Source organism: Microvirga sp. RSM25, from assembly GCF_044784385.1.
GTDB lineage: Bacteria > Pseudomonadota > Alphaproteobacteria > Rhizobiales > Beijerinckiaceae > Microvirga > Microvirga tunisiensis.
Window position 1 is genome coordinate 1311715 of sequence record NZ_CP173039.1, and the last position, 57671, is coordinate 1369385.

Genomic DNA, 57671 nt, shown 5'->3' on the forward strand with positions numbered 1-57671 from the left:
TGGAAACGCTGAAGACCAAGCCGGAAGGATCCCAGGCCGAGCACGAATTGGGCGATGAGACGTTCATGTCGGCAGCCGACCTTCGGAACTACATGACCGAGATGCAAATGGCGAAAGCCGTCAAATCCACTGATGGCATCACGGGCCGTGCCGAGAAAGCCCGCGAGGATCTGATCAAACGGCTCTCCGAGCCACTTGATCTTACCCCGGAGCGATTGAAGGAGATCCTTGAACCGCTGCGGTCCAAGCTGCGAGCGGCGGCGGCACGCGGTCAAACGGAGCTGATGGTCATGCGGTTTCCCAATGCCCTTTGCACCGACAAGGGCCGCGCGCTCAACAACGCGGATCCAACTTGGCCGGAAACGCTCACGGGTCGCCCACGTCAGGCCTACGAATTATGGCGTGATCAGTTGCGATCCGCCGGATTCAGATTGAATGCGATGATCATCGAATGGCCCGGCGGGTTGCCAGGCGACGTCGGCTTTTTCCTCAAATGGGGCGAGCAAAAGAAATGATCATTTCTGAAAAGCTATCTTGATTGGACAATAGCGATGCGACAGGCCGAAGCCAGAACTGAGCGAAGCCAGGATGGTGTACAAGCGAAACTGACACAGGTCACCCGTGCACAGGCGAAGTTCGCCGAAGTCTATCAGGAGCGGTGTTCAAACGTAGTTCAGCGCTACGTCGATGCGGTGAAAGCCGCGAGCGAGCCATTGCTGGAGAGCCGGGCCCACCCGGCGACGCCTCTCGACTTCTGGCGCGATGCCAGTGCCTATTGGCTCGACTTCACCCAGCGCTCGATCCTGTTCTGGGACACGTTGCGCCAGCGCGGCAACAACTGGATCGAGCACGAAAAAGCCGGCAAGCCGCCGCTGCTGGATTTCGAATGGGAAATGATTGCGGATGCCCGTCAATTCGAGCGGCCCGCGAACTATGCCCTCGTCCAGATCACCCCGCCCGCTGGCATCGAGACAGACCCCGAGCATCGCCCGTTCGTCGTCATTGATCCACGCGCCGGCCATGGACCCGGCATTGGTGGGTTCAAGCAGGACTCACAGGTCGGCGTCGCGCTCAAGGCAGGGCACCCGGTCTACTGCGTGATCTTCTTCCCAGAGCCGGAGCCCGGGCAGACGCTCGCTGATGTCTCGCGCGCCGAGGCCGAGTTCCTCCGCATCGTGGGCGAGCGTCATCCGAAGACCCGCAAGCCGGTCGTGATTGGAAACTGCCAGGGCGGCTGGGCCTCCATGCTCATCGGCGCGCTCGAACCTGACCTCGTCGGGCCCATCGTCATCAACGGGGCGCCGATGTCGTACTGGGCCGGCAACGATGGTGAGAACCCGATGCGCTATGCAGGCGGAATGCTCGGCGGCACCTGGCCCGCGCTTCTGGCCAGCGATCTTGGCGCAGGCACGTTCGACGGGGCCTACCTCGTCGACAACTTCGAGTCTCTCAATCCCGCTAACACGTACTTCGACAAGTACTACACCCTCTTCTCTAAGATCGACACCGAGCCGGAACGCTTCCTGGAATTCGAGCGCTGGTGGGGCGGCTTCTTCCTCATGGACCGCCAGGAAATCAAGTGGATCGTCGAGAACCTGTTCGTGGGCAACAACCTCGCGGACGGCGACGCAGAATGGTCGGAGGGTCGGGCCTTCGACCTGCGGGCGATCCGGTCGCCGATCATTCTGTTTGCGTCGCTCGGCGACAACATCACGCCGCCGCAACAGGCTTTCAACTGGGTGGTCGACCTTTATCCCACCACGGAGGCGCTCAAGGCGAACGGGCAGGTGATCGTCGGGCTGATGCACAAGAGCGTCGGCCATCTCGGTATCTTTGTCTCGGGCGCTGTCGCCAAACGCGAGCACACCCAGATCGTCGACCTGATCGAGTATATCGAGCATCTGCCTCCGGGCCTCTACGGCATGCAGGTCGAGGAGCAGAAAACGAACGGGAGCATACGCTACGACGTGTTACTGACCGAACGGCAGGTCGAGGACCTACAGGTCCTGCAGAAGTACGGCCGCAAGGACGAGGGGCCGTTCAAGGTGGTCGAGAAGACCTCCGAGGCACTCGCTTCCGCCTACGAGACCTTCGTGCATCCATTCGTGTCCCCGATGGTCACCCCGGGGGCCGCTAAGGCCGCCAGGGCGCTCAATCCACAGCGGGTGCAGCGCTGGGCGGTGTCGGATCTCAATCCTTTCCTGTGGCCGCTCAAGGGCATGGCCGACATGGTGCGCGCGAACCGGGCGCCGCGTGACAACGAAGGCCCGATGGCAGCGATGGAGCACTGGATGGCCGCTGTCAGCTCCGCCTCGTGGGACTTCTATCGCGACCTGCGCGACGCGTCGGTGGAGAACACCTTCTTCCGCATCTACGGTTCGGCCAGCATCGGCATGGCCGCGGAGGACAAGGAAGCCGATGCGGAAGAACCCATCGATGTGCGGAATGCACCTCTGGTCAAGGAGGCCCTGTCTCACATTGAGGACGGCGACCGGACGAAGGCCATGGTCCGCACGGCGCTGCTGCTGATGAAGGCGGGCACCGGGCGGCGGCGACTCTCGGCCATGAAGCGAGCCCGCAAGCTAGTCGGCAACGACATCGGCCTTCTCGACATGCCGGCGGAGGCCGCCCGCGCGATCATCCGCGAGCAATCCTACATTGTCGACTTCGAGCCGGTGAAGGCGCTCCTGGCGCTGCCGAATCTCCTGCGGACGTCTGACGACCGGCGCGGGCTGCTCGATCTGCTCGACCGCGTGGAGGGCCGGATTGAGGCCAACGCGAAGCAGACGGCCTTGCTGGGCGAGATCCGGCGCCTTCTCTCCGATAACGGCACCGGAGGCAAAGCAAAGGCTGAACTGATCTCGGTGATACCGGCGGAGGATCAGGCCCAATCCCACCCGGAAGTGGCGGCAAAGCCGGGCTCCCACCGTCGACCGCGTGACCATCGACGCACGAGGGCAAGCCCATGAACGATCAACCAGCCAACCTGACCAATGCCGCGATCCAGTCGAAGATCCTCCACGGCAAGCGTGCCCTTGTCATCGGAATCGCCAACGAGCATTCGATTGCCTATGGATGTGCCCGGATCTTTCGCCAGCTCGGGGCCGATCTCGCGATCACTTATCTGAACGAGAAGGCCCGATCTTACGTCGAGCCTCTCGCCAAAGAGCTCGAGGTATCGATCTTCGCACCCTGCGATGTCGGGCAGAATGGCGAGCTAGAAGCCGTCTTCGAGCAGATCCGCGAGAGCTGGGGCAGTCTCGATATCGCGCTCCACTCCATAGCGTTTGCACCGAAGCAGGATCTGCAGGGGCGGCTCCTCGACAGTTCCGACGAAGGGTTCAAGGTGGCGATGGACATTTCCTGCCACTCTTTCATCCGCATGGCGCGACTCGCCGAGCCTTTGATGACTGAGGGGGGACCCTCCTGGCAATGAGCTATCATGGGGCGAACAAGGTCGTCCCGAACTACAACCTCATGGGTCCGGTGAAAGCGGCACTGGAGAGCGCCGTCCGTTACCTTGCCTATGAATTGGGTGACAAACACATCAGGGTGCACGCCGTGTCGCCCGGCCCCTTGAAAACCCGGGCGGCCTCCGGCTTAAAGGACTTCGATGTTCTTCTCACTGAGGCGATCGAGCGCGCCCCCATCGGTGAACTCGTTGATATTGACGATGTAGGACTTACCGCGGCGTATCTGACGACACCTTTTGCGCGACGGTTAACTGGGACGACGACTTACGTCGATGGTGGCCTGAGCATCATGGCGTGATGGGTGCGCGCTAATGATAGAAGAACAGAAACCGGAGATGCCGATGACTTTCAGACTCCCGTCTATGAAGCAATCCGCAGGCATCGTCATGTTCGCCTTCAGAGCGGTGCCTAGGCGTTCTTGGGAGGGCTGCTATGACCGCGTCGCTTAATCCTGCCGCGCCCCATCATCTGCCGGCTTTTATCACCGCTCCTGGCGAGACGGACGTCCTCATGGGGGTCATGGCCGTGTTTCTGGTCATTGCCGTGTTGGCCGTAGGGTTGTTGTTCCTGCGCTTGCATACCTTGCCAGAGCGTATGGCGCACAGGTCTCACAAGCTTCAGTTCGAGATTGTCGCCGTGCTGGGCCTGCTGGCTCTCTTCACGCACATGCACATCTTCTGGGTCGCTGGCCTGCTGCTCGCCCTGATCGACATTCCTGACTTCGGAAATCCTCTCCGCAGGATTGCCGGATCGCTCGAGAAGATCGCTGGGCTGAAGCCAGGCGAGGGCGCAGCCGAATCGCCGGACGAGATCGGCGACCATTCGACGCTAGCCGAAACGGCAGACGAGGGCACAGTTGAGGTCCCGAAAACGATCCCATTACCTCGGATGCCGAAGGAGCGGACCCATGCTTGAGCTTCTTTTCTGCTCCCTGCTGACGATCTTTCCTGATTATCTCTACCGCCGCTTCGCCCAGGGCAAGCGCATCGGCCGTGAGATCACGCTCTTCTCGGTCTGGTTCGAGCTGCGGTGGGGCATCATCGCCTGCCTGATGCTCACGATCGGGCTGATCACGGTGATCTTCTACAATCATCCCTCAACCACCAATGCCACGGCGTTCTTCCGCACCGTTCCCATCCTGCCGGAGACGAACGGGCGCGTCGCGGAGGTCTATGTCGGCTTCACCGGCGAGGTCAAACAGGGCGCACCGATCTTCCGCCTCGACAGCTCGGCCCAGGAGGCGGCGGCGGAGGCCGCCCGGCGCAAGATCGCCGAGACCGACGCGGCCCTGGTGGTGGCGCGGACCGATGTCCTTGCGGCCGAGGGCAAGATCCAGGAAGCCCGCAGTGCCCATCAGCAGGCAATGGACGAACTGGCGACTAAGCAGGAGATCTACCGCCGCAACCCGGGCGCGGTGGCGGTCAGGGACATCGAAAAGCTCGAGGTCGCCGTGCAGGGGCGCCAGGGCACGATCGATGCCGCTACGGCCGCCAAGCAGACGGTCGAGGCACAGATCTCCACGCTTCTGCCAGCCCAGAAGGCGAGCGCCCAAGCCGCGTTGGCGCAGGCCGAGGTGGATCTTGCGAAAACTGTCGTCCGCGCCGGCGTGAGTGGGCGCGTGGAGCAGTTCACGCTCCGGGTGGGTGACATCGTCAACCCGTTCATGCGTCCGGCCGGGGTCCTGATTCCCGAGGGCGCCGGTCGTGGGCGCCTGCAGGCCGGGTTCGGGCAGATCGAGGCCCAGGTGATGAAGGTTGGCATGGTCGCTGAAGCCACCTGTGCCTCGAAGCCCTGGACGGTCATTCCGATGGTGGTAGTCGGCGTGCAGGACTTCATCGCCGCCGGCCAGATCCGCAGCGGGGAGCAACTGATCGACGCGCAGCAGGTGACGCGGCCGGGGACCATGCTCGTGTTTCTCGAGCCGCTCTACGATGATGGCTTCGATGGCGTGACGCCCGGCAGTTCCTGCATCGCCAATGCCTATACTAGCAATCACGACCTGATCGCGTCAGGCCAGGTCGGCGCCGCAAGAGGGCTGGTTCTTCATGCGGTGGACGCGGTCGGGCTCGTGCATGCCATGATCCTGAGGATCCAAGCGCTGGTGTTCCCGATCCAGACCCTCGTGCTGGGCGGACATTGATTGCAACACCAGGGAAACATCCTGACCGCGGCCTCGACGAGGAGATCTTCCGCTTGGAGCTTGTGAAGACAACCCATTCGCCCTCAGAAAGGAATTGTTCAAGGAGGACAGTTCATGGCCACTATGTCAAGTAAGTCGACCTTGTCAGACACCACGCGCAGTGCCAGTGAATTCGCGCTGTCTAGGGACAACAGTCAGGCTCTGGCGAAGGCTACAGAAACGTGGTTTGCCGCGACCGCCGAATGCCAGCGTGAGATGATGAGCTTCATGTCAATGCGCGTCGAGAAGGACGGTGAGACCGCTCGCGAAATACTGGGCTGCCGAAACCTTGCTGATGCGACAGCCATCCAATCTCGCTGGCTGGAAGAGACCGTCCGCGACTACAACTCCGAAATGACAAAGCTGATGGGTATCTACACCAAGTCTGTAAACGGTAGCGCTCGCGCCGGAGGATGATCGCCTTATGGCTGAGCCGAATGCATTCTCGAGTGCCGCCGGCTGAAGCAAGACGAAGCGATGTCTGTGGCTGTAGGCTGCTTGCGTCGCGCAGACTTGGGATCCTACCGACTTTGCCTGCTGGGGCAGCTTGGCCGGCAACGCTGGCGATCGTAATCGAAGTCTATGATATCCTTACGGTCCGCTTTAGCGACGTCGATCCACTTGTCCACATCCTGGTGAACATAACGGCTACTACCTCTGGCGGAGCAATGCTGTTCGAAGCGCGCCCCGTGACGCGAAATCGGACCAGAGAGCAGTATGAGTTCACACGAATCCCTTTCGTCACAAAGTGCCAAGCGGTTGTCTCAAACGATCAAGCCAGTTCTTTTGAAAGGTCCACGATGAGTTCAGCTCATGACAGTCTGTCCTGTGCTGTGTTGTGCGCCGGGCAGCGAGAGGGAGGATGGCGATGAACAAGTTTCTGGTGGTTCTCGGCGCTCTTGTGGCAGGCGCTCTGCTGATCCCCGATGTGGCCGAGGCCCAGCGCGGCGGCCGTGGTGGCGGTGGCGCCCGCATGGGTGGAGGCGGGTTCGGCGGCGGAGGCGCCTCCCGGGGGGGGGGAGCTTCCGGGGTGGCGGATTCGGTGGTGGCTCCAGGATGTACGTTCCGCGGGGCGGCGTAGGTGGTGGCCGTGTCGGAATGGGTAACCGAGGATACCGCGGTGGGGCAATTGCCGCGCGACCGGGCGTGCCAGGGCGCGTGGCCGGAACCGGGGGCTTCCGCCAGGCTGCGATCAACAATCCCGGTGGCCGGTTTGACAATCGCATCGGCAATGGCCGGTATGACGGGCGTTACTATGGTCGTTACGGACGCTATCCGAATTATGGCGGGTATTATGGAGGCTATCCGTACTACGGCGTGGGTGCCGGGCTGGTCACAGGCAGCATCGTCGGAGCGGCGGCCACATATCCCTATTACAACGATCCTTATCCCACCTACCAGACACCTGTCTCGTCAGCCGTTGGCGGATATTGCGCAACCTCCGTCCGGACCTGTGCCTTGGTCAGTCCTGCTACAGTGGGGACTGGATGCTCCTGCCGGACTTCAGGAGATAGAGCCCGCGGCACTGTGGTCGGACAATGATCTCCGCGCACCCATGGGACGTCCGGCGGGTCGAGTGAGCGGAGAACCTTCTGAGCGGGGACCTTCCAGATGTCAGGAATTGCAGGAGCCGACCTAGGTGCGAAAGGTCATTGCGCTCGCGTTTGTTCCGATGATCGTGGCTACGCAAGTCTTGCTGCGGCAAGGGTAACCACTGCAAAGCGTCAACTTCCGCTCGGGGCCTGGGACAAACTTCTGATCCAACCAGACGTCCCTAGCCAGCACGGATGTCGTGATCGGCGACTGTCGGAAGTCGGGCATCTGGTATGCCGTAATGGTGAAAGGCCAGAGTGACTTCATCAGCGGCTGCTATCTGCAGGAGATCAAGGATCCCGAGAGACGGCTGCGCGCATACGATACCGCAAAGGGGCACATGATCCTCTATCAGTCGCGGTTCTCCGAGTGGACCAACTTCAAAACGATCGAGGCTTTGGCCGCGACGAGCTAGCGGCGGCAGCTTTGGAAATCGTATAGGTGGTCGCCGATGGCGAGGCGGACGAGAGTGACATCAAACGTGTGACGGGTGCTGCCTGGAAGTCTCAAAGTATGGATCAGAAGCTCACGTCCAAAAAATGGATGCGGTTATCCGTTACGGACGATGCGCCAATGACGGATAGAGCATCGGATGAACCCCAAAAGTCGAGACACTCTTGGTCCAATGCTCTAGAAGATAGGAGATCTCCCCATGCACCGGCTTCTGGCCACCTTCATGCTTCCCGGCATCTTGGTCTTGAGTGGCAACACGGCCTTGGCGCAACAGCCATTTGATGGGCGCTGGAGTATCCAAGCCACCCCGGAGAAGGGAGCCTGCAAACGAGCCCACCGCTATGCCGTGATCGTTCAGAACGGCACCATTCGCAGCGCCGCTTCAAGGGGGACCCACATGAGCGGTGGCCTCGATCCAAGTGGACGCGTTCAAGGGAGCGTCGTACGCAACAAGACAAAGGTCGACATAACAGGCAGTTTGTCAGGGCGTTCGGGTTCCGGCAGTTGGGTTATCGCCGGGCGGGTCAACTGCTCAGGACAGTGGATTGCCGAGAAACAATGAGCAAGACTCGCCGCAAGGTTACGGTCCGTTGAAGAGAAAGACGCGACGCCTCAGAAGTCGCGCTGGACGCGCAGACGTCCTTCCCATGTATCCTCCGACCCAGTTGACCGGAAGGTACCGGTCGGATCACCGGCCGCCGTCGTGAGCGGAACTGCAACCCGCTGGCTTGGATCGACCCTGATGTAGAGCGCCTCGACGCCGATGAGGAATTCTTTAACTGGCGTCCAGATGACGTTGGCGCCGACGCGGTACTCGTCGAAGTCAACCAAGCCCGTGGTCGTCCCGGCCGATCCAGTGGCGAGCGTCGCTGCGGTCACCGGAACAGCGTACCGGGCAACTCCAGGAGCTTCAAAGCGCATCCAGGACCCGAACACGTTCGTCTGGATCGTGGGGGTCCAGTTGTGATTGAGACCGCCGGCGACAGCGTAAGCCCTGTTCTTCTTGAACTCGCCCGTGAAGGGATCGACGAAGGCGTCGGTGAAGGCCAGCGCAAGGGAACCGGCGGTGACGAAGCCGTTGCTGATCGGGCCCGCCTGGCCAGCATTGAGATAGCCGATTGCTCCGTCCGTATAGGTTGCCGAAATCCACACGGTGTCGCCGGCCCCGAGGGCCGGCACGTTCGCATAGCCGTGAGCGGCAAGGGCAAAACCGTAATCCGTGTCCGCAAAGGTCGGATTGGGCAGGCCGGTAATGGGGTTGAGCACTGGTACCGTCACGCCATCAACTGTCGTGAGGCCGGCCGCCACGTCGCGGATCTGATGCAAGGCCCCTGACAGCTGTGCGCCGCCCCAGGTGCCGGTGTAGCGGACGTTGGCCACGACATCCGGCATGCGCTCGCCACCATAGGTGGAGGCGATCGGCGCGAAGACCGGCGAGGTGCTGGCAATCCCAAACAGCGGGAAGTCGAGTTCGTTGTTGATCTGGCGTTCCGTGCCGTCCTCGAGCGACAGGGTGGCCGAGAACCCATTGCCGAACGAGAAGGTGTAGGCGAACAGGTTCACCTCGGCGTTCGAGGGATCGTCGAAGCGCAGGTCACCGAAGTTCGGAGCCGGCAAGTCCGGGTCGGTGAAGAACGAAACCGCTCGACCGGCAGTCAGGCCGCCGAACTGGACGAACGCCTGCGAAATCTCAGGACTCGTTGAGCTGAAGCCGTAAGCACCGGTGTTTCGAGTCATCTCCATGCGGATATAGGTGCGCAGCATGCCGTAGGCGGTGGTGGTACGCGCATCGAGGTTGATGCGGCCACGAGCCCGGAATCCGATCGTGTCCTGCGTCCGATCGACCGGTTCGAGATAGAGGTATTCGGCACGAACGCGGCCGCCGACACGCAGGCAGGTGTCGGTGCCGGGAATGTAGAAGAAGCCGACTCCGTGGGTGGAGCAGATGCGGACGTACTCGACAGGGGCAGTTTTCGCCACCGGGAGGTCGGCGGCCTGTGCTCCGCCGGTCATGATCGCTGCACATCCAAGCAACAGAGTTCGGATAGACATCATGCCGTACGCTCCCGACCAACCATAGACTCTGTTCAGAATTTGGACAGGAGGTCAGACAACCGTCAAGTCTTGCGTGCGTTCGCCGTGACCGGAACTATGTAATTCTAGCCAGTGTTGCAGGACCGCACCAATGATTGAGCCGTGTATTGTTTCTCAATTCAGCAGAACCTGAACCGCAATGATCTTGACGATGGTTATGCTCGGGAAGCAGATGGCGTAGCCGAGGTCAGTCCGATCCGTGGGCGCCAGACGACTTGCCGCGGCCAAAATGGCCGGATTGCCGGTTGACCCGGCACAGATACCGAGCAGGTCATCGAAGGGAATACGCAGGAGATATCCGGCCACCAGCACGATCAACACCAGGGTGAGCAGGACCGCCGCTCCCCCAAGGAGGATCTGGATTCCATTCGAGGCGACAGTCTGAACGAATGGGCTTCCCGCGCCGATCGCGACCGATCCGATGAACACCGCCAAGCCCAGGTTTCGCAGAACCAGGTTCGCGACCACCGGCATGCCCCAGCCGATCGGGCCGGTCCGGCCGAGCCAGCCCAGCACCAGTGCCATGACGAGCGGCCCGCCTGCCACACCCAGACTGAAAGTGCCGCCCCCAGGCAGGGGAACCGGCACCATGCCTAACAGCAGCCCAAGTGCGATCCCAACCCCGATCGAGACGAAAGACAGTTCGGCATTGCCCTTGATGCTGTCGCCGAAGTGCCGCCTGACTTCGGCTTGCCGGCCGGCCGGGATGAGGGCCACGAGGCGATCACCGAACTCGAGTCGCAGATCGGGTGTGGCAATCAGCTCCAGGTCGCCCCGACGCACATGCGAAATCACGACAGGGAAATCAGGAAGAGAGACGTCCCGCAATAATTTGCCGATGAAAATCGCCTTCGAAACGTAGACCCGCACGGCATCGTAACTTGAACGATCCCGGCTCAGGCGTCCTGGCTCCTCTCGCCCTATGGACGCCTTGGCCTGTTCGATGCTTGCGGGGCTGCCAGTCACCAGAAGCCCATCACCCTCCTGCAAGATGGTCTCGGCAGTCGCTGGCGTGTTGATGTGATTGTGGCGGACAGCAACAATCTTCACGTCGGCAGGCAGGTTGGCAGACAGTTCGCCGACGGCTCGATCCCGCATTCCGTGCTCGAGGGTCAACTCTGCGACGCGGAGGTTCTGGGCAGGTGGGTTGAACTTGGGTTTGACCAAAGCCGCCATGATGGTCATCAGGACGATTGGTCCAATGACGCCGAAGGGATAGGATACAGAGTACCCGATCGCGGGATCTTGGTTGCCCGCCGCGGCCAGGGCCGCCTGCAGGGTCGGGGTGCTGGTCCCGGAGCCGGCGAACAATCCGGCTGCCGTCGCCAGCGAAATGCCGAGGGGCGCAGCGAGCGACATCGCGACGAGAAGCGAGGCGATCACGGCAACGGTTGTGAGGGCGATGTATTTGAGGCCGGGGCCGCGCAGACTGGCGAAGAACTGCGGTCCAAACTGAATCCCGACACCATACACAAACATCACGAGGCCAAGTGTTCCGACCAAGCCCGGCGGTGCTGCCTTTGGGGCAATGGCGCCGATGATGAGACCGGTGAACAGCACCGCGCCCGCGCCGAACGAAACCCCAGCAAACGAGATCTGCCCGATCGCATAGCCGGTGGCGATGGCGAGGAACAGCGCCAGCAATGGCGAGGCCTCAAGCAACGTGCGAACGATATCGAGCATCGGTCCCCCCTTACCTTGCGCGGCAGCCCGCATCCCGAAACTGTCCGATTACCCGCGCCACCAGATCAGGGGAGGGAGATAGGGTGTGGGAAAGCTCGTAGTTCAGGCCCATTGCCTTCCATTTGAAGGTGCCCATCTGATGAAACGGGAGGACCTCGACCCACTCCACGTTGCGCATCGGCGCGACGAAACGGGCTATGCCCTCGACATTGGCGGGATCGTCGGTCAGGCCTGGGACCAGCACGAACCGCACCCAAACCGGTTTGCCGAGAGCGGCCAGGCGCTCCGCGAATTCAATGGTTGGGCGTATGTCCTGACCGACGGCTCGGCGGTAGGTTTCCGGGTCCCAGGATTTGATGTCGAGCAGGACGAGATCGACATAACGCAGATACTCGTCGTCCGCGCGTGCACCAAGGAAGCCCGATGTGTCCAGAGCCGTGTGCAACTCCATGCCCTTAGCTGCTGCGAAGAGCCGCTTTGTGAAGTGCAGTTGCACCAGGGGCTCCCCGCCCGATATCGTCAGTCCGCCATCCATGGCCCGCAGCGGGGCGGCATAAGCCTGAAGCGCAGTTCTGGCGCGCTCGAGGGAGACGCGCGTGCCGTCCTTGAGGTGCCAAGTGTCCGGGTTGTGGCAATAGAGGCACCGCAACAGGCAGCCGCTCATGAACACAACAACCCGAATGCCAGGTCCGTCGAGGGTGGATCCAGTCTCATAGGAGTGGATCCATCCGAAATCGCCCCGAGGATCATTGAAGGTGTCAGTCTCCGGAGCGTCCGGCGACCGCGCCTGTTGCAGATCGTACCGGCTGTGGGCCCAGGGCTCGTCGGCCATGATGTCAAGCCTCACTCACCATGAAAAGTCCGGCTGATGACGTCCATCTGTTGCTCCCGGGTGAGACGGACGAAGTTGACCGCATAGCCCGAAACCCGGATCGTCAATTGCGGGTACTTGTCCGGATGGTCCATGGCATCGATCAGCGTGTCGCGGTTGAGGACGTTGAGGTTCATGTGGAACCCGCCCTGGCCGCAATAAGTATCCATGACCTTCACGGCCTGCGTGATCTTCTCGCCCTGATCCTGCCGATTGAAGCTCGGCGTGACCGACACAGTGTAGCTGATGCCATCCTGCGCATCCGCGTACGGCAGCTTCGCGACTGACAGGCACGAGGCAAGCCATCCGTGGCTATCACGGCCATGCATCGGGTTAGCGCCCGGGGCAAAGGGCTCGCCGGCCTTGCGCCCATCCGGCGTGTCGCCCGTGTTCCTGCCGTAGACGACATTGCTCGTGATGGTCAGGACCGACTGCGTATGGATCGCATTGCGATAGGTGGGATGCTTGCGGATCTTCTTCATGAAGGTCGAAACGAGGTCAGCCGCGATGCTGTCGACGCGATCGTCGTTGTTGCCGTATTGCGGGTAATCGCCCGTGATCTCGTAGGAGACGATCAGCCCGTCATCACGGCGGATTGGTTTGACCTTCGTGTGCTTGATCGCGGAAAGGCTGTCGGCCACCACCGACAAACCGGCGATCCCGAACGCCATCGTGCGCAGGATCTGCTGGTCGTGCAGCGCCATTTCCAGACGCTCGTAGTAATACTTGTCATGCATGTAGTGGATGCAGTTCATGGCGTGGACATAGGTCTGTGCCAGCCATTCCATCATGGTGTCGAACTTCGCAGTCACGTCCTCGTAGTCGAGAACATCTCCGGTCACGGGCGCTGACGCCGGACCGACCTGGTCGCCGCTCACCTCGTCTCGCCCACCATTGATGGCATAGAGTAGGCACTTGGCAAGGTTCACCCGTGCCCCGAAGAACTGCATCTGATTGCCGATGCGCATAGCCGACACGCAGCAGGCGATGCCGTAATCGTCGCCCCAGTACGGGCGCATGAGGTCGTCATTCTCGTACTGGATGGAGGATGTCTCGGCCGAAACCTTGATGCAGTAGCGCTTGAAGCCGTCAGGGAGCTGCTTCGACCAGAGCACCGTTATGTTGGGCTCGGGCGCTGGTCCAAGATTTGTCAGTGTGTGTAACATGCGGAAGCTCGCCCGCGTCACCAGAGGCTGGTCGTTGAGGCCCATGCCCCCGATGCACTCGGTCGCCCAATAGGGATCGCCTGAGAACAGGGCGTCGTAGTCGGGCGTGCGCAGGAAGCGCACGATGCGGAGCTTCTGAACGAGCTGATCGATAAGCTCCTGCGCACCTGCCTCATCGAGAGTGCCGCCCTTCAGATCGCGCTCGATATAGATGTCGAGGAAAGAGGAAACACGGCCGATGGACATGGCCGCGCCGTTTGCCTCCTTGATGGCGCCGAGATAGCCGAAATAGGTCCATTGCACCGCTTCACGCGCATTTGCTGCGGGCTGCGTGATGTCGCAGCCATAGCTTTTGGCCATGGTCGCCAGGTCAGCGAGAGCCCGCATCTGTTCGGCCAGTTCCTCCCGTTCGCGAATGACGTCGTCCGTCGGCCATTTGGCGTCGAGCAGAGCCCGTTCGGCTCGTTTGGCTGCCAACAACCTGTCGGTTCCATACAACGCCACTCGGCGATAGTCGCCGATGATCCGGCCTCGGCCATAGGAGTCCGGCAGACCCGTAATGATGTGGCTGCGCCGGCAGGCCATGATCTCCGGTGTATAGGCGTCGAAGACACCCTCATTGTGGGTCTTGCGGTATTTGGTGAAGATGTCGTGCACGATGGGGTCCGGTTCAAAGCCGGCCGCCTTCAGTCCGGCCTCCACCATGCGCAACCCGCCATACGGCATAATGGCGCGTCGGAACGGCGCGTCGGTCTGGAGGCCGACAATCACTTCATTATCACGGTCGATGTAGCCGGGCTGATGAGCGGTGAGCGAGGAAGGGGTTTTGGCATCAACATCCAAAACCCCTTTCCGGATTTCCTCTTGGAAGTAGGGCTGGAGCTTATCCCAGACAGCTCTCGTTCGCTCGCTGGGTTCCACCAGGAAGCCTTCGTCGCCGTTGTAGGGCGTGACATTTCGCTGAATGAAGTCCCGAATGTCGATGGCTTGCTGCCACTGTCCGGGCGTGAAACCTGTCCACCCATTTATGGAGCCTGCTGCATCCGATCCATCCGCCGGCTTGGATGTAGAAGCGGCGCCTGCTCCATGATGTCCTGGCGTGTGCTTCGGAGAACCTGTGGGCCTCTGAGCAGTAATGGCTTCATCTGGCATGGCAGCCTCCTCCCATGATATTCATGGGACATTGGTTCAATAAATCCGAGATCGCTCACGTTCAACGGCAGAGGGACTCAGCAGAGAGTCAGGTTCTGAGCCAGACCAGCCTCGCTTGTTTCCTTGTATTTCGGGTTCATGTCTCGTGCGGTGTCGGCCAGCGTCTTGATCGTTGTATCGAGATCCACCCGGTGCCGGCTTGCGATCTCATTGGTGGCGATCATGGCAGCCGCCCAGGCCTTTACAGCCCCGAAAGCACAACGCTCGATGCAGGGGACCTGCACATAGCCTGCGACCGGATCGCAGGTCATGCCTAAGTGATGCTCAAGGGCCGACTCGGCCGCGTTCTCGATCACGTGTGGCGGGCTGTTCAGGATCTGTGTGATCAGCGCTGCGGCCATGGCGGACGCGACACCGATCTCTGCCTGGCAGCCGCCTTCCGCCGCAGCCAGCGTCGCGTTGTGCTTGCACAGGTAGCCGACGGCGGCGCCTGCCAGCAGGCCCTGTCGGATCTTGTCCATCGGCACGGATCGACCGCTCTGAGTCAGGGCGTACACAATGGCCGGCATCACGCCTGCGGAGCCGCCGGTCGGCGCTGTGATGACCAGATGACCGCGGGCATTCTCCTCGGAGGCGGCGAGCGCACAGGCCGATACGAGCCCGATCGCGCGGTCACTCATATAGGTGTCGTTCATCGCCCGCTCCCAGACCGTCGCGGCTTTGGAGTGGAGCTTGATCGGTCCAGGCAGAACGTCGTCCTTGTAGGAAAGGCCGGTCTTCACCGTAGCGATCATCGCGTTGGCGATCTTGTCCAGGAAGGCGTTGATCTGCTCCTCGCTCTTTCCGGACACGGCCATCTCGTTCGCCATCACGACCTCGGCAATCGAGAGATTGTTTTTCTCCGCGTGCTGCCGCAGCTCCTTCATCGTCGCATAGGGATATTTCGGCTGCCCCTTCTTGGGCGGCTCATAGCCCTTCCACTCGATAAAGCCGCCGCCGACCGAATAATACTCCTGTTCAAGGAGCACCTTGTCGCCCGCCATGAGCCTGCAGGTCATGGTGTTCGGATGCGGGAAATCGCCTTTCGGCGCATCATAGATAATGTCGGCCAAAGACAGGTCGAGAGTCTTGCTCCCGAGCTTCACCGGATAGGTCTGCTGGGGCTTGGCAATCATTTCATCGAGGAATAACGGGTCCACGGTCGCCGGTTCTTTGCCGACCAGACCTGCCAAAGCGGCGCGCTCGGTCCCGTGACCCTTGCCTGTTGCACTCAGGCTGCCAAAGAGGTTGACCTTGAGGCCGGTGGCTTGCGCCAACTGATCCGCCGGCAGCTTCGTGCAGCGCTGATAGAAATCGTATGTAATGCGCATTGGCCCAATCGTATGCGAACTCGAGGGGCCGGGACCGACCTTGTAGAACTCGTCGGCCACGGTCATCACCGGGCCTTTCGATGCCTTGACGACTTCAAGATCGGGCGAAAGAGCCGAGCTCATCTTGAGACCGGCATCGCTTCCAGCGACTTCCTTCGCAGATTGTTGCGCGGCAGCTTCTGTCGCGGCCTGTTGCGCGCGGGCCTCAGGCGACCATGTCGTTCCGGTCATCACGGCGGCCGCCCCAATAGCGGCGTTGCGCATGAGGAACGCCCGACGATCGATACCTGACGGAATGCTGATCGGTTCCGCCGATGCCGGAAGCAACTCGTCGTCCCTAATGGTGCTGGTCATAGGCGCATCCTCCCGTTGAAGGCTGATGCTTGAGATGCGCTACGGACGACCCCACTTTCACCTAACGACGGCGAGAAGGGGTGCGCCACTCGAGCCCGGCCTTTTGGTCAGCCTAATTCAGCCGGAGGGCCGCGCTTGATCGGAGGGGACAATCCCTTGACAGTTTGAGCCATTCCGCCCAGGCGCTACGAGCTCAGTCTCAATGGGCACACGGACCGGTGTCAGAAATACTAGTAAGATATGCTTTAAACACGGGATCAGCAGGATTTCGACGCCCGATCCGCCTCCGGATCGATTAGGAAAAACCCCGAAAGTCCGCCTACTGCGACGAGGGTTCCTGCAAGAAGTAGGGCCATGCGAAACCCGGACGCGGGGTCGGCTTTGATGTCAACCACCATCCCCACGGCTGCCGGTGCGAGAGGTCCGGCCAGCGTCGTAATGGCGGTATTGATCCCAAGGACGGCACCCCGCTGCCGGGCCGGAGTGACCTCGGCGATGAGACATGGCCCAAGCACGAAGATCACGTTGCAGAGGGAAAAGGCGAGGACCGTGCATAGGATGGCTGCGGTCGATCCCTCGCACTGAGACAACAAGAGTGTCAGCAAGCCTGCAGCAACAGTGCTGACGCAGGCCGTCCATCCGCGTGCGAACCGGCTCGAAACACCGCGCTGCTGCAGCCCATCTGAAAGTGCCGATACGGCCGGCAGGAGGATGATCTGGCCGAGAGCGACCAGCGTCATGATCCAACCGGCTTGGATCGGCGTGTAGCCAAAGGTCTGGCTCAGGGCTGTCGGCAGCCAGACAACGGCGACGGTCAATAGTCCATAGGCGAAGAAGCCGACGACCTGAACGCCGAGCGCCGTGCGGCAGCGGAGAAACTCGCGATATGACACATGGGTCTCGAATTCATCCCTGATCATGGTGTCGGGTACTGGGGGCTCTTCGCGGGTAAGCATCAGCCATGCGGCACACCAGACAAGGCCGACGGCACCGAGAAATCCGAATGCGACATGCCACGACCATATGGCTACGATGGCGACGAGCGCTGGTGCCGCGATCCCGTTGCCAGCCAGGGCACCGATGGCAACGAAGCTCGTGGGCATGGCGCGGCGCTCGCTCGGAAACCATTTGTAGATCGCATGTGCCGCAATCGGGTAGGCGGGCCCCTCGCCGAAGCCCAGGACGAGCCTGTTGGCGATCAATGCGGCCATTGAGACAGGCAGAAGCATGGGTAGCTGGCACAGAGACCAGATCAGCGCCGAGCCGGCGAGCACCCAATTGGTGCCAACGCGGTTCACAAGAAAGCCGCCGATGACGGCTCCCACCGAGAAAAATATGAAGAAGCTTGACCCGATCAGTCCAAACTGGGTGTGACTCAGTTCCAGCTCCTGCATGATCGGGATCGCAGCTAGTCCGAGCACGGCTCTGTCGGCAAAATTGATGAGCATGAACAGAAACAGTAAGCCCACAACCATCCAAGCGCGGTTGGGATTAGCTGTTGGATCGATGGGCTCAGTGCGAACGTGCATCTCGACAGCCCCATACTGGATTGGATTCCCCGAGGCCGAAAGGATTCTGGAGTGAGCTAAAGGTCTTGTAACGGTATTTCTAACTGGCGCCTGCCGCCGACCGATCTCTACCTAAAATTATCAACGGATTGTCTCCGACGGTCAAGGCGCGGACACGGCGGGTGCAGAAGGGCGAAACGAAGGGCAGGGGCGCTGGCGCATCGTGCGGAATCGAAGGCCCGCGGCAGCGAAAACTGGTCTCGATTTTCCGCGTCACACAATATGCCGGCCAAGAGACGGAGCATCGGATCAAGCACAAGAGCGCATTCCATTTTTGGGGCCGGTGCTCTAGAGCCTTCCACAAGGGACCGCAAATCAGCGCATCGGAAGATCTCGCTGGGACAAGCCTCCGTCGGGCGGCTGGCCATTGTCCGTCGGCCCTGTCTTGAGGTTCCTCACGAACGCCTGATGCGAAGGCTTCGCGCAATTTGTATTCTGTACCGTCGGGCTCTCCTCTTCATCGCAATGGCGAATGCATGGCAACGGGTAATCAGACTTACGAGAGCCGAAGCACGACATGAATCGCATCCGGCTCCCGGCTGGTCGTGATTTCGAGCCCGCTTGTCTCGAATACCTTCAACATTGCGGCATTGTCCACCAGAACCTCGGCAATCAGCTCGTTGAGGTCGGCCCGACGGGCAAGGATTATTAGATGGCGCATCAGGGCTGTGCCGATGCCTTGTCCTTGATGAGCGTCATCCACGGCGAAGGCTATCTCGGCCTGGCCTGACGGCACGATGATGTATCGCGCTCCGCCGACGATCATCGGTTGCCCGGCCTCCTCAAGCAAGGCAACCAATGCGACGTGGCTCACAAAGTCGATATTGATATAGAAGTCGACCTCGCGCTCCGTGAAGTTACGCTTGAAGCCAAAGAAGCGCCGATAGAGGGATTGCTCGCTTGTCCGGCCGACGGCAGCAAGCAGGCCAGAGCGGTCCTCGGGCCTGAGGGCACGAATTTCGAACAAGCGCCCGTCACGCAGAGTCTCGGCGGCCGAGTAATCTTTCATCTGCTGCACGCGGTCTCCATCTAGCGCTTCCGCGTTGGATAGGAAGTCGTTTCGCGATCGTCTTGCTTGATTGGTCAGGACAAGATCTCGACAGCTTGGGACAGACTTCCAGCCCCTGCCACGGGGTAAGGGCACTCGAAAGTTTCGGCTGCCATGGATCTCATCGCGAGCAACGCTGGTACGAACTCCCGGTCGTGTCTTGCTCGTTGAAGTAGCGTTTGAGAGAGCCATCCGGCAGTGTTGCCATGAGAGCCCTTACCTCGTTCCCTGCGACCGCGTTCGCACAATCAAGGGAGAGAAGCTGGCGGTCTCCGCTGGGCCTGATGGATTTGATGCGGCACGATGCCTGAGGGGTTCTCAAACGATTTCCTGAGACGATGAAAGCGGGAGCGAACAGGTCCACCGGCCTCTTGAACGACGTTCCTTTCCCTGCGGATGTATAAACCTCAGCACAGTCAGAGCCCTGTGCCAGCCAAGACCCCTGATAGGCTCTGGAACCGCTCTCCGCCGCTATTGCGCTTGGCACTGCAACGAACGCAGCGAGGCTAAGTCCAAGCCTGGCAGCACGCCCGATTCCCTTAACTTCCATTGGTATCTCCTTTTGAGGAAAGGCGTCCGTCACTCCGTATTTTCAGGCGGCGTCCGAACTGCGGTGCCGTTGGCTTCCTGGTTGGGATCTTATCGATGCTGGAGGAAAACCCTTTCGTTCTTTGAAAGATCACGTATCGCCCATTGGGCCACTATAGGTCAGTCGGACGCTCATGCTTGATGGAAGGGGACAATTGCTTGACAGTTTGGGCCATTCGGCCGGACAGGGGCAATGAGAGCGAGACCCTCAAAACCGGTTGCTCCACCCAATCCCGAACGCCCATTGTATGCCCAGTTGCGGGAGGGAGACTTCCTGCGCGAACTCGGCCAACCGGATTAGTCTCGCCGGCACCGCTTACTGATGCCCATAGCCTTCCTCTCTTGAGGCTGGATTCGTCAGCTCCGGCCGAAAAGGCCGACGCATTGCTGCCGAACGTGGAATGCTAGAGCCGGCGACCTGCCGGCTCAAACTGTCAAGCGATTGTCCCTACGGATCAAGCACTATGATCTAGCCGGGCTAGAGTTATGCTGAAAGGAAGGAAGCGATGAGGCCGATCCTTGTGCCTGTCATCATTGCATCTCTCACGACAGGGGCCGTTGCGCAGCCGGGACCCACGACCCTCGCCATGACCTGTGCCCAGGCCAGAGGGATCGTGAACTCACAAGGTGCAGTCGTCCTTCGCACCGGGGCGACGACATACGACCGTTACGTACGGGACGGGAGCTTCTGCGCACTTCAAGAAATGGCGTGGCCGACTTGGGTGCGAACGGCCGATGCGGCTCAATGCCCAATTGGTGGAGTTTGCCGCTCCACCGAAATCGAAAACGGGAATTGAACGGAATCCCTCAGGCTCATGCGGGAAAACCATGGGGACGAGATCATGACGGGCAAGCCATATCCTGACGCACACCCGATAGCCGAGGCATCTCTGTTCAGACCCTCCCTTCTGTGGCTCCTGATCCTCGCGCCTGTCGCCGCCCTTCTCGATCATGCTGACACTCTTCCGGCGGGAGTGATCTTCTTCTGCGCTGCTCTGGCGATCGTGCCGTTCGCGAAGCTTATCGTTCAGGGAACGGAGCAGGTCGCCATGCACACCGGTTCCACGATCGGAGGCCTTCTCAACGCCACCTTCGGCAATCTCCCGGAATTGATCATTACTATGGCTGCCCTGCGCGCAGGCCTGCTGGAGATGGTGCGCGCCTCGATTATCGGTGCGCTGCTCGCTAATCTTCTGTTGGCTCTCGGCTTCTCCTTTCTCCTGGGCGGCCTTCGTCATCACACTCAGGACTACAATCCGCAAGCGGTCCGAGCTTACTCGTCGACCATGGTACTGGCTTGGATCAGCCTGGCGCTCCCGAGCGCGTTCCATCGCGCCCTGGATTCGGAGCCCCACCTTGGCGTGCACGCCACCCTGGACCTGATTGTGGCAGTCGTCCTGCTGGGTCTCTATGGGCTGTTCCTGCTCTACTCTCTAAGAACCCATCCAGAAATGTTCGCAGAACTGAATACTCCGGTGATGTATGAGGAGGCCGGTGAGCATCCGAGTATAGCGCGTGGCGTTGCGACGTTGCTCGTTGCGTCGCTGGGCGCGGCTTGGATGAGCGAGATCCTCGTTGGTGCCGCCGAGCAGGCCGGACAGTCGTTGGGCATGTCGCAGATGTTCATGGGGGTGATCGTGCTCGCGCTCGTCGGCGGGGCGGCCGAATCCGGATCGGCCATCGCCATGGGTCGGGCCAACAGGGTCGATCTCAGCATCGGCATCGCCATGGGAAGCTGCGTGCAGATTGCCCTCTTCGTCGCTCCGATCCTGGTGCTGGTCGCGCCTGCCATGGGGCAGGCGCAGTTCCAGCTGGTGTTCTCCCAGGCTGAGATGTGGATGCTTTTCGGGGCGATCCTCCTCGGCGCGACCGTTACCACGACGGGACAGTCCAACTGGTTCAAGGGCGCCCAACTCCTGGCACTCTACCTCATCATCGCGGCCGTGCTTTACCTGATTCCTGCTGCCGCTCCTTAGCGAGAGGACGATGCTGCGACAGCTTCTTCTGGGTGGCGCCGTCAGCTTGGGTAACATCGCGATTCATGCAATCGTGATGGCGACGGTAGTGGGCACCGCCCGCCGCGCGCTGACGTGGAAGCACCGCTGGCCCAACTCCTGGCTCACCGCCGTCATGGTCACGACCGTCGGGGTCTTGCTGGTCGCGCATGTTGCCGAGGTGATCACATGGGCGTTCGCCTATGTGATCTTTGGCGCGGCTCCTGCTGAAGCGGATGTCCTGTACTTTGCTTTCGTCAACTACACGACGCTTGGCTACGGCGACGTCGTTCCGGTCGAGCGCTGGCGCCTGCTTGGTCCGATGGCAGCCATGAACGGCGTGCTGCTGTTCGGGTGGTCGACAGCTGTCATCTTCGAGGTGTTGAGGCAGGCCATGCGTAGCCGCGACGAAGGGAGCCAATCATAAGGCAGCTTGTTGTCCCCTCGAGGGAATCTTGGCGAGCCCCTCAAGCAACCGGGTCTGCCTCAATGTACTCGATGTTGGTTACCGTGACTGCACCGCTGGATCGGTTCTGATGGGGTGTCGCCAGCGTATCGCGGTGGGCGTCACGCATGGAAACACCGGGCGCTCGCTGAGTTCCTCTCGAAGGAGCAACAGGATCGATGAACAAACTGCCGCTTGCCGCCGCATGGATCCGCCGCTCCTGTGATACCGTGATCGACGAGTTGCCGCCCACGCTGCGAGAAGGTCTGGAGAGCCATGCCGATCAAACCTGAAAGCGATACGAATGGCTGCTTTTGGCACGAGGCGGACCTAAGCCAAATTTCCGCAGTCGCTGGGTTCGCGGACCTTCACACGGCCAAGCTTAAAGGCACAGTTTGACCCGTAGCGGACCTTCGAAACGTCAGCTTATGGGGGAGCACCTCAGCAGCGCGTAAGCCCGACTTAGCTGAGCCGGAGACAAGGGATTACGCTCCGGCGGTCCTCCGACCTGAGCGCGATGAAGCTGCTCTGAGTCAACGCCCACGTCGGTAGTGCATGGCGACCACGCCATTGCGGAGCGGCTTCGCCGAGACCAGCTCGAGCCGTCGCGTGCTGGGCAGCCCGCCCTGGTACAGGGTCGGGCCGTGGCCAGCGATCCTTGGATGGACGAGGAGCTTGTACTCGTCGATCAGATCCAGCCGGTCCAGCTCGATTGCGAGTTTGCCGCTGCCGAGGAGCACGCCCTCCGGATTCGCGTCCTTGAGCGTCTGAACCCCTGTTCGCAGATCCTCGGCGATGTGGTGGCTGTTGGTCCACGGGAAGTCCTTTCGCGTCGACGACACGATGTATTTCGGCTTGGCCTCCAGCTTGACCGCCCACTCGTATATCGCCGGCGGCACCTCCGCGTCGCCGCGAGCGACCGCCGGCCAGTAGCTCTCCATCATTTCGTAGGTGACACGGCCCCACAGCATCGCCCCGCCCTCGTCCATAAGGCGGGTGAAGAACGCGTGCGTCTCGTCGTCAGCGATTCCCTCCTGATGGTCGACGCAGCCGTCCAGGGTGACGTTGATGCTGAAGGTCAATAGTCCCATGCGGCGATCCTAAGCCATGCGTTCGAAAAAGCGTAGGGGCTATTGCTCGAGGTCTATGTTCAACTTCTGCGATAAGTGAATGCGGGCCTAGACGCCTGATGACTATGCGGCCGGCACGAAGGTCCGCTTACGACCGGCTCGTGAATGTCCGCTAACGGCACATCCCAGAAGTACGCCGAACTTCTGCAAAGGCGTGACACGCGGACCTTCATTTGGGTTGCCCAACGTTTCACATTGACCGGAAGCCGACCTTCGCCGGTTAAGTTAAGGAAGCATCACGACCGTACAGGTCTCGCAGGGGCAGTTGAGGGCTCTCAATCTGTGCTTGCGGCGTTGATCTCGATGATGTTGCGGTCAGGATCGAGAATATAGATTTGCGGGTATCCAACACGCATAGAGGCCCTGATGCCCATCGGATCATCAGGGCTCGCATCCTCGCGATACCCGTTGGCTCGGAGCACTTCCAGAGCCTGTGTATAGCTGGTGACCCGAATGGCAAAGTGGATGTCGTTACTATCCATCCCTTTCGTGCTCCGGAATGTTGTCTGAGCATCACCAACAACGATGTGTAGTTCCTGGCGAGTACCCAGTTGGAACCACGCTCCGGCCACAGGCAAGCTGGGTCGCGAGATCTCTGTTAATCCGAGGACCTCCACGTAGAAGCGACGGGAGCGCTCCAGATCAGTACATGGGAGAGCCACATGATGAAGGCCATCGATCTCCATGATCCTCTCCTGGTTGCACGCCTTGAGTGCACATTGAGCAAGTGCTGGAACGTAATCAGGCCACTATGATTAGGCTGAGAGCGCCCCGGCAACTCATCTTGGGAGGTAGCGATCGTGTTCGCATATTAGCTTGGGTCTGCTCGTGGCCTCAGCGGACGTTCGTGAAGGGCAAGCGATCGTCAGGGCCTGACCTGAAGCTGACCTTCGATCCGGCCGATGGGGATGGATCGGCAGGCTAGCTGCGGCGGAACCGCTCCAGAATTTTATGACCGCACCTCAGGGTTTTCCGGCATTCGGTAGCAACGATCATCGAGCACTTTGTAAGTGTCTGAACCTGAAAGGTTCAAGGCTCCTCGATGTGCCCGAGAGATGCGGTGAGGCATCGACGGCGTTGAGCGGTGAAGCCCTGGATCGAGGGTTCACGGGCCGGTCCATCATCCTGGATCTAACGCCTGGTGTCCTCCTAGGACCGTCCTCCTGGCTCGCGGACGGTCGCCGGGGTGCCTTGCCTATTAGCGGACGTTCCTATGGTCGCAGGAGGGTCGAAAGCGGTCAGGACACTCGGGCCAAAATACGCACCGTCCCTATTTTTAGGGGCTCGTACCGTGCATAAATGCGCTATGGATCAGGCCGGGAAGGGGCGAACTGAGACACCGCTTAGCCGACGCCGAGAGCAGGCTGGCCGACGCAGAGATCAGGAACGCCCATCTCCAGACCCCTGCCGACTCTACTGCACCCTCTTCAACAATCTGGATGCTGGCGTTGCCAACCCGGAGTCTTGCGTGACGATAAAGGTCGCCTCGTCGACTTTCCAGCGATCGCCCGCACAATCTCTCGGACTCCAAGAACGGGCCTGTTGTTTGCGCTGCCCGCACCGGCGCGCCCGATCGGGGCTGACGCCATTGCTATGCCGGCAGGACGACCACCTTCGTCTTGACCGGCGTTCGTGAGTACAGATGCATCATGTCCTGGGTGAGGAGGCCGACGCAGCCGCTTGTGATGCCGGTGCCGATCGATTCGGCGTCGAGGCTGGCGTAAATCGTGTAGAGCGTGTAAGCGCCGTTCTGATAGAGATGAAGCGTGCGGGCGCCGAGCGGGTTGTCGAGGCCGCCCGGCATGCCGCGGGCCCATTTTGCCGCCTCGGGCTGGCGCCGGATCATCTCCCTGGGCGGGGTCCAGGTCGCCCATTCGCTCTTGCGCCCGACATAGGCGTCACCGCTCCACCTGAACCCGTCGCGGCCGACATTGGCGCCATAGCGGGTGGCGGATCCGTCGTCCTCGATGCGGTAAACGTAGTAATTGCCGGGGTCGACGATGATCGTACCGGGCGCCTCTTTGGTGTCGTAGCGAACTGTCCGGCGATAGTATTTCGGATCGACCTTGCTGACATCGACCGCCGGGATCGGGAATTTCTCGTCGGGCACCGGCCCGTAGACCTTCGCCGCCTCGGCGAAGCTCATGCCATCGGATGTCGCGCAACCGGCCAGCCCCAGCGCGCCGACACCGGCGGCCGAGCCGATCAGAAACGACCGGCGGCTGAGAAGCCCCGCCCGACGCCCGAGCAAAGTCGTCTCGTCGATCTCGGCAGCATCGGTATTCCCACTGTCCATGTTCATGATTTGGCAGTTTCCCATGTCCTGTTGCCCGACGAGAAAATACTCCGGCATACACCCGCTGAACGTCTTGCTAAGCTGAGATTGCCTTCACAGGGCACGATTGGCAAGCCCGGGCCTTCGCCGCGCTTGCCATGCATCAAGGTCGGTAACCTCCACGCGGTCTCGCAGTCTCACTTCGCGTGGCGCTCGGCTTGGCCCCATCGGATAGCCCCCGGAGCCGGGCCGACCGGCCTGATCGCCACCATCCTGATGCACGTCGAGGCACTCGCGTTGTATATCTGACCAGCGGGCGGTCATCGACTCAATCTATCGATTTCGCGGGACGTGCTGGGTCGGCTCCATTCAGCCAATCGCAATCCATAGGTCGACATCGCCGGAGTGTCGGGCTTTGCCGCCGAACGCCAGCCTGGGCCAACAGTATCGCGACTCAGCTTCTCGTATAGCAGAAGGTATTGTAGCAAAAGCTGGCCATGGTGTTTTCTCTTGTTGGATGGGCGTTGTGAAGGGCACTCATGCCGTCCGGCACTGAAGCCGACATCACGCTAACGTCGCGCCGATGCCGAACGGCTGATCTTGTATGCAGCGCCTCCTGCTCAGCGATCGACTCTTGCGTGAAGGTGCGCAGGATACCGATCCCCTTGCACTGTGATCTTCGAGACGGCGTCTTTGATATCGTGCAGATCGTCGAGCTTCAGCTCGACGGCAGCCGCTCCGATGTTCTCCTCCTAGCGATGCAGCTTCGTGGTGCCGGGGATCGGCACGATCCAAGACTTCTGTGCCAGCAGCCAGGCGAGCGCGATCTGCGCCGGGGTCGCCTGCTTGCGGGCCGCGATCTGACCAAGCAGATCGACGAGAGCCTGGTTTGCCTTGCGGGCCTCCGGCGAGAACCGCGGGACGACATTGCGAAAGTCCTTGCTGCCGAACGTCGTGGTCTCGTCGATCTTGCCCGTAAGGAATCCTTTACCAAGGGAGCTGAAGGGGACGAAGCCGATCCCGAGTTCCTCCAGCGTCGGCAGGATTTCCTGCTCGGGCTCTCGCCACCACAGGGAATACTCGCTCTGAAGGGCTGTGACCGGCTGCACCGCATGAGCGCGCCGGATCGTCTGGACGCCTGCCTCGGACAGTCCGAAATGCTTGACCTTGCCGTCTTGGATTAGGTCCTTCACTGCGCCAGCGACATCTTCGATCGGCACATTCGGATCGACCCGATGCTGGTAGAAGAGATCGATGACATTGGTCTTGAGCCGCTTCAGCGCCGCCTCGGCGACCTCCCTGACGTGCTCGGGGCGGCTGTTCATGCCGTTCTGTCCGCCATTAGCATCGAATTCGAAGCCGAGCTTGGTGGCGATCGCCACCTGATCGCGGAACGGGGCGAGGCCTTGCCCAGTAGTTCCTCGTTCTTGTACGGACCACAGGCCTCTGCGGTGTCGAAGAAGGTAATGCCGCGCTCAAAGGCCGTCCGGATCAGCGTGATCGCGTCGTGCGTATCGGTGGCCGGGCCGTAGCCATAGCTCAGTCCCATGCAGCCGAGGCCAATGGCCGAGACTTCCAAGTCGCCGCTGCCGAGTTTGCTCTTCTGCATTGTGATGTCCTTGAAGGGATAATCAGCCGATCATTGGCCCTGGTACTGCTCGTCGGTGACGTGCTCCATCCAGTCGACGGGCGAGCCGTTGAGCTTCTCCTGGATCGCGATATGGCTCATGGCCGTGGTTGCGGTGGCGCCGTGCCAGTGCTTTTCGCCAGGCTCAAACCAGACCACGTCGCCCGGCCGGATCTCCTCGATGGATCCACCCTCGCGCTGCACCCAGCCGAGGCCCGACGTGACGATCAGGGTCTGGCCGAGCGGGTGCGTGTGCCAAGCCGTGCGGGCCCTGGGCTCGAAGGTGACATGGGCGCCCGTAACCCGGGCCGGATCGGGCGGGCTGAACAGCGGGTCGATTCGCACGGTGCCGGTGAACCATTCCGCCGGTCCCTTGCCGGAGGGCTGTGAACCACTTCGCTTGATCTCCATCGTCCTTCTCCTTCGATGATGGCAACTGGGCCGTCGTGGGACGGCTGACGGGGTGGACAGGCACTGATCTAGTCCGGGCGGGCTCAGTCGATTAGATGTTGAAATCTGCATGCGTCTATATTCGGAGTTCATGAATGCACCGTCACGCTGTGCGACGCGGCGGCCTTCTTGTCGCGGAGGAGGGGCAGGCTTTACTGAGTAGCGTTGAAGCCAAGCAGCTCGCAATCGGACGATCGCCCTCAGCCGTATCATCCTCAATGGCGCTGCCGTTCCAGCTAACGTTTCAGGCTTCCGCCAGGGTCCATGCGAAGAAGTTTGGCCGGCAGGACGCTTAGTTCGCCGGATCCGCTGTCCGTTACGTGATCGATCAACTCGTCAGCTATGCCATCGCAGGCCGGTTGAGCTGATCTCTCACGTCGGCCGGAATAAGCAATTGGTGTGATGCCGCTGAGCGTCTGGTCTGCTCCTCCGAACTAGCGCGCCGGCTGATGGGATTCTGCCCTGTGTTCCTCCGACAGGAATGACGGCTCCTGGCACTCCCCGGACCAAAGGGCGTGGTCCGCTTCGGCGCGCAAGAGCTGAAATTCGTTGAACGGCCTAGTGTGAAGGTTTGATCCAAAGCAGTCAGTCGCGAGGGGCCCTTAAAGTATGACTCTTACAACAGTCGCGGCGGGGCTCCTCCGGCCGATTGGACGGAGAGGGCACCCGCCTTGATCCCGTCTGCCAGGCTTTTCTCGATATCGGACGTGCCGAGCCAAGAATGCAGGAAACCTGCGTTGAAAGCATCGCCCGCTCCGGTGGTGTCGACCACGTTGGCAGGAAGTGCCTCTGCCGCGACACATGCCGTCCCAAGGGATGCCATGGCGCCGTATTCGCCACGTTTCAAGACGACCAGCGGAAAATGCTTCTGCAGACGACGCAGGATGGTCTCGGCTGATTTTTCACCGGTCAGCGCCTCTCCCTCCTCGACGTTGGGGAGGAAGACATCGACTCCTGCGCATGTCTCGAAGAATCCTGCATCCTGACGGATCAGCTGATCGTCCCAGCTCGGATCGAGCGAGACCGTCAGGCCGCAGTCCTTCGCCATGACGATTACGTCGGGATTGTCCTTGAGAGTGGCGAATTCCGCGATGTGCAGGTGAGCGATGTCGGGCGCCGAGAGCGCCTCTTCCAGGGATGCCGGCCGGGAGGTGCCGGCACGCCGGGATACGAAGGCTCGCTCTCCGTCTTTCACCAAGGCAACGGTCGGCTGGGGACCGGCGTCGTGGGATCGCTCGACGAAAGCGAGGTCGATGCCGCTTCCTTCAAGCTCCGGATTGAGGCTTTGCGAGAGCGGGTCCGTTCCCAGACGTGTGAGCAGAGCCGACGGTCGGCCGAGGAATGCAAGATGAGCCGCCGTGATATAGGCGCCGCCACCCGCGGCGATCGTCACGGCTTCAGCAAAGCGCTCGCGACCAAGCACCGGCATGTCAGGCAGGCCTGTGAAGATGATGTCGCAATAGATCCGCCCAAGGCACAGAACCTTGTTCCGCTCAGAGGACTTCTCGGTCATTGGGCAGCCAGTGCCTTCTCTGTCGCCTTGTCGAAGTAATAAAGCCTCTCCACCGGAGCATGCAGGGTCAGCTGCTCGCCGATCTTCGGGATCTGCCGCCCCGGCGCCGAGCCGATGACTGTCTGATCGCCGCGCTCGATGTGAACGAGGGTCTCGGAACCCAGGGTTTCCACGACGACGACCGTGCCCGACACGGACAGGCCCGGCGCTCCGGGCACTCCCGGGGCGAGGTCCTGTGGGCGAACGCCGACCAGAACCTCGGACGACGATGGCGACAGGGGCGGGACCTTGATGGAGCCGCCTACCGACAGATCGGCCTCTCCTTGCTTCAATGATGCCGGGAGCAGATTCATCGTCGGGCTGCCGATGAAGCGTGCAGTGAAGACGTCGACGGGTTTCTCATAGAGTTCCAGCGGGGAGCCGACCTGCAGGATCCTGCCGTCGCGCATCACGACGATCCTGTCGGCCATGGTCATGGCTTCGACCTGATCGTGGGTCACGAACACGGACGTGGTGCCGAGCCGGTGATGAAGCCGCTTGATCTCGATGCGCATCTGGGTGCGCAATTGGGCATCGAGATTGGAAAGAGGCTCATCGAACAGGAACGCCGCAGGATCGCGGACCATCGCGCGCCCAATGGCAACACGCTGGCGCTGACCGCCCGACAAAGCCGACGGACGGCGCTCCAGGAGATGCGACAGGCCAAGGGTCTGCGCAACCTGCTCCACCCGCGCGCGCTTTTCGCTCTTGGAGAGTTTCGACCGGTAGAGGCCGAAGGCGATGTTGTCGGCGACGGTCACGTGCGGATAGATGGCGTAGTTCTGGAACACCATGGCGATGTTCCGGTCCTTGGGCTGAAGGTCGTTGACGACGCGTCCGTCGATTCGAATCTGGCCGCCGCTGATCTCCTCGAGGCCGGCGATCATCCGCAGGGTCGTGGACTTGCCGCATCCAGACGGCCCGACCAGCACGACGAACTCGCCGTCCTGGATCGCGAGGTCGATGCCATGGACAACCGCCGTTTGCCCGTACTTCTTGACGAGGCGATCGATTTCAATAGTCGCCATTAGCGGGCTCCGAGAAGGGCGTTGAAACGGGACCGAAGATCCTGGGCGGATGTCTCGGCGCGGCTCTTCGCGTTCTGCATCCGGGTGCGCAAGCCAGCGATATCCTGATTGTACCCGGCAATCGCCTGGGAAAGTGCCTTTGGCGCCGGGCCACCGAACCGGTCGCGGACGGCGACGAAGTTTTCTGCCGAGACGATCTCGGCGAATTGGGTCGGAGTGACGCTCGTTCCGCGGCCCGCACAGCGATTGAAGGCGGCCTGAAAGGCGTCGTACCCATCGCTGGCGATGTCGCCGCCGATGGCGACGACGGAGCGTGCGACATCTGCCGCGATCTCGTGCGCTTCGCGAAACGACAGTCCTTCCAGGCGAACGAGGCTGTCGGCGAGCTCCGTCACGGTGATGCAGCTGCGGCGGATATTCTGGCGAACCCTATCGGCATCGACTTTCAGCGCGGGAACCAGCGCGGCGAGCAGATCGAGGACACGTCCACCACTCTCGAAGGCGCCATAGCCGAAGCCCTGGCTTTCGCCTTCGCTGTCGTTCATGTCGGTGAAGGGGGTGTTGTGCATGATCGTGAGCATCGCCTGCGCCCGACCGACGGTCTGGGAGGACAGATGCCGCATATGCTCGATCGGAACGGGATTGCGCTTCTGCGGCATGATCGAGCTGATCTGCACGAAAGCATTGGGAACATAGATCTGTCCGACCTCGAAACTCGTCCAGAACTGCAGATCCTGAATGAAGCGGCCGAGATGCAGGAAGACCAGCTCGATGGCCGAATAGGTCGACGTGATGTAATCGACGGATGCGATGCAACCGTATGAGTTCTGGAGGGGGCGGCTGAAGCCGAGCAAGTGTGCCATCAGATCGCGATCAATGGGAAAGCCGCTCGTGGTGATGGCGGCCGCTCCCATCGGGCTCCGGTCTACGATGTCACGAGCTGCTTCCACGCGGGCAATGTCGCGCAGCAGGGTCTCGAGTACGGCGGACAGATAGTGGCCGAGGACGGTCGGCTGAGCGGGCTGCCCATGGGTGTAGGCGACGACCAGGGTCCTGCTTTCCCGTTCCGCTACCGAGGCGAGGGTTTCGGCCAGCCGAACCAGGCGCTCCAGCAACGGGTCTATCCGATGCTTGAGGCCGAGCTTGAACAGAGTGTGGTCAATATCGTTGCGGGAGCGCGCCGTATGCAGCCGCCCGGCGAGGTCCGGCCCAAGGCGGGCGCGAAGCTGCTTCTCGATGAGGAAGAAGAAGTCCTCGACCTCGCCGGTATAGGTCAGATTGCTCACGTCGACCTCGCGGTCGATGGCCTCGAGAGCCTGGGCAATCGGCCGCGCCTGCTCGATGGTCAGGATCCCGGTCTCGTGGAGCATGACGAGATGCGCCCGGTCGATGAGGCGGAAGCCCTCGACATGATGATCCTTGGCTCCGTCGAACAGGGGACGCAGCACCGTCTCCTTGTAGACCGGATCCGGGAAGGTGGATGTGTCGTTGAAGGTGCCTGCAGTCATCGGCTTCAGCCTTTCAATCCGGCCAGCATCACGCCTCGGACAATGTAGCGTTGGAGGAAGAGGAAGATGATGAGTGTGGGAAGGGTGGCGATGCTTGCGCCCGTCATGATCTTTTCCCACTGGATGGACTGCTCCACTGCGAAGCTGGAGAGCCCGACCGGCAACGTATAGAGTTCAGCGCTCGTCGTTACGATGAGCGGCCAGAAGAAGGCCGTCCAGTTGCCGAGAAACGTGAAGATCGCAAGAGCCGACAGGGCGGGAGTCACGAGGGGCATGGCGATCTTCCACCAGATGGTGAACTCGTTCAGGCCGTCGATCCTTGCCGCTTCCAGGAAGTCATCCGGCACCCCTTCGAAGAACTGCTTCATCAGAAAGGTCCCGAAGGCCGTCATCATGCCCGGAAACATAATGCCCCAGTAGCTGTCCAGCCATCCGAGCTGGCTCGCCATGAGATACCAGGGTAGCACCAGCATCTCGGTCGGGATCATCAGTGTGGAGAGAATGGCGATGAAAACGATGTACCGGCCCCGGAACCGGAATTTGGCCAGCGTGTAACCGACCAAACTGTCGAAGAACACGTTCGAGAGAGTGACGATCACCGCCACGATCATCGAGTTGATGAACCAGCGCGTGAAGCGTCCGTCGCCAAGGATCTCGATGTAATTGTCGAGGGTCGGTGCTGTCGGGATCACGCGAAGGTCGTAGACCTGCGAGGCATCCTTGAGGGATGTGGATAGCATGAAGAGGAGGGGCGTCACCATGATGACGCCGCCGATGAACAGGAGCGTCCAGGCGACGATCCTGCCAGGCCTGATCCGCGACATGGGCAGAGACCTGTGGGATGATGCAGCGTGGGTCATCAGCGGTCTCTCATGATGCGCAGTTGGACGAGGGAGATCGCGAGCAGGATCAGAAACAGAGCGACCGTCTGGGCGGCAGCATATCCCATCTCGTAAGAGCTGAAGGCCGTCTGATAGATCATCAGCACGAGCGGCTTGGTCGAATTCAGCGGACCGCCGGGATCGTTCGTATTGATGTTGTAGACCTGATCGAAAATGCGCAGGAAGCCGATGGACGAGAACACGACGAGAAAGACGAGAGTCGGCTTGAGCAGTGGAATCGTGATCTTCCGCAGGATCGCCCCTTCCGACAGACCGTCAATCCGCGCGGCTTCGTAATAGGTCGTTGGAATGGCCCTCAATCCGGCGAGGAAGATGATGATTTGGAACCCGAGACCCGCCCAGATGGCCGGTGCGAGAACCGCCGGCAGCGCTTGAGTGGTGGAGCGGAGAAAAGGTTGCTGCGGGATGCCGAAGCCTGTGAGGATGTCATTGATCACCCCGATGGGGACGGGCTGATAGAACCAGCGCCAGACCCATGCCATCGCGGCCGCCGTCGTGAGAAACGGCAGGAAGTACAAGGCACGAATGAACGAATGCATAAACCGCATGCGGTCGAGGTAATACGCGACGACGAACGAGATCAGCAGGCTGATCGGCGTGCCGAGGACCAGGTAGAGGAAGGTGTTGCGGAACACCTGCCAGAAGAGCGGGTCCGCGAAGAGCCTCTTGTAGTTCTCCAGACCCACGAAGGCGGCGGGCCGCGTGATGCTCCAGTCCGTCACGGACAGGTAGAAGGCCTGGAATGTCGGCCAGAAGCGGATGACGACGTAGAAGAGAAGGGGAATCGCGAGGAAGCCCCACGCCCATATCAGCTGCTTCTGGCCAAGGCTCATCCTCGACCAGAGGCCGCCGGCGGCGGCCTCTCGATGTGCGACAACGGACATGAACTTGTTCCCCGCGGGCTCGACTTATCAGCGCTTGGCGCGATCGAGGATCGCCTGCTCGGCTTCGGCAGCCTTGGCGAGCGAGGCCTTCGGTTCTTCGCCACCGATCAGGACGCGGTTTGCCATGTCGATGGCGGTCTGCCGCTGAGCAGCCTCATCCTTGAACAGGGTCGTGTGGGCGTATTCCAGGCCCTTGAGGAACGGACCATAGACGGGATGCGCGATGTTCTCAGGCGTGAGAGCCGCAGTCCGCCGGGCCGGCAACTCACCGACGACGTCCATCCAGATCTTCATGGCTTCGGGCGAGGAGACGTAGGTCAGGAACTTCTCGGCTGCCGCAAGCTTTTCGCCCTCCGCCTTCGTCGTGATCGCGTTGGCGAAATAGCTGGCATAGTTGCTGCGCACGCCCTGTGCGTTGGCGGGAAGTTCGGTCACTCCCCATTCGAAGCTCTTGATCGTAGCGAAGGAACCAAGGCGGAACGTGCCGTCGATGGTCATGGCTGCGAGGCCCGCGCGGAAGGCGGCCTGTCCTTCGTCCATGAACCCGGTCTGGCCAACCTTATGCTTCTTCTGTAGGTCCGTGTAGAAGGTGAGCGCCTTCAGGCCCGCCTCGTCGTTGTAGGCGACCTTGGTATCGTTGTCCGTGTAAGGAACCCCGCCGAATTGGCGGATCAGGACTTCGCGCCACCATTGGTGATCCTGCCCACCCATATCGAGCGTCATGCCGGCGGAGACGATATTGCCGCTGCCGTCGCGTTTGGTGGTTTTCTCGGCCGCGGCGACAAGCTCCTCAAGCGTCTTGGGCGGGTTGTTGGGGTCAAGGCCCGCATCCTTGAAGGCCTTCTTGTTGTAGAAGAGCGCAAGAGAACGCACCGCCGTCGGAAGGCCGTAATAATCGTTGCCGCGCTTCATGGCGTTCACGATCGGGAAGAAATCGCGCTCGATATCCGCAGACGGGAAGGCCTCTGCCCGCAACGGGCGGATCATCTTGCCGGAGATGAAATTGTCGGTCCAGCCGTAGAAGAGTTGCACCACGTCCGGCCCTTGACCGGCAAGGATCGCGGCGGCGACCTTCGTCTGGTAATCGGCATAGGGGAAGGTGGTCTGCTTGACCTTGATGTCGGGGTTGGCTTCCTGGAACTTCGCGATCAGCTGGGTCATCGCCTTGACCCGCGTGTCAAAGACATATTGCCAGTATTCGATTTCCACGGCCTTCGCGCCTGTGGCGGCCAAGGTGACGACGCTTAAGGCGACGCTCGCGAGCAAGTGACGAAAACGCATATCCCTCTCCATTTTTTGCTGGCGCAGAGCGCCGACATTTCTCTGGTGGCGGTCTTCGAAAGGGCCGCTCCGGGCTTAAGGCTCCATGAGAGTCATGACCCTGTCAATAAGATAATTCACTTGAGTTATTCATTGCCCCGGTTCATCGTCCGATGCACGGAGTGGTGGGAATGCCGAGAAAAGCCAAAGCCGGAAAGCCATCAACGATCGGAAGTAATCCGGAGCGGAATCGCTCGCACAATCGACGCGTGGTGCTGGATGTCGTGCGCCAGTTCGGCCCGGTCGGGCGGATGGAGATTTCCCGTCATGCGCATTTGAGCACCCAAGCCGTCTCGAACATCGTCGAGGATCTCGTCGCCGACGGGCTGCTGATCAGGACTGGCCGGCTCAGGGCGGGCCGCGGATTGCCGCCGATTCAGTTCGCCGTCAATCCGGATGGCGGAATGACAGCCGGGATTGAGATCGCAGCCGACCACATCTCAACGCTTCTGGTCGATATCGGCGGTCGCGTACGTGCCCAACGGAGTGTCTCGATCCCGCGGAACGATCCCGAGGCGGTGCTTCCCGTCATCAAGGCCGAGATCGCAGCGGCTCAGGCGCAACTCCAGTCACCCGTGCCCCAGCTCCTCGGCGTCGGAGTCGTGATGCCGGGTCCGTTCAACGTCGAGGGCATGACATCCGTTGGGCCGACGACATTGTCCGGATGGCTGGACTTCGACGCGATCGCCAGCATCGGCGGCATGCTGAGTGTGCCCATCACGCTGGAGAACGATGCCACTGCCGCTGCCGTCGGCGAACGCCTGCATGGCGCGGCAAGGGATCTGAAGAACTTCTGCCTGATCTATTTCGGGCAGGGGCTCGGTCTCGGCATCATGATCGACGGCCGTCCGTTTCGTGGAGCGAACGGCAATGCAGGCGAGATCGGACATGTGCCGGTGGAGAAAGGAGGGCGCCTCTGCTCGTGCGGGCAGCATGGCTGCCTTGAGGCTTATGCCTCTTTCCATTCCCTCGCGCAGCGATTGGCCACGGTTGGGATCGACGGGATCGAATACACGGATCTGGAACGCCTTCACGGCGAGCGGCACCCCATCGTCCTGTCGTGGATCGAGGAGGCCGCGGGTTATCTGGCGCCCCAGGTCGCAATGCTCGAAAACCTGTTTGATCCCGAGGCTATCGTCCTGGGCGGTGTTCTTCCGCCCGGTCTGCTGGAGGATCTCGTGCAGGCGATGCAGCCGCTTCCCCTGTCGGTCGCGCGCCGCAGGAACCGGAGCGAGGCACGTCTGATCCACGGGCGGACCGGCCGCCTTACGGCGGCGCTCGGTGCCGCCGCCTTGCCGCTCCTGGAAACGATGACTCCGCGTCTCGATACCGCCCATGCGGCCCGACGTGAACAACCGAATGAGGAGATCGCTCTTGCTGGATGACCATAGCCGTCTCGCGCGCGCCGTTCATCAGCCGGCTCTTGTCCGCCTGCACCGTGCACTGAGCCGGCTTCCGTCCGTGCTGACGGTGATGAATACGGGAGCGCATCCGGACGACGAGGCGAATGGCATGCTGGCAGCCTTGCGCTTTGCCTATGGCATGCGGATCGTGGTCGCCTGTTCGACCCGCGGCGAGGGTGGCCAAAACGCCCTCGGGCCGGAGCGGGGTGGCGCGCTCGGCGTGCTCAGGACCGCCGAGATGGAGGAAGCGGCCCGCCGCATCGATGCGGACGTGGCATGGCTCGGTCATGGACCCGAAGACCCGGTTCACGATTTCGGGTTCTCCAAGAATGGCGACGACACCCTTCGGCGATGGGGCGAGGAGCGGCTCGTCGAACGGCTCGTTCGGGCCTATCGCCAGTACCGGCCCGACATCGTGATACCAACGTTCCTCGACGTGCCAGGACAGCACGGCCACCATCGCGCGATGACCCGTGCCGCTGAATCCGCATTGGCGCTGGCGGTGGATCCTTCCGCTTTTCCGGAACATGCGGCATCGGGACACGCACCCTGGCAGGTTCCCAAGTTCTATCTCCCGGCATGGTCAGGAGCGGGCTATGCCTACGACGACGAGGTGCCGCCGCCGGCCGCAACGCTCAGCATCCAGAATGTCGCCCGCGATCCAGTCACCGGCCTGGCCTATCGGCAACTCGGCGAGTGGTCCCGCGCGGCGCACGCCTCGCAGGGGATGGGCGTATGGCGGGACGATCCGGTCGATCAGTGGAGCCTTCATCTGAAGCTCCGAGCCGGTGGTTCACCGGACCCTGAGCGCGACCTTCGCGATCACCTGCCTGCGAACCTTCGCGATCTTGCTGGCGCATCAGGCCTGACAGGGGCCGCGGGCGCTGCTCTGCGGGAAGCACAGGAGCACATCGACGCTGCGATGGCGGCGTTCCCCGATCGCAAGGCAATCAGCAAGTCGCTCGGTCATGCGGCACGGCTGATCGATGATGCACGCAAGGGCATGGATCGCTCGGCCCTCGATCTGCTGGGGCATCGTCTCGACCGCAAGGTTCGGGAGATTGATGCCGCCATCTTCGAAGCCCATACAAGCACGGCGAGAGCGGTCTTCCAGGGGACGGGCCATCCGGGAGCGTTGGTCGACCTTGATGTTTCCATCGATGCGCCCGGCCTTGAAAACCTCTCGGTTACCCCGCGGCTTCCCGAGGGAGTCGAGGCGAGAGATTTCCCGTGAGTCGGGGCATGTCCGCTATGCGGTAGCAATCCCTGAAACGGCCTCTCACACAGGAAACTATCCGGAAGCATTCGATCCCATGGGCGGTAATGGTCCGGCCGGCCTTTGTATCTCTGGCGACCTGGACGGCCGCACAATCAGGTTCGATCTCGATTCCGAGGCGCCTCTGACGATCAGCCCCCAGCAGTCCCTGTCCCTCGATCCGGCCTTTGCGATCGTGAGGGCCAATGAACCGGCATCCGGCATTCGGGTCCAGACCGTTGGTGCGAAGCCAACGGATTGGCAGGTGCCGCAGGGCTGGACCATCCGGCGTCAGGACAACGATTGGGTGATCGATCCGCCGCGCCAGGCAAAGACCGGTGTTTCAAGTCTTGTCCCAATCCTCGACGGCAGGCCGGCGAGCTCGATCCAGTCCATCGCCTATCCTCATATCCAGCCGACCGCGTTCATGGCGCCGGCGGAACTCAAGGTTCTGACGCTCGATGTGGCCCTGCCGGCGGACGCCCGCATCGGATATGTCGGCGCCGGAAGCGACAATGTCGGGACGCATATGCGCCGGCTTGGGCTCGATGTGACGGATCTCGCGGAAGCGGACCTGAAGGCCGGTTCTCTCACCGGGTTCACGACCATCGTCGTCGGAATCTTCGCATTCGGGCTGAGACGCGACCTCCAGGCCGCGAGGGGCCGACTGCATCGGTTCGTGGAGGAGGGCGGCCATCTGGTGACGCTCTACCATCGTCCGACGGATGGTTGGGACCCGGATCGGACGCCGCCTCGGCACTTAGTCATCGGCTCGCCGTCGCTGCGCTGGCGCGTCACCGATCCTTCCGCTCCCGTGACGGTTCTCAAACCCGATAGTCCCCTGCTCACCTCTCCGAACAGGATCGAGGCGAGCGACTGGCAGGGCTGGGACAAGGAGATGGGGCTCTACTTCGCCGCCGATTACGACTCCGCTTATGAAGAGTTGCTGTCCCTGAACGATCCGGGTGAGAACCCGCTCAAGGGTTCTCTGATCTCGGCCCGCATCGGTCGAGGCCGGCACACCCATGTGGCGCTCGTGCTGCATCATCAGTTGGACAAGCTCGTCCCCGGTGCCTTCCGCCTTCTGGCGAACCTCGTTCAGCCAGCCTGAGAGGACATGGCGATCGAGGCGGAAAGCAGGTCGAGCGCGCCTCCTGTTCCTCTCTGGATCAGCGCAGGATGGCTTCTGCTCGACATGGCGCTGGTCACGACCATGCAGGCCATCGTCAAGGCTGAGGGTGAGACCTACCCAGCGGTCCAACTTGTCTTTCTGCGCTCGCTCGTCGGATTCATGTCGGTGACGCCACTGGTGTGGCGCCACCGCCGGAAGCTCACGGACCTGTCGAACATTCGCGGCCACTTGGCTCGGGTAGTGTTCAACTCGGTCGCCCTGACTCTCAATTTCGCGGCCTTTGCGGCATTGCCCCTGGCGCTTGTCGCCGCAATCGGATTCACCCGGCCGCTGGTGCTGCTGGTGATGGCTGCCATCATGCTCGGAGAGAGCGTGACCAGGATGCGCTATTCATTCACGGCGCTCGGTTTCATCGGCGTCATCGTCATGGTGCAGCCGGATGCGATTCCGTGGAACATGGGACTGGTTGCAGCCTTCGGATCCGTGTTCTTCGGCTCCCTGGCCGTCGTCCAGACAAGGCGGCTTGCCGGCGAGAGCACCGTCGTCCTGATGCTTTTCTATACGGTCGGCCTGACGCTCCTGAGCTCGATTCCCGCGGCCGTCGTCTGGGTGCCGATCCCGTGGAGCGAGTCACCGAACATCATCCTCGTCGGCGTGCTGGCGCAGGTCGGCCAGTATTGCTGGCTGCAGGCCTATCAGAAGCAGGAGGCACGCCTCCTCGCGCCCATCGGATATCTGTCGATCCTCTTTTCGGGATTTGCAGGATGGCTTTTCTTTGCGGAGATCCCGTCCCTGTCCCTTTGCATCGGGGCCGCAATCGTGGTTCTGACCACGATCCTAGCCACACCCGTCGAACGCTGGCTCAAGAAGAGGGACAGAGCGTAAGATCCAGACCTGGTCTTCGCAATGACCGCCATATGCTAGCCCCACAATGGCAGGTGGTGGTCATTGCCTATCGTCATGAGCGCAGGTCAGCTTCTGGCACATCTGAGACCCAAGCCCGGGGCGGCTGATCTAGCGCAGGTTGGAAACCGCAGCAGCCAGAGCCTGTGCCGGGTCGAGCCCGGTGTATGGCTTCACGCGCTCCTCGGCTCTTGCCTAGCCGGTATCAGCAGACTTCGGCTCACTATTCGATTCCTTGTGCTCCAACCTGCGCCCCAAGTCCGGTGCTTACAGCCCAAGGTTCGTGTTTATGGATGCTGTATACTTCGAACATGCTCTGGGTGGGAATCGTCATCAAAGCAAGCAGTCCAGCATGAAATTTGCGCGATGGCTCTGATAGGTGACGAAGCACACGTGGCGTTATCGCTCTAGCTTTGCGACTGCGACCCAGGTGAGCCACCTTGTTTGGTCGCAATCCAAATAGTGTGTCTTCCGCCACCACGTGTTCCGTTGGCGCGAGCACCTACCTCATCCACACCAAATCCCGCCTTGCGCAGTCGCTGGGTAAAAGCTTTGTTCGGTGCCGATGACCATACGGCAAAGACGCCACCAGGAGTCAGTGCTGTCCGAGCGGAGCTAAGCCCCGGCAAGTCGTAGAGGCTATCATTGGCCTTGCGTGTCAGCCCCTCAGGTCCGTTGTCGACATCCAGAAGGATCACATCGTAAGCGGACCGGCTCGATCTTATCAGGCCGCCGACATCCCCTTCGAAGATGCTGACTCGCGGATCCATAAGGCTGTCGCCGAATACTTCGGCCATGGGACCTCGGGCCCATGCCACGACGGCAGGTACCAGCTCAGCCACGGTGATCCGAGCATCGGGCCCGAGTTCAGCAAGCGCGGCGCGAAGCGTAAAGCCCATCCCCAACCCACCGATAAGGATCTGTGGTCGCTCGCGGCCTCGAACTCTCAGGCAAGACAGTCTGGCGAGCGCCTCCTCGGAACCACTGAGGCGGCTATTCATCAATTCGTTGCTGCCCAACATGATGGAGAACTCGGCCCCGCGCTTCTTGAGGCGCAACTCGCCCCCGTCACTCGGAATTTTTGTCGTGTCGAGTAGAACCCAGGGAATCATGAAAAGCTCTTCAGACAGCATCACCTATTTCGCGGGACCATGCACAATAGAATGCACTTGTCGGGAACGCCGATCAATGGACGCACGCTCATCAATGCCTTTGGCCGACGCGTCACATTCTCTTGCTCATGATCCTGTCCAATCAATGTGTCGAGCAGGGCCGTTCGCAGGCGATGCAAGAGGACGCTATCGCTTGCCGCCAGATGGTTTCGCAGGCGTCCCACCTTTGCCCTGGTTCGCAAAGGGCGAGGTCGGGATTGCTTCCTTCGGCTTGTCCTTCTTCGGCTTCTTTGCCTCGCGGTTGCCGCGTTGTTCGCCCTTGGCCATGGCTAGTCTCCGTTTGTCGGTCAGTTCGTGGTTGGGATCGTCTCACTCGTGGGTCGAATTGTCTAGCAGATGGTCGAAGTCGGCCCTCACGCGGTCGATCAGCTTGCGGCGGCGTAGATCGCTTGCATCCAAGCTCTGTGCGAAGAGGCCAAGCAGATAGCGTGCCTTTTCAACGGCCTCGTGCCAATCGGCGGCGGGTGCGGCTGCCAGCAGATCTTCGAGGGCGGCCTGTCTCGCACGCAGTGCTTCCTGATCGGCTTCGACTTCTGATCGGAGACGTCGAAGGTCGGTTGCCCTCTGGGCTGCCATGCCGCGGTGAGAATCGAGATTGGTCGGTTGATCAGCCATAGTCGTTCCTCCGTGTCCGTTACCTGCGCATCCACCGGTGAGTCGATCAACTAAGCCCGCTCGCCTAGCAGTCGCGCCAGCGTCCTGGCCTGCCGCTCATTTGGTCCAACGGGCTCGGGTATTACGCCGTGCCACTCGTGTGCTCGAAGCGCCCAAGCGATGTCGGAGAGGCTACTGACCGGCTCGTGCGGCCAAGCAGGCTCGCCCGTGGGCATCAAGATCATAAACTGCCGTGAAGCCTTCATGCCCACGCGGGCGACGTACAGGATCTCATCGCCCCGTCGAAGCAGCGCGACCGGATCATAGATCTGCGACCCGCGAAAGAACGCGTCGCCGCTGGTCAAATCTCGGATGCCCGGGCTGCGATCTCACTTTCGCGCACGGCGCGCTCACCGAAGCCGGACGATTTGATCCTGTACGAGACTTCGCCGGTTTGGTCGGCTGGCATGAGACGGGTCACCTCGTAGATGCCGCTTGAACTTGCACGCTTATCCGAGAAATTCGGATGGGTGATGCGGACCAGCTGATGAACTTTATACTTGTGAGACATACTTTTCTCCTAAGGCTTAGCCGGACCCGGGCTGTGACGCGCGCGCCGCTGCTGCGGGTGTTGGCTGGCAAAAATGAAAAAGCCGCCCCATGTCGGAGCGGCTTCAAGTCGTTAGAGCACAGGCCTATGTCCTGAGCCGATCATCAAAGATCACGCGGTCTCGATGTTGTTGACGGCGATCTTGCCGGAGCGGCGGTCTTCAGCCGTGTCAAAGGCAACCTTCTGGCCTTCGACGAGGTTGCGCATGCCGGCGCGCTCAAGAGCTGTGGCATGAACGAACACGTCCTTGCTGCCATCGTTCGGTTGGATGAAGCCGAAGCCCTTCATGTCGTTATAGAATTTTACAGTGCCCGTAATCATAGGGGTAACCTTTCGCGATTATTGCAAGATGCACGTGAGCGAAGGCACGCAAAAGCGTGGCCTCAAACGCGGTTCGTCGATGTAATGGTAAGAAAGTCCGAACGTGCGCCTGGCAGTGCCAACAGCGAAACGACCCGATTGTCCGGCCAAAATCCGATAAAAACTATATATGTCTTTTCTTTTAAAATAACAAGTGGCGCCCGTTGTTTCATTCGATCTGGACGGAAATTAACAACGTTCAACTCGGTTTAGGGACTCAACTGTGCTTAGCTGGGACCACGGCTGCTCAGTATTATAGAGCTCATTCCATGTACCTTCACGTGCCGCTGTCCCAGGCTCCGTCTCACCCGGCATCACTGACAGTGCTACTTTGCGAAATGAGAGACATTTCAACTTGGGTGCCACACCTGCCTGTGAACCGGGGGGCTCATAACGGCACTCCCCGGACCTAAGAAGTTAGTCAGCTTTGGTGGTCAGAGCTGACGTTCGTTGAGCGGCTGGAATTTCAAAGTTTGACCCGAAGCAGACCACGGGCAATCAAGTCTCACCAGAGAGGCTCTCCGGTGCCATGAGATCACGCTGCCAGGAGAACGACTCCGCCTGTTACCAAGGCAGCGCTCCAAAGGACATCGAGGTTGATCCAGCCGCGTCGGAGAAAGGCAAGCCCCTGGTTGTAGACAATCAGGCTGATCACACCGATGACGGTCAACATCGTGCCCGTGTGCACGGCGAGCGCTGCAATGGACACCGGGAGCGATGTGCTCGCAGTCAGTTCACCACCCGTGCCAGGGGTGACGCACAGGGACAGGACCGCAGGGACGAGCATAAGGCCCGCCCCATGCGCGCCAGCCATGAGGCATGACCATAGCGTCAGACCGATTAGGCCGGTCTGCATCCCGATGCGGACCCGCTTGCGATGGCCCGCGAGAGCATGGCCGGCCGCCCAGAGGATCAGCAAGATCCCAGACCCGCGACCGAGGATCGTTGGATCGAATATGGTTCCGAAGCCGACGACCGCCAGCAGAACAGCACCGACTGCCGCTGCATGGCCGAGGGCGATGGGAGCGAGCGCCAGAACGACAATGCCCCGACTCTTGCGATGAAGCCCGAGGGCGACGGCAAACAACCATCCCATCGCCGGGTTCAGGCCATGGAAGGCACCGAGACCGGCAACCGTCATCCAGGGCCAGAGAGTGGATGACATGGTGCTCATCCCCATTTTGCCGGATCCGCGCGTGCGCCCGTCATGGATAGCAGTACGAGTCCGAGGAGCAGTCGCCGCCTTCAAGCCTGATCTGGTGCGGTCGGTGCCCCTTTGGCCACTCGATGAAGAAGTCCTCATCGAAGGAGAGGCCGCCCTCCGGATCCGCATTCAGCTTCACCATCCAACCCTCAAAGCCGCGGTGGTAGAATTGCTGGTCGATGGGTCCGTACAGCGAGTTCGTGAAGTAGACCCGCCGCCCGTCGCGGCTGATCTCGACCATCTGCGGTCCGCCCGTCAGATGCCCGTTGGCGGCCTTGGGGTGGGAGGCGCGGGATACGATCCCGCCAATCCGCACCTTACCGGTGAGCTTCGGGTTGAAGGGATCGGATACATCGAATTGCTGAAGATCGCCCGTGCCCCAGCAGGAGACGTAAAGAAAGCGGTCGTCCATCGAAAGGTCGATATCGGTCACGAGCGGCGGCACCGCGCCAAAGCCCTTCAACATGTCGGGTAGATCGTTCGGATCCGCAGGCTCGGCCGGGATCGTGATAATCTTCCGGACGGCCCAATGATCGCCCTCGCGATACCAGGTCCAGATCGAGGAGGAGAGATCTTTGAGGCTGATTACGCAGTTGACGAAGCCGTAGGCCTTGGTCGGATCATGAGCCGGCCTCAGCTCGAACACGAGTTGGTGCTCCTCGCCGAAGTCGATCTCCTGGAGGTGCTTGCGCTTCAGGAGATCCCAGAAGTGGAGGCGGCGGCCGTATTGCGAGCCGAGGAGGATCTCAGGGACAAGGCCATTCTCGAAGGTGTCGGGCGTTCCCCATTCGCTGGTGACGAGCGTGTCGTATCCCAGATGCCACCAGCCGTCATAGGCAAGCTGCTGCGGGCCTCGGTCGACCTCCCAGCGTCCAAGCGGTTCGAAGCTCTCGTGATCCATGATGAAGATGCCGCCAGGCGCCTTGCCCTCCGCATTGCCGAGGGCCGTCACATAGATGCCGTCCGGGCCGCAATGAACGGTGTGAGGTCTGGTGTAGCCGGTCCTTTCCGCAATGACTTCGGGTTCGATCACCTTGACGAGCTTTGGATTGCGTGGGTCAGGCTTGGTGTCGAGAATGTGGATGCGCGACGAGCGCAGTCCCGGCACGACCAGATAGCGCCGTTCGACATGAGGATGCGGCATGTTGGGGCAGAGGCATGAGGAGCAGGCGTTCCACCCGAAATGGTGCAATTCATCGCCCACATTGGGCATCGCCACTGACCCGACGATCTGCGCATAGGATGGGGAGGCCGGATCCACATCGACGACCGCAATGCCATCGGGCTGCTTCCGGTCCGGATCGAACATGGCCACATAGGCCAGCGTCTCGGGCGGGGCCTTTTCGGCCAGGCGGGGTGAGGGATAGAAACTCGGATCTGGCTGCCAACGCGTCACGACACTCTCCCTGATCCCCCTGGGTCGACAGCAAGTGTCCTTATTCTTGTGCAGACATTGGTATCCTACCTTATTCCTCGGCGTCTGTCGCTTCCCATGCGCAACGGACGACCTGGGGGCGCAAACGTCTCCTTGTGGCACATCTCGGAAATAGACCGAGTGTCCGCTCAAAAACGGGAAAGCAGACGTTCCACTTGGACAAGGGATTTTCTGGTTGACCCAACTTAGACGTTTGGTTGACTGACCGTACCTTGGTCTCAGACCTCCAAGTCCGTCAGCCGAGACTCAACTTATTCGCTGTGGCCTCCCGTCTCTCGAAGAAGTATGTTTTACCAGTACGATGGGTGCGCTTTCATCCGGGAGGCATTTTCCCATGTCAGGCCATGCAATCCATATCAAGGTCGACGGGAGGACCTACGCTGGGACCTTCAAAGTCGACCGAAAGATGCTGACCGTCACGACAACCTACGGCAAGAAGTCCGCCGAGATTGACCCTCGGGTGGCGCATGAGACCCTGGCCCACCAGCTTTTGCAGGAACTGGTCCAGCAGGAGAAATCACGCAAGGGCTCGACGCTCTGATGAAGGAATAGAGCCGGGCAAGGTGGCAGCCCTCGCTGGCTTGTATTCTTGGCGTCTTCGGATTCATGGAAGCGCTCGTCCCAGCACATGCGATGCGCGCAGAGGTGCTGGCGATCCCATAGGATTCAGGCTCGATGATTGCACCATTCAGTGCAACCTGAGCGCTGAGGGACGAGTGGACGCCCAGAGCGCTGGACGGTCATTGAAGACCAAAGGGGTCGCTGCCACCAAGCTTCTTCGCTCGCCATGGTGCCGCTGTGCCGCCACCGCTCGGCTGCTGGATCTGAGTGCCGTCGAGATCGAGCCGGCTTTCGCAACCGCTTTTGTTACGGTGTAGCAGCGGGGCGGCCTGACAGAAGGGGCGAAAGCCATCATCGCAGCCTGGCGGGGGCCCGGGACCCTCCAGGGTGTGACCCATGCTGCGAACATTCAGGCTCTGACCGGTACCAATCCAGCTTCAGGAGAGATTGTGGTCATCAAGGCTGTTCCGGATGGAATTGTTCGGAAGATCGGGCGCATCGCAGTTCCTGAAACGTGACATAACCGATCCGGGACAAAGTGCGTCAAAGATTATGATCTCCGAGTAAATCCACCTGGCTCGACCGATATCGAGCGAGGCCCGCTGGAAGCCTTGATCCGGGTACCTTCATGGTATCGCTCTGAACAGCGTCGTCAGTTCCGAAGTTTAAAGGCCCAGGTTCCGGAGCACCTGATCGAGCGCCTCACCGATGAAGAAGGTTTCCGCTACTTAGAACGCTGGGCCACGCTCTCTCCCTTCGACGAGCGCGTTCACGTACGCCTTCTCCAAGTCCTTGCCCGGCAGCAGCGATTTCAAGAGGGCAAGGACCACCTTGAGGCAGTGGCCCGGCTGTTTGAAGCCGAGGGTCTTGATTGCACCCCCTCTGCCATGCATGGCGATCTGCCAGGTCTCTGCCAGTGCGCTTACTCCCTGCCGGGGCAATCATCGTCACGGAGGACCCAGCGGCGGTAACAGCGGCGGAGATCGTGTGCCCCGCACCTCGGCGCGGCTCCATCGCAGTCATGCCATTTACTGACCGGTCAAACTCACCGCGCTTTCGGAGTGGAGTAGCCGACGCTCTCGTCCACGACGTGATTACCCGGCTCGCCAAGCTGCGGAGCCTGTTCGTCATCGCACAAGGGACGACCTTTGCGCTGCATGAAAGGAACGTCCCTCCCGACGAAGCTGGGCGAATACTGAACGTCGAGTATGTCGTCGGCGGATCGCTGCGATGCGACGGGAACCGCATGACGGTGCAGGTCGAGCTCTCCGAGGCGCTGACTGGACGGATCGTCTGGGCTGATATCTTCAACCACTCCGTTGAAGATGCCTTCCTCGTTCTGGACGAGATCGGCGACAGGATCGTGGCCTCGATTGCCAGCGAGATCGAGACGGTGGAGCGCAATCGTGCCATCCTCAAACCGCCCAATTCACTGAACGCCTGGGAGGCCTAACACCGCGGCCTCTGGCACATGTACAGGTTCGACAAGGCAGATAATCAGCAGGCGACGCGGTTCTTTGAAATGGCAGTCGGGCTCGATCCAACCTTCTCGCGGGCGCATGCCGGATTATCCTTCACTCACTTCCAGAACGCCTTTCAGGGTTGGGCCGAGCGCCAGCCGGAGGTCGACAGCGCGCTCAAGGCAGCTGGAAAAAGCCTCATAGTCGATGATCGTGATCCTGCTGCCCATTGGGCAATGGGTCGAGCCCTCTGGCTGCGCGGTAGCTATGATCAATCATTCTGCGAACTGGAGTCGAGTGTCGACCTGAGCCCCAATTTCGCGCAGGGGCATTACACGCTGGCATTCGTTCATTCTCAGATTGGCGATCCAGGCACGGCCATCGCGGCGTCCGACCAATCGCGCGATCTCAGCCCCTTCGCCCCGATGCTGTTTGGCATGCTTGGCGCCCGGGCAATGGCGCTTGTCCGACAGGGCAACTTCGAGGAAGCCGCGTTCTGGGGGTGAGTGCGGCCACCCGACCGAACGCACATGCCCATATCCTGGCGATTGAGTCTTTGTCTTTTCCCTGGCCGGACGACTCGATCGGGCGCGGGAATATCTCGCCGCCATTCACAGGACCCTTCCTCGATATGGGGTCCATCACTTCCTGACCGCGATGCAGTTTGCACCCGATGACGAGGCCCTGTTCAGGGAGGCGGCACGGCGCATAGGCATGGACAGGAACTAGAGACAGCCGTGCCTCGGCGCACGACGGATCCCTCACGTTCCGCTCGTCGATGCCTCCGAAGGGGAGGGGTCAATTGGTGATCTGCACCCTTAGGGTCCCGAGCCTGTCAATTGAGCCCACAAGTTCATTTCCTGGCACCACTGGCCCGACGCCGGCCGGAGTGCCAGTCAGAATGATGTCTCCTGCCTGCAACATGAAATACTTCGATAGATTGGCGATGATCTCAGGCACTTTCCAGATCATGAGGCTGAGATCCGAGTCCTGCCTCGTTTCTCCGTCGACTGTCAGTCGTATCGATCCCTCTTGGATGTGCCCGACCTGCTCGACCGGGTAGATCTGACCGCAGGGGCAGGAATGGTCGAATGCCTTGCCTGCCTCCCAGGGCAGACCGCTCTTGCCGAGATCCATTTGAAGATCCCGCCGCGTCATGTCTAGGCCGATGCCATAGCCGTAGATATGGTCGAGCGCTTCCGCGACCGGGATATCGCGCCCACCCTCCTTGAGCGCAACGACAAGCTCAAGTTCGTAATGGTAGTTCCTCGTCATAGGCGGATAGGGGATCGAGCTTCCGTCCAGAACGATGCTGTCCGCCGGCTTCTGGAAGAAGATCGGCGGGTCGCGTGCCTCGTCTCCGCCCATTTCACGGACGTGCGCGACGTAGTTCCGCCCGACGCAGTAAATCCTCCGGACCGGGAACTTCTGAGATGTTCTCGCGACCGACAGAAGGGCACGAGCCGGTGGCGTGATCACGCATGCATCTGTGTCCATTATGCTCTTCCTCCCTAGTGACGTCTGTTCTCATGGGACCTGCCTAGAACATCCGAATTCGGGCCGAATCGCAAATAAAATGTATTTTCTCGGTCCGAAGTACGGTTAATCTTTAGTCTATTCCTGTCACCAAGTTGCTTAGCAAGTGCAGTAATTTGGCTGCGCTGCAAAATAAAGACCGGCGATGACTTATAGATGCTTCATCTCGTTCGGTTTTAACGCACTGCAACATTAAAGGTTACTAGAATAAAGATCATACATTTTTTTGACATTCAGGCGGATGTCCTACATCATTGAGACGCCGCGTTAAACGCAGGCATTGCCAAAGAGCAGCATAATGCAGGAGAGGAAACGTCGATGAAGATGAGTAAAGCTCTCGGTCTCGCTGTGACGCTTGCGCTCGCCCCTTGGGCGATGAGCGTCGCCAGGGCGCAGAATGCCTCCACGAAGATCACGGTCGTTCTTCCAAACCCATCGGCCGTCAACAACTTCCCGCTCTATGTCGCGGTCGGCGAGAAGATGTTCGAGAAGGAGGGGCTCGATGTGAGGATCGAGGCCGTCGACGGGTCCTCGCAGGTTCTTCAGGCGATGTCTGCTGGTCAGGCGCAGATCGGCCAGCCCGGCCCGGCGCCGGTTCTCGCCGCAAGAGCCCGCGGCGTCGATGTAGTCTTCATCTACAATCACTTTGCGAAGTCGGTCTTCGGCGTGGTGGTTCCCGAGAAATCTGCCATCAAGTCGCCAGCCGATCTCAAGGGAGCGGTGATCGGCGTCGGCACGGCCGATGGCGCCGAGGTTGGCTTCACCCGCGCCATCCTCACGGATTTGAAAATGAGCGAGGGCAAGGACTTCACGTTCCTGCCGGTCGGCGACGGCGGTCTTGCGGCAGCGGCATTCCTGCGCGGTGACGTCAAGGCCTATGCAGCTGCCGTGAGCGATGCAGCCATCATGGAAACGAGAGGGATCGATCTGCGGGAAATCACGCCCGAGCAGTATCTGAGCTACTTTGGCAACGGCTATGCAGCCATGAAATCCTTCATCGACCAGAACCCACAGGCCGTGGAGAAATTCGGCCGCGTCCTTGTTCAGGCGACGGAGTTCGGATTGAAGCCGGAGAACAAGGAGAAGGTCCTGCAGCACACCAAGGCCGGAAATCCGCAGGAGGGCGAGGACACCAAGCTGTCGGCTGCCTTGTTCGAGCAGGTGAAGGACCGCATCACGCCGTTCGATAAGTCAAAGGGCTGGGGCTATCAGCCGCCGGAGCACTGGGAGCTTTGGCACAAGAGCGCTGTGGCCTCAGGTGTTCTGAAGGCTCCGCTGCCGGATCTGAAAGCAGCCTATACCAACCAGTTCGTCGACACTTGGAACAAGGGTGCGAAGTGATGGCGGTGCTTTCAATGGCTGGAGAAGCTGTTGCTCCGGTCGGCCTCCTGGGCCGACCGGTGTTTGAACTGCGGGGCGTGAGCAAGACTTTCGCCAGACGCAATGTCCAAGCGCTCGATAAGGTTGATCTGGTGCTGCGGGAGGGTACTTTCTCATCGGTCATCGGACCAAGCGGGTGCGGGAAGTCGACCCTTCTCAAGATCATGGCGGGCCTGCAGCCGCCATCGTCGGGCAGCGTCGTTCTTCAAGGCAAGCCGGTCATGGGACCGCGCCGGGACATCGGCATGATGTTCCAGCAAGCCACTCTGTTCCCCTGGCGGACGACCATCGAGAACATCGTGCTTCCAATCGAGATCCGGGATGGTAAGGCGGCAGCCCGCGCCAAACATGATCAGGCCCGTCAACTCCTGGATCTCGTCGGCCTGAAGGGCTTCGAGACAGTCTATCCGAGCGAACTCTCCGGCGGCATGGCTCAGCGCGCCGCGATCTGCCGCATGCTGATTACCGAGCCTGCGGTCCTGCTGCTCGATGAGCCCTTCAGCGCGCTCGACGAACTGAGCCGCGACTTCATGAACATGGAGCTGCAGAGGATCTGCCTGGAGCGCAATGCCACGTCGTTCCTCGTGACACACTCGATTGCCGAGGCAGTGATCCTCTCCGACGTGGTGTATGTGATGTCGCCCCGGCCCGGGCGCTTCGTCGAGGCGATTACTATCGATCTGCCGAGACCGAGGACCTTGGACATGATGTCCGATCCACGTTTCGGCGCCCTCGTCCACCGCATCCGCAGCCATCTCGACAAGGGAGCGTTCCAATGACGCAAGCACAGGGTGTTGTTGTTGCTTCCGCTATCCCCGAACAGACAGTTTGGGCCGAGCGCGTCTCCTGGATCGACCGAGTTCCGCGTTGGGTATCGATGCTCGCGCTCTTGATTGGCTTTCTGATCGTGTGGCAGGTCGTCTATCTCATCGAACTGGTTTCGCCGATCATTCTTCCGTCCCCGCTCGAAACCATCGAGGATCTTTTCGTCGTCGGAAGGAATCTCCTGACGGGCGACTATATGCTCATGGCCCTTTGGATCACGACGCAGGAGGTGCTCCTCGGCTTCGTGATTGCTGTCGTGCTCGGCTTCGGCCTCGGTGTTCTCGTGGGCGAGACAGCATTTGGCGAGCGGGCTGTCATGCCCTATCTCGTGGCCATCAACACCATGCCGAAGGTGGCGTTTGCGCCTCTCTTCGTGTCATGGTTGGGCTTCGGCATAGCATCGAAAGTAGCCCTGGCGGCCTTCATAGCCTTCTTTCCGGTCATCGTGGGCACGGCGGCAGGCTTGCATGCCGCCGACCAGAACGCCCGTATGCTGTTCAAGACGATGGGGGCGAGCCGTTGGCAGGCTCTGATGCAGCTGAAGCTCCCCATCGGGATGCCCCATTTCTTCTCCGGACTGAAGAACGCCGCCGTGCTCGTCGTTGTTGGCGCGGTGGTGGGCGAGTTCTTGGGCGGCGGCAAGGGTTTCGGCGAGCTGATCCGCGTCGCGGCGGCTCAGCTCAATACGCCACGCGTGTTCTCGCTGATCATCTACCTCAGCCTGCTTGGACTGGCGACATTCTGGGTTGTAGCCTGGGCTCAGCGCCGATTCGTCTTCTGGCACAAGGAGAGCGTCACAGAGGAGACTCTTGCGCAATAGGAGGCGTATTCCGACGGTTGACCTTCATCGACCGCCGGGACATTCCGCTTGGAACCAGAATCTGCGCGGGTTGCATCATGAACAAGATCGAAAAAATAACTGCGGCAACCTCGGTTTACGAGAGACTTCGCCAGGACATCCTCAATGGCGGATTGCGGCCAGGGCAGAAGCTCCTGATCGACTTCGTTTCCGAACGGTATGGAGCTGGCCTCAATCCTGTCCGTGAGGCTCTCAACCGTCTCTCGTCCGAGGGGCTCGTCGAGCGGAAGGACCAACGCGGCTTCTTCGTGCCGCCTGTCAGCATCGAAGGCTGGCGCGAGCTGGTGAAGACCCGGTGCTGGCTTGAGGGAAAGGCGCTCGAAGAATCCATCAGGAATGGCGACCAAGCCTGGGAGGAGCGCATCGTCGTGTCTTTTCACCACTTTTCGCGTACGCCATGGAAACTGTCCGAGCAGGATACGAGCACCAATCCTGCCTGGGAGGAACGGCATCGGACGTTCCACCTTGCCCTCATCGCTGCATGCGGCTCCTCGATCCTGGTCGGGATCTGCAAGGACCTGATGGATCAGGCGCAGCGCTACCGTTTCATCTCGGTGGCATCGTCCCACCGCCACCGGAATACCTTGGAGGAGCACCGCGGAATCATGGAGGCCGTGCTCGACCGTAAGACCGATTTGGCTGTCGAGCGACTCGTCGAGCATTACCAGACAACGCTCAGGCACATTGAAGACCAGATTCAGCCCGCACCCAAAGTTAGGTTCGATCCAACTTTGCTCGATTAACAGAAGCGGAAGCATCCAGGCAGGCTGCTTGTCGATCGAGAGATCATCTCATTTTTCCACACCACAAGCTCAGAGGAGCAAGGAAGTCCCATGAAGCTGCTGCGCTACGGCTCTCCCGGCCAAGAAAAACCCGGCCTTCTCGACCAGAATGGCAACATTCGAGATCTTTCCGGTATCGTCTCGGACATTACGGGTGATGTGCTTTCATCCGCTGGCCTCGAGCGGCTGCGCAGCATCGATCCATCCACTCTGCCGCGCGTCGAGGGTGATCCGCGCATCGGCCCCTGCGTTGGACAGGTCGGCAAGTTTATCTGTATCGGCCTCAACTATTCCGACCATGCCGCCGAGTCGGGAATGGCCGTTCCGCCCGAGCCCATCATCTTCATGAAGGCGACGAGCGCCATCTGCGGTCCGGACGACGGTATCGAAATTCCACGCGGATCGGAGAAGACAGATTGGGAGGTCGAACTCGGTATCGTGATCGGCAAGGCCGCCAAGTACGTGGAAGAGGCGCAGGCGCTCGAGCATGTTGCCGGTTATTGCGTCGTCAACGATGTCTCCGAGCGCTCCTTTCAGATCGAGCGCTCAGGACAATGGACTAAGGGAAAGAGTGCCGACACCTTCGGCCCTCTCGGCCCCTGGCTTGTGACACGGGACGAGATCCCGAATCCGCAGAATTTGCGCATGTGGCTCGAAGTAGACGGAAAGCGCTTCCAGGATGGCAGCACGGAAACCATGGTCTACGGAGCGGCATTCCTGGTGAGCTACTTGAGCCAGTTCATGAGCCTCCAGCCAGGAGACGTGATCGCAACAGGCACTCCTCCGGGCGTCGGCATGGGCCTGAAACCCCCAGTGTATCTGCGTCCCGGCAATCGTGTCCGGCTGGGCATCGAGGGACTCGGTCAGCAGGAGCAGCTTGTCCGGAGCTGGAACAGGCAGGGCTAGTCTGTTCAGCCGGATTAATGGAGAGGTGGCCTCACTCCATGGTGCCGTCTCTTCATCAGAGATCATTAGCAAGAGCGCGCAAAATCGAGAGGCGTCGATGAGGATCGGAATCATTGGGCTTGGTCGCATGGGCACTGCCCTCGCAACGCGGCTTCATGGCTGCGGACACGATCTCGTGGTTTGGAACCGCACTCCCGAGAAGGCGAGGGGCCTCATTGAGGGTGGTGCGGTTCTAGGGGAGACGCCAGTTGCAGTCGTCAACAAGTCGGAGGTGATCATCACCTGCCTCTTGGATGCAAGTGCCCTAGAGGCTGTATTCGGTGGCGACCAAGGCATTCTGGCCGCGGAAGTGAATGGTAAGCTGTTCATAGAAATGAGTACAGTCCAGCCGAAAACCCAACGGGCCTTGGCCGAGCGGATCGCCGCGATAGGCGGAGGCTATGTGGAATGTCCGGTGAGCGGCGCCACCGGCCCGGCCCGCGAAGGGAGACTGATAGGTCTCGTCGGTGGATCCCCCGACGATGTTGCCCGGGCGCGTCCGGTCCTTGAGCAGCTATGCCGCCGGATCGAACATGCAGGCCCAGTTGGATCGGGGGCGAGCCTGAAACTCGCCATCAACCTGCCGCTGGTGGTCTATTACCAAGCGCTTGGCGAGGCTTATTCGCTCTGCCGCCATCTTGGCATCGAGCCAGAGCGGATCGTCGATCTGTTCTCGGACACATCCGGCGGCGCCAACATTCTCAAAACGCGCGGAGCCATGATTGCCAAGGGAATGCGCGGAGACGATCCTCAGCCCGTGACCTTCGACGTGGATTCCTTCCGGAAGGATCTACGGACGATGCTAGTGGAGGGTGCGGAGCGTGGATTCTCCCTTCCGGTCACCGAGCGAGCTCTCTCGGTTTACGATGAAGCAAGTCAGCAGGGCTGGGGCGCTCGGGATGGGACCAGCCTAGCTGGATATTGGTCAGGTCGTTCGGCAGCTAGATCTTTGGATGAGAGGCAAGACGACTGACCAACAAAACCGCTGACTGGCTATATGGCTGAACTCCCGCTTGAGTGGTGACTGGAGTTCAGCGGTCGGCACTCCTCGGATCAACGTGCTTGGTCCGCTTCGGCGCTCAAGAGACGACATTTGTTGAGTCGCAGGAATGTGAAAATTTGACCCGAAGCGGTCCTTCGCTGCAGGGGGCGTGAATCCCTGAAAGCTGATCAATTCGCTATGCGCCAAAGTTAGTCTGCCGCACCTGACTGCCGCGCCAGGAGATTGCGCTCTACACTCTGCAAATGGACGCGCATCGCCGCTGCCGCCCCGTTCATATCCCTGTTTTCAATGGCCGTAATGATCGTTTCGTGCTCGGCAAAGCTGTGATGGTCGGGACTTGGCTTAACAGGAGTCGATCGGAGGCGCCCCCATGTGACTGCGCGGCGCAGCGCGTTCAGCATGTCGAACATTCCAAGAAGCGGTATGTTCTGTGTCGCCTCAGCGACGGTGCGATGCAAGCGGGTGTCCCAGTTCTCGTACTGCCGCCATGTCGCAGCCTCCCGGGTTCGAGCCTGACACATCCTCAACTCACGAAGGTGCATTGGTGTAGCTGTCAGGGCTGCTGCCCTTGCGATCTCGGGTTCAATGATAAATCGCGCTCGCATCAGTTCAGCCGGATTGGTCCGCTTCGCCAGTGCAGTGATATCTGAAAGCGTATCGGTCGGCCGATTTCCCATGAAGGTGCCTTTGCCGACATGGCGCCAGATCTGGCCTTCGGCCTCAAGCGTCCCAAGAGCCTTTCTCAGTTCCGTCCGAGTAACACCAAGAGCTGTGGCCAAATCCCGCTCTGGCGGCAATCGGCCATCCTCGGGTAGCTCCGCTTGCGCGAGGTACGCTCGCAATTGGGTGACGATGCCCCGACTAGTTCCTGCCTCACTGTACATCTGCATCTAGCGATCTCAACCAATGTCGAATTGGTTGGATCTTTTATCCGTCGGCGCAATATAGTCAACCGAAAATTAGCTTGACACGTCTTGAGCCAATTGCGACCAATAGAGTATTGGTTGCGCATGGCGCGGCTAATAACAAAGGTGGGCTAACCGCCGAACTTATGGGAGATGGAAATGTTCAAAGGCTTGGTATCGCTGAAGGCGAGCGCTGCAGCACTCGCAGTTGGTGTGGCCCTGATAGCGTCGAACGCGGCGGAAGCGGCCAAGGTTCGTGTGGTTTATGGCGACATCCCCAGCGTGGAATCCCTGCATCTCTTGGCGGCCTTCGAGCGCGCCAAGGAAAAGGGCGTCGATATCGAAATGACCTACCTGAAATCCGAGGACATTGCCGCGCAAGCGGTGGTCGGTGGTCAAGCCGACATCGGTGTTGGCGGCCCCTATGCCCTCGTTCAGAAGGTGAAGGCGCCGATCCGCATGTTCATGCAGCTTTCGACGTTGCGCTTCTACCCGGCCGTCAACGGCGAGTTCTACAAGAACTGGAAAGATCTGAACGGGCAGGAAGTCGCCGTCCACTCGCGTGGCTCCGGGACCGAGGCCATCATGAAGCTGATGGAGCAGCGGCAGGGCATTAAGTTCTCTAAGATCAGCTATATCCCGGGCGCCGAAGTCCGTACGGGTGCTCTGCTTCAGGGTAATGTGAAAGCCACAATCGTCGACTCGTCCGGTCGCCGTTTGCTCGAACAGCAAGCCCCCGGCAAATTTGTTATCCTGCCGCTCGAAGGCGTGAATGCGACGGACGAAGCTCTGTTCGCCAACACGAACTTTCTTGAGAAGAATGCGGCGGATGTCGACAAGATCGTTGAGGCCATTCTCACCACTTGGCGCGAAGTGACGGCCAATCCTGCTCTGGTCTCTGAGTGGCGTGCCAAGTACAAGTTGCTGCCCGACCTGCCTGCCGCGCAAGCGGGTGACATCGGGCCTTATTTCGAGGAACTCGCGAAGGGCAAGGCCTTCCCGCTTAATGGCGGCGGCGCTGCAGCGGCGAAGGACGACTTCGCCTTCTATACGCTCTCGGGCCAACTCACGGGTGAGCCCGCAAGCCTGAAGGTTGAAGACTTCTGGGACACCCGCTCGCTGGATCGCGTCCTGGCCAAACTCGGCTCCAAGTAAGGTGCCGGAATGATGGCCTCCTCTCAAGTGAACGGCCCCGTGCGGGCCGTCCATCCGCCGGTCGGCTGGGGCTTGAGCCTCGGTCGCCTGTTCACGAGCCATCCGATCGCGACGAGGATGGTTTCACTCGGGCTCTTCTTCCTCATCTGGGAAATCGCCGGACGTGTGCCGATCAGCTATGCCTTCCCAACCTTTCTCGATACACTTTATGCTTTCGCCACAATGCTGCTTGATGGGAGCTTGGTCCTGGCCTACGGCTCAACTCTGCAGCCGCTGATTATCGGCATCGTCATTTCGGGGGTAGTCGGGGTAGGGCTCGGTATCGTGATGGGTCTGTCACGGAAGGCCGAGTGGCTCGTGGCGCCACTGTTCATCGTCCTGCAATCAGCGCCTATGGCGGCTCTCATTCCGCTCATTACTTTCGTGTATGGGATCGGTCTGACGGCCAAGATTCTCGCGGTCGTCATGCTTGCACTGCCGGTCATCGTACTGAATGGCTACAAGGCGGTCCGGAACGCCAACCCATCCCTGGTGGCGATGTGCCGTTCGTTCCAAGGTACGAGATTCCAGCAGATCACCAAGATCATCATTCCTGATGCGAGCCCGGTGATCTTTGCCGGACTGCGTCTCGGCCTCGCCGCCGGGTTCATTGGCGTCATTCTGGCCGAACTCTTGATCACACCGACCGGCATCGGTGACCTCATCACCTATCATCGCTCCGTTGCCAACTATGCGGAAATGTATGCCGCCGTGGTCTCCATCATCCTGGTCTCGACACTGACGCTGACAGCATTGGAGGCATTCGAGGTCCGTGTGCTGCGCCCTGAAAAGAAGAGAGGCTGACATGACTGTTTCCGTTGCTTCCATACAGGCTACGCCTCGGGTCGAAGACGATTCCGCAGTCGAGGTGCGCAGCATCTGCAAGAACTATGGTGAGATCGAAGCTCTGCGCCTGATCGACCTCGACTTCCCTCGTGGCAAGCTCACGACGCTGCTCGGTCCTTCCGGCTGCGGCAAGACGACCCTGCTCAAGATCATCGCCGGTTTGATCGAGCCGACCTCCGGTGAGGTGCGTGTGAACGGCAAGGTCGTCACGGGGCCCGGTCCGGAGCGTGCCTTCGTGTTCCAGGACTTTGCCCTCATGCCGTGGGCGACAGTGATGCGTAATGTGGCCTTCGGGCTCGAGTTGAAGGGCATGGGCAAGGCCGAGCGCCAGTCCATCGCGCGCCACTACATCGCCGAGGTCGGCCTCAACGGATTCGAGGACAAGTACCCGCACGAACTCTCGGGCGGCATGCGCCAGCGCGTGGGTCTTGCCCGTGCCTTCGCCGTCAATGCGGAAGTACTTCTCCTCGACGAGCCATTCTCCGCCGTGGATGAGCAGAACCGCCGCAAGTTCCAGGAGGATCTGCTGCAACTCGTGGAAAAGCAACGCAAGACGTTCATCTTCGTGACGCACAGCATCGAAGAGGCCGTCTACGTATC

Annotated in this window: 51 protein-coding genes and 3 pseudogenes (2 of these 54 only partly in view); 27 read left to right on the top strand and 27 right to left on the bottom strand. The window is 60.7% G+C overall.

Annotated features, from left to right (window positions below):
• The 10 genes and pseudogenes from ACD578_RS06365 to ACD578_RS06410 all read left to right on the top strand — a co-directional run.
• Positions 1-515, top strand: the 3' portion of a protein-coding gene (locus tag ACD578_RS06365) for a hypothetical protein (RefSeq protein WP_404291868.1). The gene continues 1 nt to the left of window position 1, outside the view; only the last 515 of its 516 coding nucleotides appear in the window; its start codon straddles the left edge of the window (only 2 of its three bases are visible, at positions 1-2); the stop codon is at positions 513-515.
• Positions 516-551: 36 nt separating this feature from the next.
• Complete coding sequence (locus ACD578_RS06370; protein WP_404291869.1) at positions 552-2969, top strand: DUF3141 domain-containing protein; 2418 nt, start codon at positions 552-554, stop codon at positions 2967-2969.
• Positions 2966-3771: pseudogene (gene fabI / locus ACD578_RS06375) on the top strand (enoyl-ACP reductase FabI). Before ACD578_RS06370 ends, fabI begins: the two are co-directional and overlap by 4 nt.
• Before the next feature lie 134 nt (positions 3772-3905).
• Positions 3906-4388 carry a hypothetical protein gene (locus ACD578_RS06380; RefSeq protein WP_404291870.1) on the top strand — a complete coding sequence of 161 codons (483 nt, stop codon included), beginning with the start codon at positions 3906-3908 and terminating at the stop codon, positions 4386-4388.
• Positions 4381-5613: an HlyD family secretion protein gene (locus ACD578_RS06385; RefSeq protein WP_404291871.1), complete on the top strand. Its 1233-nt coding sequence runs from the start codon at positions 4381-4383 to the stop codon at positions 5611-5613. Before ACD578_RS06380 ends, ACD578_RS06385 begins: the two co-directional genes overlap by 8 nt.
• A 114-nt stretch (positions 5614-5727) precedes the next feature.
• Positions 5728-6069, top strand: coding sequence for a phasin family protein (locus ACD578_RS06390; RefSeq protein ID WP_404291872.1), 342 nt, complete (start codon positions 5728-5730; stop codon positions 6067-6069).
• A 451-nt stretch (positions 6070-6520) separates the two neighbouring features.
• Positions 6521-6733, top strand: a complete 213-nt coding sequence (locus tag ACD578_RS06395; RefSeq protein WP_404291873.1) for a hypothetical protein — start codon at positions 6521-6523, stop codon at positions 6731-6733.
• 17 nt (positions 6734-6750) lie between these two features.
• Positions 6751-7194: a hypothetical protein gene (locus tag ACD578_RS06400; protein WP_404291874.1), complete on the top strand. Its 444-nt coding sequence runs from the start codon at positions 6751-6753 to the stop codon at positions 7192-7194.
• Between the two features lie 250 nt (positions 7195-7444).
• Positions 7445-7660, top strand: a complete 216-nt coding sequence (locus ACD578_RS06405) for a hypothetical protein (RefSeq protein ID WP_404291875.1) — start codon at positions 7445-7447, stop codon at positions 7658-7660.
• 237 nt (positions 7661-7897) lie between these two features.
• Complete coding sequence (locus ACD578_RS06410; protein ID WP_404291876.1) at positions 7898-8260, top strand: hypothetical protein; 363 nt, start codon at positions 7898-7900, stop codon at positions 8258-8260.
• A 50-nt stretch (positions 8261-8310) separates the two neighbouring features.
• Here the strand turns inward: ACD578_RS06410 and ACD578_RS06415 are convergent, their stop codons facing one another.
• The 7 genes from ACD578_RS06415 to ACD578_RS06445 form a co-directional block, all read right to left on the bottom strand.
• Entirely contained in the window at positions 8311-9711 is a 1401-nt protein-coding gene (locus ACD578_RS06415) for a porin (RefSeq protein ID WP_404291877.1), read from the bottom strand.
• A gap of 195 nt (positions 9712-9906) precedes the next feature.
• On the bottom strand, positions 9907-11475 hold the full coding sequence (locus ACD578_RS06420; protein ID WP_404291878.1) for an aspartate:alanine exchanger family transporter: 1569 nt from the start codon (positions 11473-11475) through the stop codon (positions 9907-9909).
• A gap of 10 nt (positions 11476-11485) precedes the next feature.
• Positions 11486-12307 (bottom strand): pyruvate formate-lyase-activating protein, encoded by an 822-nt coding sequence (gene pflA / locus ACD578_RS06425; protein ID WP_404291879.1) that lies wholly within the window; start codon positions 12305-12307, stop codon positions 11486-11488.
• Between the two features lie 11 nt (positions 12308-12318).
• On the bottom strand, positions 12319-14664 hold the full coding sequence (gene pflB, locus ACD578_RS06430; protein WP_404291880.1) for a formate C-acetyltransferase: 2346 nt from the start codon (positions 14662-14664) through the stop codon (positions 12319-12321).
• Positions 14665-14741: 77 nt separating this feature from the next.
• Positions 14742-16388 carry an L-serine ammonia-lyase gene (locus ACD578_RS06435; protein WP_404291881.1) on the bottom strand — a complete coding sequence of 549 codons (1647 nt, stop codon included), beginning with the start codon at positions 16386-16388 and terminating at the stop codon, positions 14742-14744.
• 257 nt (positions 16389-16645) lie between these two features.
• Complete coding sequence (locus ACD578_RS06440; protein ID WP_404291882.1) at positions 16646-17917, bottom strand: MFS transporter; 1272 nt, start codon at positions 17915-17917, stop codon at positions 16646-16648.
• Between the two features lie 535 nt (positions 17918-18452).
• On the bottom strand, positions 18453-18965 hold the full coding sequence (locus ACD578_RS06445; RefSeq protein ID WP_404293721.1) for a GNAT family N-acetyltransferase: 513 nt from the start codon (positions 18963-18965) through the stop codon (positions 18453-18455).
• A gap of 1469 nt (positions 18966-20434) precedes the next feature.
• Here ACD578_RS06445 and cax point away from each other — a divergent pair.
• On the top strand, positions 20435-21568 hold the full coding sequence (gene cax, locus ACD578_RS06450; RefSeq protein ID WP_404291883.1) for a calcium/proton exchanger: 1134 nt from the start codon (positions 20435-20437) through the stop codon (positions 21566-21568).
• 10 nt (positions 21569-21578) lie between these two features.
• On the top strand, positions 21579-22013 hold the full coding sequence (locus ACD578_RS06455) for a potassium channel family protein (protein ID WP_404291884.1): 435 nt from the start codon (positions 21579-21581) through the stop codon (positions 22011-22013).
• A 551-nt stretch (positions 22014-22564) separates the two neighbouring features.
• Here ACD578_RS06455 and ACD578_RS06460 read toward each other — a convergent pair.
• From ACD578_RS06460 to ACD578_RS06510, 11 genes and pseudogenes are all read right to left on the bottom strand, one after another.
• Positions 22565-23122, bottom strand: coding sequence for a dihydrofolate reductase family protein (locus ACD578_RS06460; protein WP_404291885.1), 558 nt, complete (start codon positions 23120-23122; stop codon positions 22565-22567).
• A gap of 314 nt (positions 23123-23436) precedes the next feature.
• On the bottom strand, positions 23437-23847 hold the full coding sequence (locus ACD578_RS06465; protein ID WP_404291886.1) for a VOC family protein: 411 nt from the start codon (positions 23845-23847) through the stop codon (positions 23437-23439).
• A gap of 905 nt (positions 23848-24752) precedes the next feature.
• The gene (locus ACD578_RS06470; protein ID WP_404293723.1) at positions 24753-25457 is read right to left on the bottom strand and encodes a L,D-transpeptidase family protein; all 705 of its coding nucleotides are present in this window, start codon (positions 25455-25457) and stop codon (positions 24753-24755) included.
• Between the two features lie 599 nt (positions 25458-26056).
• Positions 26057-27045: pseudogene (locus ACD578_RS06475) on the bottom strand (aldo/keto reductase).
• Positions 27046-27075: 30 nt separating this feature from the next.
• Positions 27076-27474, bottom strand: coding sequence for a cupin domain-containing protein (locus ACD578_RS06480; protein ID WP_404291887.1), 399 nt, complete (start codon positions 27472-27474; stop codon positions 27076-27078).
• 655 nt (positions 27475-28129) lie between these two features.
• Entirely contained in the window at positions 28130-29026 is an 897-nt protein-coding gene (locus ACD578_RS06485; RefSeq protein ID WP_404291888.1) for a carbohydrate kinase family protein, read from the bottom strand.
• Positions 29023-30093 (bottom strand): ABC transporter ATP-binding protein, encoded by a 1071-nt coding sequence (locus ACD578_RS06490; RefSeq protein ID WP_404291889.1) that lies wholly within the window; start codon positions 30091-30093, stop codon positions 29023-29025. The genes ACD578_RS06485 and ACD578_RS06490 overlap by 4 nt, the downstream gene beginning before the upstream one ends.
• Positions 30093-31601 (bottom strand): argininosuccinate lyase, encoded by a 1509-nt coding sequence (argH, locus tag ACD578_RS06495; protein WP_404291890.1) that lies wholly within the window; start codon positions 31599-31601, stop codon positions 30093-30095. The genes ACD578_RS06490 and argH overlap by 1 nt, the downstream gene beginning before the upstream one ends.
• A gap of 5 nt (positions 31602-31606) precedes the next feature.
• A complete protein-coding gene (locus ACD578_RS06500; protein WP_404291891.1) occupies positions 31607-32461 on the bottom strand; it encodes a carbohydrate ABC transporter permease in 855 nt (284 codons plus the stop codon).
• Positions 32461-33336, bottom strand: coding sequence for a carbohydrate ABC transporter permease (locus ACD578_RS06505; RefSeq protein WP_404293725.1), 876 nt, complete (start codon positions 33334-33336; stop codon positions 32461-32463). Before ACD578_RS06505 ends, ACD578_RS06500 begins: the two co-directional genes overlap by 1 nt.
• Positions 33337-33414: 78 nt before the next feature.
• Positions 33415-34680, bottom strand: coding sequence for an extracellular solute-binding protein (locus ACD578_RS06510; protein WP_404291892.1), 1266 nt, complete (start codon positions 34678-34680; stop codon positions 33415-33417).
• A gap of 158 nt (positions 34681-34838) precedes the next feature.
• Here ACD578_RS06510 and ACD578_RS06515 point away from each other — a divergent pair, with 158 nt between their 5' ends.
• The 3 genes and pseudogenes from ACD578_RS06515 (at position 34839) to ACD578_RS06525 (ending at position 39382) form a co-directional block, all read left to right on the top strand.
• Positions 34839-36092, top strand: coding sequence for an ROK family transcriptional regulator (locus ACD578_RS06515; RefSeq protein WP_404291893.1), 1254 nt, complete (start codon positions 34839-34841; stop codon positions 36090-36092).
• A pseudogene (locus ACD578_RS06520) lies at positions 36082-38476 on the top strand (PIG-L family deacetylase). The gene ACD578_RS06515 and the pseudogene ACD578_RS06520 overlap by 11 nt, the downstream one beginning before the upstream one ends.
• A 6-nt stretch (positions 38477-38482) precedes the next feature.
• Entirely contained in the window at positions 38483-39382 is a 900-nt protein-coding gene (locus ACD578_RS06525; RefSeq protein WP_404291894.1) for a DMT family transporter, read from the top strand.
• Between the two features lie 425 nt (positions 39383-39807).
• Here ACD578_RS06525 and ACD578_RS06530 read toward each other — a convergent pair whose 3' ends face one another.
• The 7 genes from ACD578_RS06530 to ACD578_RS06560 all read right to left on the bottom strand — a co-directional run bounded on the left by ACD578_RS06530 (position 39808) and on the right by ACD578_RS06560 (position 44736).
• Positions 39808-40512 (bottom strand): hypothetical protein, encoded by a 705-nt coding sequence (locus ACD578_RS06530; RefSeq protein WP_404293727.1) that lies wholly within the window; start codon positions 40510-40512, stop codon positions 39808-39810.
• Between the two features lie 186 nt (positions 40513-40698).
• Positions 40699-40839 carry a hypothetical protein gene (locus tag ACD578_RS06535; protein WP_162866259.1) on the bottom strand — a complete coding sequence of 47 codons (141 nt, stop codon included), beginning with the start codon at positions 40837-40839 and terminating at the stop codon, positions 40699-40701.
• Positions 40840-40881: 42 nt separating this feature from the next.
• Complete coding sequence (locus tag ACD578_RS06540; protein ID WP_404291895.1) at positions 40882-41187, bottom strand: hypothetical protein; 306 nt, start codon at positions 41185-41187, stop codon at positions 40882-40884.
• A gap of 340 nt (positions 41188-41527) precedes the next feature.
• A complete protein-coding gene (locus ACD578_RS06545) occupies positions 41528-41737 on the bottom strand; it encodes a hypothetical protein (RefSeq protein ID WP_404291896.1) in 210 nt (69 codons plus the stop codon).
• A 150-nt stretch (positions 41738-41887) separates the two neighbouring features.
• Positions 41888-42097, bottom strand: coding sequence for a cold-shock protein (locus ACD578_RS06550; RefSeq protein ID WP_036369095.1), 210 nt, complete (start codon positions 42095-42097; stop codon positions 41888-41890).
• A gap of 574 nt (positions 42098-42671) precedes the next feature.
• Positions 42672-43301: a hypothetical protein gene (locus ACD578_RS06555; RefSeq protein ID WP_404291897.1), complete on the bottom strand. Its 630-nt coding sequence runs from the start codon at positions 43299-43301 to the stop codon at positions 42672-42674.
• Positions 43302-43341: 40 nt separating this feature from the next.
• A complete protein-coding gene (locus tag ACD578_RS06560) occupies positions 43342-44736 on the bottom strand; it encodes a selenium-binding family protein (RefSeq protein ID WP_404291899.1) in 1395 nt (464 codons plus the stop codon).
• Between the two features lie 373 nt (positions 44737-45109).
• On the opposite strand from ACD578_RS06560, the gene ACD578_RS06565 reads away from it, so the two are divergent.
• The 3 genes from ACD578_RS06565 (at position 45110) to ACD578_RS06575 (ending at position 47302) form a co-directional block, all read left to right on the top strand.
• Complete coding sequence (locus ACD578_RS06565) at positions 45110-45316, top strand: hypothetical protein (RefSeq protein ID WP_404291900.1); 207 nt, start codon at positions 45110-45112, stop codon at positions 45314-45316.
• 1041 nt (positions 45317-46357) lie between these two features.
• On the top strand, positions 46358-46789 hold the full coding sequence (locus ACD578_RS06570) for a hypothetical protein (protein WP_404291901.1): 432 nt from the start codon (positions 46358-46360) through the stop codon (positions 46787-46789).
• 18 nt (positions 46790-46807) lie between these two features.
• Positions 46808-47302, top strand: a complete 495-nt coding sequence (locus ACD578_RS06575) for a tetratricopeptide repeat protein (protein WP_404291902.1) — start codon at positions 46808-46810, stop codon at positions 47300-47302.
• Positions 47303-47594: 292 nt separating this feature from the next.
• On the opposite strand, the gene ACD578_RS06580 is transcribed toward ACD578_RS06575, so the two are convergent.
• On the bottom strand, positions 47595-48293 hold the full coding sequence (locus ACD578_RS06580; protein ID WP_404291903.1) for a fumarylacetoacetate hydrolase family protein: 699 nt from the start codon (positions 48291-48293) through the stop codon (positions 47595-47597).
• Positions 48294-48650: 357 nt separating this feature from the next.
• On the opposite strand from ACD578_RS06580, the gene ACD578_RS06585 reads away from it, so the two are divergent.
• The 6 genes from ACD578_RS06585 to ACD578_RS06610 all read left to right on the top strand — a co-directional run bounded on the left by ACD578_RS06585 (position 48651) and on the right by ACD578_RS06610 (position 54096).
• Positions 48651-49673 (top strand): ABC transporter substrate-binding protein, encoded by a 1023-nt coding sequence (locus ACD578_RS06585; RefSeq protein WP_152713020.1) that lies wholly within the window; start codon positions 48651-48653, stop codon positions 49671-49673.
• Positions 49673-50491 carry an ABC transporter ATP-binding protein gene (locus ACD578_RS06590; RefSeq protein ID WP_404291904.1) on the top strand — a complete coding sequence of 273 codons (819 nt, stop codon included), beginning with the start codon at positions 49673-49675 and terminating at the stop codon, positions 50489-50491. Before ACD578_RS06585 ends, ACD578_RS06590 begins: the two co-directional genes overlap by 1 nt.
• Positions 50488-51357, top strand: a complete 870-nt coding sequence (locus ACD578_RS06595) for an ABC transporter permease (protein WP_152713021.1) — start codon at positions 50488-50490, stop codon at positions 51355-51357. The genes ACD578_RS06590 and ACD578_RS06595 overlap by 4 nt, the downstream gene beginning before the upstream one ends.
• A 77-nt stretch (positions 51358-51434) precedes the next feature.
• Positions 51435-52139, top strand: coding sequence for a GntR family transcriptional regulator (locus ACD578_RS06600; protein WP_404291905.1), 705 nt, complete (start codon positions 51435-51437; stop codon positions 52137-52139).
• Between the two features lie 90 nt (positions 52140-52229).
• Positions 52230-53084, top strand: coding sequence for an ureidoglycolate lyase (locus ACD578_RS06605; protein ID WP_404291906.1), 855 nt, complete (start codon positions 52230-52232; stop codon positions 53082-53084).
• Positions 53085-53109: 25 nt separating this feature from the next.
• Entirely contained in the window at positions 53110-54096 is a 987-nt protein-coding gene (locus ACD578_RS06610) for an NAD(P)-dependent oxidoreductase (RefSeq protein ID WP_404291907.1), read from the top strand.
• A gap of 218 nt (positions 54097-54314) precedes the next feature.
• Here the strand turns inward: ACD578_RS06610 and ACD578_RS06615 are convergent, their stop codons facing one another.
• Complete coding sequence (locus ACD578_RS06615; protein WP_404291908.1) at positions 54315-55016, bottom strand: FadR/GntR family transcriptional regulator; 702 nt, start codon at positions 55014-55016, stop codon at positions 54315-54317.
• Positions 55017-55184: 168 nt separating this feature from the next.
• Between ACD578_RS06615 and ACD578_RS06620 the strand changes: the two genes are divergently transcribed.
• The 3 genes in view from ACD578_RS06620 to ACD578_RS06630 are tightly spaced (at most 9 nt apart) and all read left to right on the top strand, a layout consistent with a single transcriptional unit that may run on beyond the window.
• Positions 55185-56186, top strand: coding sequence for an ABC transporter substrate-binding protein (locus ACD578_RS06620; protein ID WP_404291909.1), 1002 nt, complete (start codon positions 55185-55187; stop codon positions 56184-56186).
• A 9-nt stretch (positions 56187-56195) separates the two neighbouring features.
• Positions 56196-57029, top strand: coding sequence for an ABC transporter permease (locus tag ACD578_RS06625; protein ID WP_152717144.1), 834 nt, complete (start codon positions 56196-56198; stop codon positions 57027-57029).
• A gap of 1 nt (position 57030) precedes the next feature.
• Positions 57031-57671, top strand: the 5' portion of a protein-coding gene (locus tag ACD578_RS06630; RefSeq protein WP_404291910.1) for an ABC transporter ATP-binding protein. It continues 160 nt past the right edge of the window; the window shows 641 of its 801 coding nt (coding positions 1-641); it begins with the start codon at positions 57031-57033; the stop codon falls past the right edge of the window.

What these genes read in the sequence shown, in the direction of transcription:
- ACD578_RS06480 (WP_404291887.1), bottom strand. Translation starts at nt 27,474, where the DNA reads ATGGAGATCAAGCGAAGTGGTTCACAGCCCTCCGGCAAGGGACCGGCG.
- ACD578_RS06605 (WP_404291906.1), top strand. Translation starts at nt 52,230, where the DNA reads ATGAAGCTGCTGCGCTACGGCTCTCCCGGCCAAGAAAAACCCGGCCTT.
- ACD578_RS06515 (WP_404291893.1), top strand. Translation starts at nt 34,839, where the DNA reads ATGCCGAGAAAAGCCAAAGCCGGAAAGCCATCAACGATCGGAAGTAAT.
- ACD578_RS06465 (WP_404291886.1), bottom strand. Translation starts at nt 23,847, where the DNA reads ATGGAGATCGATGGCCTTCATCATGTGGCTCTCCCATGTACTGATCTG.
- ACD578_RS06585 (WP_152713020.1), top strand. Translation starts at nt 48,651, where the DNA reads ATGAAGATGAGTAAAGCTCTCGGTCTCGCTGTGACGCTTGCGCTCGCC.
- ACD578_RS06570 (WP_404291901.1), top strand. Translation starts at nt 46,358, where the DNA reads ATGCCATTTACTGACCGGTCAAACTCACCGCGCTTTCGGAGTGGAGTA.
- ACD578_RS06590 (WP_404291904.1), top strand. Translation starts at nt 49,673, where the DNA reads ATGGCGGTGCTTTCAATGGCTGGAGAAGCTGTTGCTCCGGTCGGCCTC.
- cax (WP_404291883.1), top strand. Translation starts at nt 20,435, where the DNA reads ATGACGGGCAAGCCATATCCTGACGCACACCCGATAGCCGAGGCATCT.
- ACD578_RS06555 (WP_404291897.1), bottom strand. Translation starts at nt 43,301, where the DNA reads ATGTCATCCACTCTCTGGCCCTGGATGACGGTTGCCGGTCTCGGTGCC.
- ACD578_RS06565 (WP_404291900.1), top strand. Translation starts at nt 45,110, where the DNA reads ATGTCAGGCCATGCAATCCATATCAAGGTCGACGGGAGGACCTACGCT.
- ACD578_RS06445 (WP_404293721.1), bottom strand. Translation starts at nt 18,965, where the DNA reads ATGAAAGATTACTCGGCCGCCGAGACTCTGCGTGACGGGCGCTTGTTC.
- ACD578_RS06490 (WP_404291889.1), bottom strand. Translation starts at nt 30,093, where the DNA reads ATGGCGACTATTGAAATCGATCGCCTCGTCAAGAAGTACGGGCAAACG.
- ACD578_RS06595 (WP_152713021.1), top strand. Translation starts at nt 50,488, where the DNA reads ATGACGCAAGCACAGGGTGTTGTTGTTGCTTCCGCTATCCCCGAACAG.
- ACD578_RS06385 (WP_404291871.1), top strand. Translation starts at nt 4,381, where the DNA reads ATGCTTGAGCTTCTTTTCTGCTCCCTGCTGACGATCTTTCCTGATTAT.
- ACD578_RS06400 (WP_404291874.1), top strand. Translation starts at nt 6,751, where the DNA reads ATGGGTAACCGAGGATACCGCGGTGGGGCAATTGCCGCGCGACCGGGC.
- ACD578_RS06550 (WP_036369095.1), bottom strand. Translation starts at nt 42,097, where the DNA reads ATGATTACGGGCACTGTAAAATTCTATAACGACATGAAGGGCTTCGGC.
- ACD578_RS06415 (WP_404291877.1), bottom strand. Translation starts at nt 9,711, where the DNA reads ATGACCGGCGGAGCACAGGCCGCCGACCTCCCGGTGGCGAAAACTGCC.
- ACD578_RS06575 (WP_404291902.1), top strand. Translation starts at nt 46,808, where the DNA reads ATGTACAGGTTCGACAAGGCAGATAATCAGCAGGCGACGCGGTTCTTT.
- pflA (WP_404291879.1), bottom strand. Translation starts at nt 12,307, where the DNA reads ATGGCCGACGAGCCCTGGGCCCACAGCCGGTACGATCTGCAACAGGCG.
- argH (WP_404291890.1), bottom strand. Translation starts at nt 31,601, where the DNA reads ATGACTGCAGGCACCTTCAACGACACATCCACCTTCCCGGATCCGGTC.
- ACD578_RS06510 (WP_404291892.1), bottom strand. Translation starts at nt 34,680, where the DNA reads ATGGAGAGGGATATGCGTTTTCGTCACTTGCTCGCGAGCGTCGCCTTA.
- ACD578_RS06435 (WP_404291881.1), bottom strand. Translation starts at nt 16,388, where the DNA reads ATGACCAGCACCATTAGGGACGACGAGTTGCTTCCGGCATCGGCGGAA.
- ACD578_RS06390 (WP_404291872.1), top strand. Translation starts at nt 5,728, where the DNA reads ATGGCCACTATGTCAAGTAAGTCGACCTTGTCAGACACCACGCGCAGT.
- ACD578_RS06455 (WP_404291884.1), top strand. Translation starts at nt 21,579, where the DNA reads ATGCTGCGACAGCTTCTTCTGGGTGGCGCCGTCAGCTTGGGTAACATC.
- ACD578_RS06500 (WP_404291891.1), bottom strand. Translation starts at nt 32,461, where the DNA reads ATGACCCACGCTGCATCATCCCACAGGTCTCTGCCCATGTCGCGGATC.
- ACD578_RS06600 (WP_404291905.1), top strand. Translation starts at nt 51,435, where the DNA reads ATGAACAAGATCGAAAAAATAACTGCGGCAACCTCGGTTTACGAGAGA.
- pflB (WP_404291880.1), bottom strand. Translation starts at nt 14,664, where the DNA reads ATGCCAGATGAAGCCATTACTGCTCAGAGGCCCACAGGTTCTCCGAAG.
- ACD578_RS06460 (WP_404291885.1), bottom strand. Translation starts at nt 23,122, where the DNA reads ATGGGACTATTGACCTTCAGCATCAACGTCACCCTGGACGGCTGCGTC.
- ACD578_RS06505 (WP_404293725.1), bottom strand. Translation starts at nt 33,336, where the DNA reads ATGAGCCTTGGCCAGAAGCAGCTGATATGGGCGTGGGGCTTCCTCGCG.
- ACD578_RS06380 (WP_404291870.1), top strand. Translation starts at nt 3,906, where the DNA reads ATGACCGCGTCGCTTAATCCTGCCGCGCCCCATCATCTGCCGGCTTTT.
- ACD578_RS06440 (WP_404291882.1), bottom strand. Translation starts at nt 17,917, where the DNA reads ATGCACGTTCGCACTGAGCCCATCGATCCAACAGCTAATCCCAACCGC.
- ACD578_RS06485 (WP_404291888.1), bottom strand. Translation starts at nt 29,026, where the DNA reads ATGACCGAGAAGTCCTCTGAGCGGAACAAGGTTCTGTGCCTTGGGCGG.
- ACD578_RS06410 (WP_404291876.1), top strand. Translation starts at nt 7,898, where the DNA reads ATGCACCGGCTTCTGGCCACCTTCATGCTTCCCGGCATCTTGGTCTTG.
- ACD578_RS06525 (WP_404291894.1), top strand. Translation starts at nt 38,483, where the DNA reads ATGGCGATCGAGGCGGAAAGCAGGTCGAGCGCGCCTCCTGTTCCTCTC.
- ACD578_RS06615 (WP_404291908.1), bottom strand. Translation starts at nt 55,016, where the DNA reads ATGCAGATGTACAGTGAGGCAGGAACTAGTCGGGGCATCGTCACCCAA.
- ACD578_RS06625 (WP_152717144.1), top strand. Translation starts at nt 56,196, where the DNA reads ATGATGGCCTCCTCTCAAGTGAACGGCCCCGTGCGGGCCGTCCATCCG.
- ACD578_RS06580 (WP_404291903.1), bottom strand. Translation starts at nt 48,293, where the DNA reads ATGGACACAGATGCATGCGTGATCACGCCACCGGCTCGTGCCCTTCTG.
- ACD578_RS06535 (WP_162866259.1), bottom strand. Translation starts at nt 40,839, where the DNA reads ATGGCCAAGGGCGAACAACGCGGCAACCGCGAGGCAAAGAAGCCGAAG.
- ACD578_RS06420 (WP_404291878.1), bottom strand. Translation starts at nt 11,475, where the DNA reads ATGCTCGATATCGTTCGCACGTTGCTTGAGGCCTCGCCATTGCTGGCG.
- ACD578_RS06370 (WP_404291869.1), top strand. Translation starts at nt 552, where the DNA reads ATGCGACAGGCCGAAGCCAGAACTGAGCGAAGCCAGGATGGTGTACAA.
- ACD578_RS06540 (WP_404291895.1), bottom strand. Translation starts at nt 41,187, where the DNA reads ATGGCTGATCAACCGACCAATCTCGATTCTCACCGCGGCATGGCAGCC.
- ACD578_RS06395 (WP_404291873.1), top strand. Translation starts at nt 6,521, where the DNA reads ATGAACAAGTTTCTGGTGGTTCTCGGCGCTCTTGTGGCAGGCGCTCTG.
- ACD578_RS06545 (WP_404291896.1), bottom strand. Translation starts at nt 41,737, where the DNA reads ATGTCTCACAAGTATAAAGTTCATCAGCTGGTCCGCATCACCCATCCG.
- ACD578_RS06620 (WP_404291909.1), top strand. Translation starts at nt 55,185, where the DNA reads ATGGAAATGTTCAAAGGCTTGGTATCGCTGAAGGCGAGCGCTGCAGCA.
- ACD578_RS06530 (WP_404293727.1), bottom strand. Translation starts at nt 40,512, where the DNA reads ATGATTCCCTGGGTTCTACTCGACACGACAAAAATTCCGAGTGACGGG.
- ACD578_RS06470 (WP_404293723.1), bottom strand. Translation starts at nt 25,457, where the DNA reads ATGGACAGTGGGAATACCGATGCTGCCGAGATCGACGAGACGACTTTG.